Origin of the sequence: Pseudomonas sp. AM4(2022) (genome assembly GCF_036346515.1) — a bacterium.
In the GTDB taxonomy this organism is placed as follows: Bacteria; Pseudomonadota; Gammaproteobacteria; order Pseudomonadales; family Pseudomonadaceae; genus Aquipseudomonas; species Aquipseudomonas paracarnis.
This window is the reverse complement of record NZ_JAOTNW010000012.1, coordinates 57,672-115,342: the sequence shown is the minus strand read 5'-3', so window position 1 is coordinate 115,342 and position 57,671 is coordinate 57,672. Positions and strand designations below refer to the sequence as shown.

The 57,671-nt window shown below is 59.2% G+C and carries 40 protein-coding genes and 3 pseudogenes (2 of these 43 cut by a window edge); 28 read left to right on the top strand and 15 right to left on the bottom strand.

Features of this window, described 5'->3' with window-relative positions; translation table 11 throughout:
- Positions 1–420, top strand: the 3' end of a protein-coding gene (locus ODQ19_RS17830) for a CoA transferase (protein ID WP_330210780.1). Its footprint begins 936 nt before the window's first position; only the last 420 of its 1,356 coding nucleotides appear in the window; its start codon lies beyond the left edge, outside the window; it ends in the stop codon at positions 418–420.
- Between the two features lie 114 nt (positions 421–534).
- Here ODQ19_RS17830 and ODQ19_RS17825 read toward each other — a convergent pair whose 3' ends face one another.
- Together ODQ19_RS17825 and arcD (ODQ19_RS17820) are read right to left on the bottom strand one after the other, a co-directional pair.
- Positions 535–1,398 (bottom strand): DNA-3-methyladenine glycosylase family protein, encoded by an 864-nt coding sequence (locus ODQ19_RS17825; protein WP_330210779.1) that lies wholly within the window; start codon positions 1,396–1,398, stop codon positions 535–537.
- On the bottom strand, positions 1,395–2,822 hold the full coding sequence (gene arcD / locus ODQ19_RS17820) for an arginine-ornithine antiporter (protein WP_330210778.1): 1,428 nt from the start codon (positions 2,820–2,822) through the stop codon (positions 1,395–1,397). The genes ODQ19_RS17825 and arcD (ODQ19_RS17820) overlap by 4 nt, the downstream gene beginning before the upstream one ends.
- Before the next feature lie 404 nt (positions 2,823–3,226).
- On the opposite strand from arcD (ODQ19_RS17820), the gene arcD (ODQ19_RS17815) reads away from it, so the two are divergent.
- The 12 genes from arcD (ODQ19_RS17815) to ODQ19_RS17760 all read left to right on the top strand — a co-directional run bounded on the left by arcD (ODQ19_RS17815) (position 3,227) and on the right by ODQ19_RS17760 (position 17,669).
- A complete protein-coding gene (arcD, locus tag ODQ19_RS17815) occupies positions 3,227–4,654 on the top strand; it encodes an arginine-ornithine antiporter (RefSeq protein WP_330210777.1) in 1,428 nt (475 codons plus the stop codon).
- Positions 4,655–4,679: 25 nt separating this feature from the next.
- Positions 4,680–5,936, top strand: coding sequence for an arginine deiminase (gene arcA, locus ODQ19_RS17810; RefSeq protein ID WP_330210776.1), 1,257 nt, complete (start codon positions 4,680–4,682; stop codon positions 5,934–5,936).
- Positions 5,937–5,948: 12 nt separating this feature from the next.
- On the top strand, positions 5,949–6,959 hold the full coding sequence (locus tag ODQ19_RS17805; RefSeq protein WP_014719695.1) for an ornithine carbamoyltransferase: 1,011 nt from the start codon (positions 5,949–5,951) through the stop codon (positions 6,957–6,959).
- 175 nt (positions 6,960–7,134) lie between these two features.
- Positions 7,135–8,064: a carbamate kinase gene (gene arcC, locus ODQ19_RS17800; protein ID WP_116667720.1), complete on the top strand. Its 930-nt coding sequence runs from the start codon at positions 7,135–7,137 to the stop codon at positions 8,062–8,064.
- Positions 8,065–8,082: 18 nt separating this feature from the next.
- Positions 8,083–8,445, top strand: coding sequence for a DUF5064 family protein (locus tag ODQ19_RS17795; RefSeq protein ID WP_116667721.1), 363 nt, complete (start codon positions 8,083–8,085; stop codon positions 8,443–8,445).
- A 173-nt stretch (positions 8,446–8,618) separates the two neighbouring features.
- Positions 8,619–10,127 (top strand): sigma-54-dependent transcriptional regulator, encoded by a 1,509-nt coding sequence (locus ODQ19_RS17790; RefSeq protein WP_073522965.1) that lies wholly within the window; start codon positions 8,619–8,621, stop codon positions 10,125–10,127.
- 414 nt (positions 10,128–10,541) lie between these two features.
- Positions 10,542–10,925: a glycine cleavage system protein GcvH gene (gene gcvH / locus ODQ19_RS17785; RefSeq protein WP_015885597.1), complete on the top strand. Its 384-nt coding sequence runs from the start codon at positions 10,542–10,544 to the stop codon at positions 10,923–10,925.
- Between the two features lie 10 nt (positions 10,926–10,935).
- Positions 10,936–13,773, top strand: a complete 2,838-nt coding sequence (gene gcvP, locus ODQ19_RS17780; protein ID WP_330210775.1) for an aminomethyl-transferring glycine dehydrogenase — start codon at positions 10,936–10,938, stop codon at positions 13,771–13,773.
- Between the two features lie 160 nt (positions 13,774–13,933).
- Positions 13,934–15,310, top strand: coding sequence for an L-serine ammonia-lyase (locus ODQ19_RS17775; protein ID WP_034128553.1), 1,377 nt, complete (start codon positions 13,934–13,936; stop codon positions 15,308–15,310).
- Positions 15,311–15,349: 39 nt separating this feature from the next.
- Positions 15,350–16,474 carry a glycine cleavage system aminomethyltransferase GcvT gene (gene gcvT / locus ODQ19_RS17770; protein ID WP_330210774.1) on the top strand — a complete coding sequence of 375 codons (1,125 nt, stop codon included), beginning with the start codon at positions 15,350–15,352 and terminating at the stop codon, positions 16,472–16,474.
- Between the two features lie 393 nt (positions 16,475–16,867).
- Positions 16,868–17,086 (top strand): cold-shock protein, encoded by a 219-nt coding sequence (locus ODQ19_RS17765; protein WP_003193835.1) that lies wholly within the window; start codon positions 16,868–16,870, stop codon positions 17,084–17,086.
- Positions 17,087–17,180: 94 nt separating this feature from the next.
- Entirely contained in the window at positions 17,181–17,669 is a 489-nt protein-coding gene (locus ODQ19_RS17760) for an RDD family protein (protein ID WP_034128556.1), read from the top strand.
- A 120-nt stretch (positions 17,670–17,789) separates the two neighbouring features.
- Here ODQ19_RS17760 and nadA (ODQ19_RS17755) read toward each other — a convergent pair.
- A pseudogene (gene nadA, locus ODQ19_RS17755) lies at positions 17,790–17,960 on the bottom strand (quinolinate synthase NadA); the annotation flags it as partial.
- Between the two features lie 214 nt (positions 17,961–18,174).
- Between nadA (ODQ19_RS17755) and ODQ19_RS17750 the strand changes: the two are divergent.
- From ODQ19_RS17750 to ODQ19_RS17690, 13 genes and pseudogenes are all read left to right on the top strand, one after another.
- Entirely contained in the window at positions 18,175–18,744 is a 570-nt protein-coding gene (locus tag ODQ19_RS17750) for an acyl carrier protein (protein WP_330210773.1), read from the top strand.
- A gap of 10 nt (positions 18,745–18,754) precedes the next feature.
- Positions 18,755–20,029 (top strand): beta-ketoacyl-[acyl-carrier-protein] synthase family protein, encoded by a 1,275-nt coding sequence (locus tag ODQ19_RS17745; RefSeq protein ID WP_330210772.1) that lies wholly within the window; start codon positions 18,755–18,757, stop codon positions 20,027–20,029.
- A gap of 1 nt (position 20,030) precedes the next feature.
- On the top strand, positions 20,031–21,098 hold the full coding sequence (locus ODQ19_RS17740) for a beta-ketoacyl synthase (RefSeq protein ID WP_330210771.1): 1,068 nt from the start codon (positions 20,031–20,033) through the stop codon (positions 21,096–21,098).
- Positions 21,095–22,393: a beta-ketoacyl-[acyl-carrier-protein] synthase family protein gene (locus ODQ19_RS17735; protein ID WP_330210770.1), complete on the top strand. Its 1,299-nt coding sequence runs from the start codon at positions 21,095–21,097 to the stop codon at positions 22,391–22,393. Before ODQ19_RS17740 ends, ODQ19_RS17735 begins: the two co-directional genes overlap by 4 nt.
- Positions 22,390–23,607 (top strand): beta-ketoacyl synthase N-terminal-like domain-containing protein, encoded by a 1,218-nt coding sequence (locus ODQ19_RS17730; protein WP_330210769.1) that lies wholly within the window; start codon positions 22,390–22,392, stop codon positions 23,605–23,607. Before ODQ19_RS17735 ends, ODQ19_RS17730 begins: the two co-directional genes overlap by 4 nt.
- A gap of 36 nt (positions 23,608–23,643) precedes the next feature.
- Positions 23,644–26,511, top strand: a complete 2,868-nt coding sequence (locus ODQ19_RS17725; RefSeq protein WP_330210768.1) for an aminotransferase class III-fold pyridoxal phosphate-dependent enzyme — start codon at positions 23,644–23,646, stop codon at positions 26,509–26,511.
- A gap of 9 nt (positions 26,512–26,520) precedes the next feature.
- Entirely contained in the window at positions 26,521–27,258 is a 738-nt protein-coding gene (locus ODQ19_RS17720; protein ID WP_330210767.1) for an SDR family NAD(P)-dependent oxidoreductase, read from the top strand.
- Positions 27,255–28,019, top strand: coding sequence for an SDR family NAD(P)-dependent oxidoreductase (locus tag ODQ19_RS17715; RefSeq protein ID WP_330210766.1), 765 nt, complete (start codon positions 27,255–27,257; stop codon positions 28,017–28,019). Before ODQ19_RS17720 ends, ODQ19_RS17715 begins: the two co-directional genes overlap by 4 nt.
- 2 nt (positions 28,020–28,021) lie before the next feature.
- Entirely contained in the window at positions 28,022–29,305 is a 1,284-nt protein-coding gene (locus ODQ19_RS17710) for a DUF1302 family protein (RefSeq protein ID WP_330210765.1), read from the top strand.
- A 48-nt stretch (positions 29,306–29,353) separates the two neighbouring features.
- Positions 29,354–30,184: an outer membrane lipoprotein-sorting protein gene (locus ODQ19_RS17705; protein ID WP_330210764.1), complete on the top strand. Its 831-nt coding sequence runs from the start codon at positions 29,354–29,356 to the stop codon at positions 30,182–30,184.
- Between the two features lie 35 nt (positions 30,185–30,219).
- The gene (locus tag ODQ19_RS17700; protein WP_330210763.1) at positions 30,220–32,814 is read left to right on the top strand and encodes an efflux RND transporter permease subunit; all 2,595 of its coding nucleotides are present in this window, start codon (positions 30,220–30,222) and stop codon (positions 32,812–32,814) included.
- A gap of 124 nt (positions 32,815–32,938) precedes the next feature.
- Positions 32,939–33,322 carry a MerR family transcriptional regulator gene (locus tag ODQ19_RS17695; RefSeq protein WP_330210762.1) on the top strand — a complete coding sequence of 128 codons (384 nt, stop codon included), beginning with the start codon at positions 32,939–32,941 and terminating at the stop codon, positions 33,320–33,322.
- Between the two features lie 217 nt (positions 33,323–33,539).
- Positions 33,540–33,749: pseudogene (locus tag ODQ19_RS17690) on the top strand (RDD family protein); the annotation flags it as partial.
- 135 nt (positions 33,750–33,884) lie between these two features.
- Here the strand turns inward: ODQ19_RS17690 and nadA (ODQ19_RS17685) are convergent.
- Positions 33,885–34,943, bottom strand: coding sequence for a quinolinate synthase NadA (gene nadA / locus ODQ19_RS17685; RefSeq protein WP_003193840.1), 1,059 nt, complete (start codon positions 34,941–34,943; stop codon positions 33,885–33,887).
- Positions 34,944–35,414: 471 nt separating this feature from the next.
- On the opposite strand from nadA (ODQ19_RS17685), the gene ODQ19_RS17680 reads away from it, so the two are divergent.
- Both ODQ19_RS17680 and ODQ19_RS17675 read left to right on the top strand, forming a co-directional pair.
- On the top strand, positions 35,415–37,130 hold the full coding sequence (locus tag ODQ19_RS17680; RefSeq protein WP_442962762.1) for a ShlB/FhaC/HecB family hemolysin secretion/activation protein: 1,716 nt from the start codon (positions 35,415–35,417) through the stop codon (positions 37,128–37,130).
- Between the two features lie 106 nt (positions 37,131–37,236).
- A complete protein-coding gene (locus tag ODQ19_RS17675) occupies positions 37,237–42,192 on the top strand; it encodes a hemagglutinin repeat-containing protein (RefSeq protein ID WP_330210761.1) in 4,956 nt (1,651 codons plus the stop codon).
- A gap of 120 nt (positions 42,193–42,312) precedes the next feature.
- Here the strand turns inward: ODQ19_RS17675 and ODQ19_RS17665 are convergent, their stop codons facing one another.
- The 11 genes and pseudogenes from ODQ19_RS17665 to ODQ19_RS17615 form a co-directional block, all read right to left on the bottom strand.
- On the bottom strand, positions 42,313–42,774 hold the full coding sequence (locus ODQ19_RS17665) for an SRPBCC family protein (RefSeq protein WP_330210760.1): 462 nt from the start codon (positions 42,772–42,774) through the stop codon (positions 42,313–42,315).
- An 86-nt stretch (positions 42,775–42,860) separates the two neighbouring features.
- The gene (locus ODQ19_RS17660; RefSeq protein WP_330210759.1) at positions 42,861–44,408 is read right to left on the bottom strand and encodes a DHA2 family efflux MFS transporter permease subunit; all 1,548 of its coding nucleotides are present in this window, start codon (positions 44,406–44,408) and stop codon (positions 42,861–42,863) included.
- Entirely contained in the window at positions 44,401–45,552 is a 1,152-nt protein-coding gene (locus ODQ19_RS17655) for an HlyD family secretion protein (RefSeq protein ID WP_330210758.1), read from the bottom strand. The genes ODQ19_RS17660 and ODQ19_RS17655 overlap by 8 nt, the downstream gene beginning before the upstream one ends.
- Complete coding sequence (locus tag ODQ19_RS17650) at positions 45,549–47,030, bottom strand: TolC family protein (RefSeq protein ID WP_330210757.1); 1,482 nt, start codon at positions 47,028–47,030, stop codon at positions 45,549–45,551. The genes ODQ19_RS17655 and ODQ19_RS17650 overlap by 4 nt, the downstream gene beginning before the upstream one ends.
- Before the next feature lie 283 nt (positions 47,031–47,313).
- A complete protein-coding gene (locus ODQ19_RS17645) occupies positions 47,314–48,054 on the bottom strand; it encodes an AraC family transcriptional regulator (protein ID WP_330210756.1) in 741 nt (246 codons plus the stop codon).
- 288 nt (positions 48,055–48,342) lie between these two features.
- Positions 48,343–50,946 carry an autotransporter family protein gene (locus ODQ19_RS17640; protein WP_330210755.1) on the bottom strand — a complete coding sequence of 868 codons (2,604 nt, stop codon included), beginning with the start codon at positions 50,944–50,946 and terminating at the stop codon, positions 48,343–48,345.
- Positions 50,947–51,015: 69 nt separating this feature from the next.
- A pseudogene (locus ODQ19_RS17635) lies at positions 51,016–51,465 on the bottom strand (hypothetical protein); the annotation flags it as partial.
- A 43-nt stretch (positions 51,466–51,508) separates the two neighbouring features.
- Positions 51,509–51,847: a hypothetical protein gene (locus ODQ19_RS17630; protein WP_330210754.1), complete on the bottom strand. Its 339-nt coding sequence runs from the start codon at positions 51,845–51,847 to the stop codon at positions 51,509–51,511.
- Positions 51,844–52,239: a hypothetical protein gene (locus tag ODQ19_RS17625; RefSeq protein WP_330210753.1), complete on the bottom strand. Its 396-nt coding sequence runs from the start codon at positions 52,237–52,239 to the stop codon at positions 51,844–51,846. The genes ODQ19_RS17630 and ODQ19_RS17625 overlap by 4 nt, the downstream gene beginning before the upstream one ends.
- 67 nt (positions 52,240–52,306) lie before the next feature.
- Positions 52,307–52,579: a DUF6966 domain-containing protein gene (locus ODQ19_RS17620; protein WP_330210752.1), complete on the bottom strand. Its 273-nt coding sequence runs from the start codon at positions 52,577–52,579 to the stop codon at positions 52,307–52,309.
- Between the two features lie 2 nt (positions 52,580–52,581).
- A protein-coding gene (locus ODQ19_RS17615) for a two-partner secretion domain-containing protein (protein WP_330210751.1) crosses the window boundary here: on the bottom strand, positions 52,582–57,671 show its end. Its footprint extends 7,474 nt past the window's final position; 5,090 of the gene's 12,564 nt are visible here — the last part of the coding sequence; the start codon falls outside the window, past its right edge; the stop codon is at positions 52,582–52,584.

The window sequence follows — 57,671 nt, the reverse complement described above, 5'->3', positions numbered from 1 at the left end:
TGGCGTAATCGTCGTGGCTTTGACAGCCTGGTGCAGATGAGCAGCGGGATTGCCGAGGCCGGCATGGCCTGGAAACAGACGGATAAACCGCTGCCGCTGCCGGTGCAGGCGCTGGACCACGCCACCGGCTATTTGATGGCCGCCAGTGCGATCCGGGCTTTGGCCGAGCGCCTGGACTCCGGACGCGGCGGTTCGGCGCGCTTGTCGTTGGCGCGTACGGCGAAGTTGCTGGTGGAGGCCGGGCAAGTGCCACAGCAAGCGGCATTGCGCGAAGAAGACATCAATGACCAAGGCCTGGTCGTGGAGCAGACAGCCTGGGGCCAGGCCCATCGGTTATTGGCGCCGCTGAGCATCAGTGGCACGCCGTTGCAGTGGGATTTGCCGGCAGTGGAACTGGGCTCGCACCGGCCTCAGTGGTGACTTCACGTCCGCTTTCGCGAGCAAGCCCGCTCCCACACTTGACCGAGTAAATGCTTTGAAATGCGATCAAAATGTGGGAGCGGGCTTGCTCGCGAAGAGGCCCTACAGGCGCCGCTAATCATTGCGGTTCAACGACGTCCACAAATGCTGCGCCGCATACGCCCTCAACGGCCGCCACGCCTCGGCCCGCGCCAATAACTGTCGCGCCGACAGCGGCCCACCCTCCAAGGCCGCCAAAGCATTGATCAGCCCGATATCCCCCGACGCAAACGCATCCGCCTCGCGCAACTGGCGCATGGCGATGTACTGCGCGGTCCACTCTCCAATCCCCGGCAACGCCACCAACTGTGCAACGCCGTCCTTGAGGCTGGCCTTGGGTTCGAAAAGCTGAGGATCATCCAACAGCGCCTGGGCCACACCGGACAAGGTACGGCCTCGCGCCCTGGGCATGCCCAGGGTGGCCAGGTCTGCGGCCGCCAGCACTTCAGGTGTCGGGAACAAGTGGGTAATACCGGCGTGCGGGGTTTGCAGGGTCTGGCCATACTGCGCCACCAGCTTGCCCGCCAGGCGAATCGCCGCCACCACGGTGATCTGCTGGCCCAGCACCGCACGAATCGCCAATTCCAACCCATCCCAGGTGCCAGGCAACCGCAGGCCAGGGCGGGCCGCAACCAGTTGCGCCATTAGGGGATCTTGCGACAATTGCGCGTTGATCACCTCAGGCACCGCATCCAGATCAAACATCCTGCGCAAGCGCCGCTCGATCTCAGGCATAACGGCAGGCTCAGGAAAGTCGACCGTCACCTCCAGCCAATCCCCCGCTCCCGGTTCGACGCTGACCCAGCCATGTCGCCCAGCCACACTGATACTGCGTCGATATACCCCGGCGACCACGGTTTCCAACCCGCTAATCGCCCGCGCCGATAGGAACCCCAGCATCGCCGCCCAGTCGTAGGGCGGTTGATACGCCAATCTCACAGTGACAATACCCCGCTGTACAACCCATACGCGGCTAACCCGGCGCCCGCGACCACGCCGCTGAAAATGCCTTTTTCCACGGTGGTAAACAAGGGTTGGCCCTGCTCGCGCTTGGCCAGGGCAAACAGGATCACACCCGGTGCGTACAGCAACGCCGACAGCAGCAAGTACTTCAAGCCCCCCGCATACAGCAGCCAGATCGCGTAGCCGAGGGCAACCAGCCCCACCAGCAGATCTTTCATACGCCGGTGCTGCCAGCCTGCATAGGTTTCGCCGCGCGCGCTCAACAGCACCGCATAGGCCGCCGACCACAGGTAAGGCACCAGGATCATCGAGGACGCCAGGTAGATCAGGGTGGTGTAGGTGCTGGCTGAAAACAGCGTGATCACCAGGAATGCCTGGATCATCACGTTGGTCAGCCATAAGGCATTGACCGGCACCTGATTGGCGTTTTCCTTCTTCAGGAACGCCGGCATGGTCTTGTCCTGAGCGGTGGCATAGAGGATTTCCGCGCACAGCAGCGCCCAGGAGAGCAACGCGCCGAGCAGCGAAACCGCCAGGCCGATACTGATCAATACCGCGCCCCAAGGCCCGACGATATGCTCCAACACACCGGCCAGGGACGGGTTCTGCAATTGCGCCAGCTCCGGCTGGCTCATGATGCCCAGGGACAGCACATTCACCAACACCAACAAGGCCAGCACGCCCACGAAACCAATCACCGTGGCGCGCCCCACGTCCGAGCGCTTCTGCGCCCGCGCCGAATACACACTGGCGCCTTCGATCCCGATAAATACGAACACCGTGACCAACATCATATGGCGCACCTGCTCGACCACGCTGCCCATCTGCGGGTTGCCCAGGCCCCAGATATCGCGAGTGAAGATATCCGCCTTGAACGCAACGGCGGCGATCACGATAAACATCAGCAGCGGCACGATCTTCGCCACCGTCGTCACTTGGTTGATGAACGCTGCCTCTTTGATCCCGCGCATCACCAGAAAATGCACGGCCCACAGCAGCAGCGACGCGCAGCCGATGGCGAGCGGTGTATTGCCCTGGCCGAACGCCGGAAAAAAGTAGCCGAGGGTGCTGAACAGCAAGACGAAATAACCGACGTTGCCCATCCACGCACTGATCCAGTAGCCCCAGGCCGAGGAGAACCCCATGTAATCGCCGAAGCCGGCCTTGGCGTAGGCGTACACCCCGGAGTCCAGTTCCGGTTTGCGGTTGGCCAGGGTCTGGAACACAAACGCCAGGGTCAACATGCCAACCGCGGTAATGGCCCAACCGATCAGCACCGCGCCTACTTCGGCGCGGGCTGCCATGTTTTGCGGGAGCGAGAAGATCCCTCCGCCGATCATCGAACCTACTACCAGGGCGATCAGGGCACTGAGCCGAAGTTTCTGGGCTGGTTGAGACATGCAGGTTCCTCGCAATAAATGTTTGAGCCGACCACCGCGCACTCAACTAATTCAATTTAATGACGCTAGCGCTTCATAACATAAGGGCATGTAAACGCGGGAAGTTTAGGCTTATTTAGAATTTAAATACGGCAATTATGAAGCGCTCGTCAGACAACGTACAAAAAGTTTGCACATCCGCAAATACGAACTAGCGTCAACATCCATGCCCCTGACCAAATGATTAACCACATTGTAGGAGACCGCTCTAGCGAGCGCCTTTGCACAGGCCGTGTCGCCCCGCAACTGCCACCCTAAGTCGTTAATTCACAATGGAATGTGCCAATGAAGTGATCTGAGTCAGCTGTTTTATTAGCGCACGGAATTATTCTGTGATCTCTCTTCTCCTGCATTGGAGTCACGCAATGTCTGATTCTCCCGGAAAACTTAGGCTTGGTGCGCTGGTTGCACTTGTCGTTGGCTCAATGATTGGCGGCGGGATCTTTTCACTCCCGCAAAACATGGCCGCCAGTGCCGACGTAGGCGCCGTGTTGATTGGCTGGGTGATCACCGCCATCGGCATGTTGACCCTCGCATTCGTGTTCCAGACCCTCGCCAACCGCAAGCCCGATCTCGATGGCGGGGTGTACGCCTACGCTAAGGCCGGTTTCGGCGATTACATGGGGTTTTCATCAGCCTGGGGCTACTGGATCAGTGCCTGGCTGGGCAACGTCGGGTACTTCGTCCTCTTGTTCAGCACCCTGGGTTACTTCTTCCCGATCTTTGGCGAAGGCAACACGCCGGCGGCGGTGATAGGTGCCTCGGTACTGCTGTGGGCGGTGCACTTTCTGGTGCTGCGCGGCATCAAGGAAGCAGCGTTCATCAACCTGGTGACCACGGTCGCCAAGGTCGTGCCGCTGCTGCTGTTCGTGCTCATCGCCCTGTTCGCGTTCAAGCTGGACATCTTCACCGCAGACATCTGGGGCGTAAAAAACCCTGACCTGGGCAGCGTGATGAACCAGGTGCGCAACATGATGCTGGTCACCGTGTGGGTCTTCATCGGCATCGAAGGCGCAAGCATCTTTTCCTCGCGTGCCGAGAAACGCAGCGACGTGGGCAAGGCCACCGTGATCGGTTTTATCACCGTGCTGCTGTTCCTGATGCTAGTGAACGTGCTGTCTTTGGGGATCATGACCCAGCCGGAACTGGCCAAGCTGCAGAACCCGTCGATGGCCGCGGTGCTGGAGCATGTGGTGGGCCACTGGGGCGCAGTGCTGATCAGCGTGGGCTTGATCATCTCGCTGCTCGGCGCGCTGCTGTCCTGGGTGCTGCTGTGTGCGGAGATCATGTTCGCCGCCGCCAAGGACCACACCATGCCGGCGTTCCTGCGCAAGGAAAACGCCAACCATGTGCCGGTCAACGCGCTGTGGCTGACCAACGCAATGGTGCAGATATTCCTGGTGATCACGCTGTTTTCCGCCAGCACTTACCTGTCGCTGATCTACCTCGCTACCTCGATGATCCTGGTGCCTTACCTGTGGTCGGCGGCCTACGCCCTGCTGCTGGCGGTGCGCGGCGAGACCTACGAGAACGCCCTCAAAGAGCGCAAGAAAGACCTGTTCATCGGCGCCATCGCCCTGATCTATGCGATCTGGCTGCTGTATGCCGGCGGCACCAAATACCTGCTGCTCTCCGCCCTGCTCTATGCCCCCGGCGCGATCCTGTTCGCCAAGGCCAAGCGTGAACTGGGCAAACCGATTTTCACCCCCGTCGAGAAGCTGATTTTCGCCGCAGTGGTCATTGGCGCCCTGGTGGCGGCCTATGGGCTCTACGACGGCTTCCTGACTCTGTAATTGTATGTTCACTGGAGGATCTGTAATGACCACGGAAAAAGTTAAGTACGGCGTACATTCCGAAGCCGGCAAACTGCGCAAAGTCATGGTGTGCTCCCCAGGTTTGGCCCACCAGCGGCTGACCCCCAACAACTGCGACGAGCTGCTGTTCGATGACGTGCTGTGGGTGGCCCAGGCCAAGCGCGACCACTTCGACTTCGTGACCAAGATGCGCGAGCGGGACATTGATGTGCTGGAAATGCACAACCTGCTCACCGACATCGTCGCCAACCCCGAAGCGTTGGACTGGATTCTGGAACGCAAGATCACCGCCAACACCGTCGGCCTGGGCCTGGTCGATGAAGTCGGCTCGTGGCTGCGCAGCCTGGAGCCGCGCAAGATCAGCGAGTTCCTGATTGGCGGCGTGTCGGCCGACGACCTGCCGAGCAGCTTCGGTGGCAAGACCATCGAGATGTTCCGCGATTTTCTCGGCCACGCCAGTTTCATCCTGCCGCCGCTGCCCAATACCCAGTTCACCCGCGACACCACCTGCTGGATCTACGGCGGCGTGACGCTCAACCCGATGTACTGGCCGGCGCGACGCCAGGAAACCCTGCTGACCAGCGCCATCTATAAATTCCACCCTGAGTTCACCAACGCGGACTTCCAGATCTGGTACGGCGACCCCGACCAGGAACATGGCGCCGCGACGCTGGAAGGCGGCGACGTGATGCCGATTGGCAACGGTGTGGTGTTGATCGGCATGGGTGAACGCTCGTCCCACCAGGCCATTGGCCAACTGGCGCGCAACCTGTTCCAGAACAAAGCCGTGGAGCGCGTCATCGTGGCCGGCCTGCCTAAATCCCGCGCCGCGATGCACCTGGACACCGTGTTCAGCTTCTGCGACCGCGACCTGGTCACCGTCTTCCCTGAAGTGGTCAACCAGATCGTGCCTTTCACCCTGCGCCCTGACGAGAGCAAGCCCCACGGTATCGACATTCAACGTGAGAAAACCAACTTCCTCGAAACCGTGGCCGCAGCGCTCAACCTCAAGGCCCTGCGCGTGGTCGAGACCGGCGGCAACAGCTTCGCCGCCGAACGCGAGCAATGGGATGACGGCAACAACGTGGTGGCCGTGGAACCGGGCGTGGTGATTGGCTACGACCGCAACACCTACACCAACACCCTGCTGCGCAAGGCCGGTGTGGAAGTGATCACCATCAGCGCCGGTGAACTCGGCCGTGGCCGTGGCGGCGGCCACTGCATGACTTGCCCGATCATCCGCGACCCTATCGACTATTAAGGAGATTCCATCATGGCTTTCAATATGCGCAACCGCAGCCTGCTGTCGCTGATGCACCACACCACTCGCGAGCTGCATTACCTGCTGGACCTGTCCCGCGACCTCAAACGCGCCAAATACACCGGCACCGAGCGTCCGCACCTGCAAGGCAAGAACATCGCGCTGATCTTCGAAAAAACCTCGACCCGCACTCGCTGTGCCTTCGAAGTCGCGGCCCATGACCAAGGCGCCCACGTCACCTATATCGACCCGGTGTCGTCGCAGATCGGCCACAAAGAAAGCATGAAAGACACCGCCCGCGTCCTGGGCCGGATGTTCGATGCCATCGAGTACCGTGGCTTTGAGCAGGAAATCGTTGAAGAGCTGGCCAAGTTCGCGGGCGTGCCGGTGTTCAACGGCCTCACTGCCGAATTCCACCCGACCCAAATGATCGCCGACACCCTGACCATGCGCGAACACAGCGACAAGCCGCTGCATGACATCAGCTACGCCTACCTCGGGGACGCCCGCTACAACATGGGCAACTCGCTGCTGATGATCGGCGCCAAGCTCGGCATGGACGTGCGCATCGGCGCGCCGAAAGCGCTGTGGCCCCATGAAGATTTCATCAAGCAGTGTCAGGCCTTTGCCGAGGAAAGCGGTGCACGCATCACCATCACCGAAGACCCGAAAGAAGCCGTGAAGGGTGTGGATTTCATCCACACCGATATCTGGGTGTCCATGGGCGAACCGGTGGAAGCGTGGGACGAGCGCATCGAGCAACTGCTGCCGTACCAGGTCAACGCCAAGATGATGAAAGCCTCAGGCAACCCTCGGGTGAAATTCATGCATTGCCTGCCGGCGTTCCATAACAGCGAAACCAAGGTCGGCAAGGACATCGCTGCGCGCTATCCGCACCTGGCCAATGGCGTGGAAGTGACCGAGGAAGTCTTCGAGTCGCCGGCCAACATCGCGTTTGAGCAGGCGGAAAACCGCATGCATACCATCAAGGCGATTCTAGTGTCGGCGTTGGCGGATATCTAAACCCTCAACACCGCTCTCACTGTCGAAAAATGATCAAAACTGTGGGAGCGGGCTTGCTCGCGAAAGCGGTGTGCCAGTCAACACGTGTAGTCACTGATCTACCGCTTTCGCGAGCAAGCCCGCTCCCACATTTGGTTCTGTGTTCGCTACATAGAGCTTCTAGAAGGACATTTATATGCGCATCGTAGTAGCCCTGGGCGGCAACGCCCTCCTGCGTCGTGGTGAACCCATGACCGCAGACAACCAACGCGCCAACATCCGTATCGCCACCGAACAGATCGCCAAGATCCACCCCGGCAACGAGCTGGTGATCGCCCACGGCAACGGCCCGCAAGTGGGCCTGCTGTCGTTGCAGGCGGCGGCCTACACCAGCGTCTCGCCTTACCCGCTGGACGTGCTGGGCGCCGAGACCGAGGGCATGATCGGCTACATCATCGAACAGGAACTGGGCAACCTGCTGGACTTCGAAGTGCCATTCGCCACCCTGCTTACCCAAGTGGAAGTGGACGCCAAGGACCCGGCCTTCCAGAACCCCACCAAGCCCATCGGCCCGGTGTATGCCAAGGCCGAAGCGGAAAAACTCGCCGCTGAGAAAGGTTGGGCCATCGCGCCCGACGGCGACAAATACCGCCGCGTGGTCGCCAGCCCGCGCCCCAAACGCATCTTTGAAATTCGCCCGATCAAATGGCTGCTGGAAAAAAGCGCCATCGTGATCTGCGCCGGTGGCGGCGGCATCCCTACCCTGTATGGCGAAGATGGCAAGCTGCGCGGCATTGAAGCCGTGATCGACAAAGACCTGTGTTCCTCCTTGCTGGCCACGCAACTGGAGGCCGATTTGCTGGTGATCGCCACCGACGTCAACGCCGCCTTTATCGACTTCGGCAAGCCCACCCAGAAGGCCATCGGCCAGGCCCACCCCGACGATATGGAAAAACTCGGTTTCGCTGCCGGCTCCATGGGCCCTAAGGTACAAGCCGCCTGCGAGTTCGCCCGCCAGACTGGCAAAACCGCGGTGATCGGTTCACTCTCGGACATCGAAGCCATCGTCCAGGGCAGCGCCGGCACCCGCATCAGCACGGCCAAACCTGGCATCACCTACCTGTGAAGTTGAGGAGAAACGCCTATGGCTATCTTTGAACCCGGTCACCTGCATATCGAGCGACACGCGCTGAACAAGGACGATGTCAGCTACGACCTGTGCCTGGACTATGAAGTCGTCACGGATGACCGCGAAGGCAAAGGCATGCAGTTCACCCTGCATGGCAGCATCCAGGGCAAGGATATGAAAGAAACCTTTTTCCTGCCCAAGGACCAGGCCTACAACTTCGCCAGCAATGTGACCAAGATTGTCGAAAAATACGGCATTCCCAAGACCCATAGCAGCGTCGGTTCACAACACAAGCATTACGATCTGATGTTTGAGAATGTGCGCCAGCAGTTGGATATGAAATCCGGCGACCCGGTCAAACCCGAACACCTGGAATAACCTGCCCCCCCAGTCGAATGTGGGAGCTGGCTTGCCTGCGATAGCGACCTGTCAGACGATATTTTCGCTACTGACCCACCGCCATCGCAGGCAAGCCAGCTCCCACATTTTGATCTCCACCGGCTCCAAGGCATACTGGCCACCCTCAGCACTCCAGAATCAAGATCCGCCCCATGCGTATCCACGTCAGCTTCATCGACCGCGTCGGCATTACCCAGGAAGTCCTGGCCTTGCTCGGTGGGCGCAATCTCAATCTGGATGCCGTGGAGATGGTGCCGCCCAACGTCTATATCGACGCGCCGACCCTCAGCGCAGAGGTGCTCGAAGAACTGCGCGACGCGTTGTTCAGCGTGCACGGCGTGCAGGCGGTGAAGGTGGTCGACATCCTTCCGGGCCAGCGCCGCCACTTGCAACTCGACGCCCTGCTGGCGGCCATGACCGACCCGGTACTGGCTTTGGACAGCGCTGGCAAGATCCTGCTAGCCAACCCGGCGTTGATCGCCTTGTACGGGCGCGAACCGGCCGGGGAAAGCATCGCCGAGCTGTTCGATGATCCGGCCTTGCTGGAGACCCTGCTGGAGCAGGGCTTTCGCTTGCCGCTACGCGAGATCAGCGTGAACGGCCAAACCCTGCTGCTGGGCGCCACGCCGATCACCGACGCCGGCGCCCTGCTCACCCTCTACCAGCCCAACCGTATCGGCGAACAACTGTCGGCGCTGCACCATGACCATGCCGAAGGGTTTGATGCGCTGTTGGGCGAATCCCCGGCGATCCGCACGCTCAAGGCACGGGCGCAACGGGTGGCGGCGCTGGATGCACCGCTGCTGATCCAGGGCGAAACCGGCACCGGCAAAGAGCTGGTGGCCCGCGCCTGCCACGCCATCAGTGCGCGTCACAGTGCGCCGTTTCTGGCATTGAACTGCGCGGCACTGCCGGAAAATCTCGCCGAAAGTGAATTGTTCGGCTATGCGCCTGGCGCCTTTACCGGCGCGCAACGCGGTGGCAAACCGGGGCTGATGGAGCTGGCCAACCAGGGCACGGTATTTCTCGATGAGATCGGTGAGATGTCGCCGTACTTGCAAGCCAAACTGCTGCGCTTTCTCAACGACGGCAGCTTTCGCCGCGTCGGTGGCGACCGCGAGGTGAAGGTCAATGTGCGCATCCTCAGCGCCACCCACCGCGACCTGGAAAAGATGGTCAGCGAAGGCACCTTTCGCGAAGACCTGTTTTACCGGCTCAACGTGCTCAACGTCGCCGTGCCGCCTTTGCGTGAACGCGGCCAGGACATCCTGCTGCTGGCGCGCTACTTCATGCAGCAAGCCTGCGCGCAGATCCAGCGCCCGGTCTGCCGTCTGGCGCCGGGTACCTATCCAGCCCTGCTGGGCAACCACTGGCCGGGCAACGTGCGGCAGTTGCAAAACGTAATCTTCCGCGCTGCCGCCATCTGCGAAAGCAGCCTGGTGGACATCGGCGACCTGGACATCGCCGGCACCTCTGTAGCGCGCCAGAGCGATGGCGAAGTCGACAGCCTGGAACAGGCCGTGGAAGACTTCGAGCGCAGCCTGCTCGAAAGCCTCTACAGCCGCTACCCCTCGACCCGCCAACTGGCCAGCCGGTTGCAAACCTCCCACACGGCTATCGCCCATCGCCTGCGCAAATACGGCATTCCCAACAAGCCTTGAGCCATGTTCCATCCACTGTAGGAGCGAGCTGGCTCGCGAAAAACGCGAGGGCGCTACGTTCATCCAGGCTTCCCGGGTCATCGTTGACGATCTTCGCGAGCAAGCTCGCTCCTACAATGGGGCGCATTCCAGATTTGGTCTGAGAACGACATTCCCTGTACTGAAAGCGCTACAGCGTAACGATATCGCTACAACCCTGTTTTTTGCGCGCCATGCAAGGCTTTGATCCACATAGGCTTTTTTTCCCGCACCTGACTGTAGCGAAATCGCTACAGTGCATTCGATGAAGCTTATAGCTAAATTTATTAAGTCATTGATCTATAAAGACTTAATAACGTTGGCCGCGATATTGCTAAGCAACTCCCCATTATTCCAATCCCGTCCACCAGACGATTCTGGCCCTGAGGAGTTTCCATGAGCGAGTTGCGTTTCACTGAAGATCACGAATGGCTGCGCGCCGAAGCCGATGGCAGCGTCACCGTGGGTATCACCGCGTTTGCGCAGAACGCGCTGGGTGATGTGGTTTTCGTGCAGCTGCCAGAGTTGCAGGCTTACGACAAGGGCGCCGAAGCCTCTACAGTGGAATCGGTCAAGGCCGCCAGCGGTGTGTACATGCCGTTGGACGGTGAAGTCCTCGAAGTCAACGACAAGCTCGATGGCAGCCCGGAACTGGTCAACGAAGACCCGATGGGCGAAGGCTGGTTCTTCCGCTTTAAACCGGCCGATGCCAGTGCAGTGGCTAAGCTGTTGGATCAGGATGCATACGACCGCCTGATCAAAGCCAACGCAGAAGCTTGAGGAGCGCGCCATGACCGTTAATCTGACCACCGCCAACGAATTCATCGCCCGCCACATCGGCCCGCGCCAGGAAGATGAGCAGCAAATGCTCGCCAGCCTGGGGTTTGATTCCCTCGAAGCCCTGAGCGCCAGCGTGATCCCGGAAAGCATCAAGGGCACCAGCGTGCTCGGCCTGGAAGACGGCCTGAGCGAAGCCGAAGCCCTGGCCAAGATCAAGGCCATCGCTAGCCAGAACCAACTGTTCAAGACCTACATCGGCCAGGGCTACTACAACTGCCACACGCCGTCGCCGATCCTGCGCAACCTGCTGGAAAATCCGGCCTGGTACACCGCCTACACGCCGTATCAACCCGAGATTTCCCAAGGCCGCCTGGAAGCCCTGCTGAACTTCCAGACCTTGATCAGCGACCTCACCGGCCTGCCGATCGCCAACGCCTCCCTGCTTGACGAAGCCACCGCCGCCGCTGAAGCCATGACCTTCTGCAAGCGCCTGAGCAAGAACAAAGGCAGCCACGCCTTCTTCGCGTCGGTGCACAGCCACCCGCAAACCCTCGACGTATTACGCACCCGTGCCGAACCACTGGGCATTGATGTGGTAGTGGGCGATGAGCGCGAACTGACCGACGTCACCCCGTTCTTCGGTGCGCTGCTGCAATACCCGGCCAGCAACGGCGATGTGTTCGACTACCGCGAACTGACCGAACGCTTCCACGCCGCCAACGCACTGGTCGCCGTGGCCGCCGACCTGCTGGCCCTGACCCTGCTGACGCCGCCGGGTGAATTCGGCGCCGACGTCGCCATTGGCAGCGCACAACGCTTTGGCGTGCCACTGGGCTTCGGTGGCCCGCACGCGGCGTACTTCTCCACCAAGGATGCGTTCAAGCGCGACATGCCAGGCCGTCTGGTCGGCGTTTCCGTCGACCGCTTCGGCAAGCCGGCCCTGCGCCTGGCCATGCAGACCCGCGAGCAACATATCCGCCGCGAGAAAGCCACCAGCAACATCTGCACCGCTCAAGTGCTGCTGGCCAACATCGCCAGCATGTACGCCGTGTACCACGGCCCCAAAGGCCTGACCCAGATCGCCCAGCGCATTCACCAGTTGACCGCGATCCTGGCCAAGGGCTTGACGGCCCTGGGCCAGAACGTCGAACAGGCACACTTCTTCGACACCCTGACCCTCAACACCGGCGCCCACACCGCAGCCCTGCACGACAAGGCCCGCGCCCAGCGCATCAACCTGCGCGTGGTGGATGGCGAGCGCGTTGGCCTGTCGGTCGACGAAACCACCACCCAGGCCGATATCGAGGCCTTGTGGGCCATCTTCGCGGACGGCAAAACCCTGCCAGCCTTTACCACCACCGACAGCACCCTGCCGAGTGCGTTGCTGCGCCAGTCGCCGATCCTCAGCCACCCGGTGTTCAACCGTTACCACTCGGAAACCGAGCTGATGCGCTACCTGCGCAAGCTGGCCGATAAAGACCTGGCCCTGGACCGCACCATGATCCCGCTGGGCTCGTGCACCATGAAGCTCAACGCCGCCAGCGAAATGATCCCGGTGACCTGGGCCGAATTCGGTGCCCTGCACCCGTTCGCCCCCGCCGCGCAAAGCGCCGGCTACCAGCAACTGACCAGCGAACTGGAAGCCATGCTGTGTGCAGCGACCGGTTACGACGCGATCTCCCTGCAGCCCAACGCCGGGTCCCAAGGTGAGTACGCCGGCCTCTTGGCCATCCGCGCCTATCACCAGAGCCGTGGCGAAGAACGTCGCGACATCTGCCTGATCCCGTCATCAGCCCACGGCACCAACCCTGCGACCGCCAACATGGCCGGCATGCGCGTCGTGGTGACCGCTTGCGATGCACGCGGCAACGTCGACATCGAAGACCTGCGCGCCAAGGCCATCGAACACCGCGAGCACCTCGCCGCACTGATGATCACCTACCCGTCCACCCACGGCGTGTTCGAGGAAGGTATCCGCGAAATCTGCGGGATCATTCATGACAACGGCGGCCAGGTGTACATCGACGGCGCCAACATGAACGCCATGGTCGGCCTTTGCGCACCGGGCAAGTTCGGCGGCGATGTGTCCCACTTGAACCTGCACAAAACCTTCTGCATCCCCCATGGCGGTGGCGGCCCGGGCGTTGGCCCGATTGGCGTCAAGTCGCACCTCACGCCGTTCCTGCCCGGCCACGCGGCCATGGAACGCAAGGAAGGCGCGGTATGCGCCGCACCGTTCGGCAGCGCGAGCATTTTGCCGATCACCTGGATGTACATCAGCATGATGGGCGGTGCCGGCCTCAAGCGTGCGTCGCAGTTGGCGATCCTGAATGCCAACTACATTTCCCGCCGCCTGGAAGAGCATTACCCGGTGCTGTACACCGGCAGCAATGGCCTGGTGGCCCACGAATGCATCCTGGACCTGCGCCCGTTGAAAGACAGCAGCGGCATCAGCGTGGACGACGTGGCCAAGCGCCTGATCGACTTTGGTTTCCATGCACCGACCATGTCGTTCCCGGTGGCCGGCACCTTGATGATCGAGCCGACCGAAAGTGAATCCAAGGAAGAACTGGACCGCTTCTGCGACGCCATGATCGCCATCCGCGAAGAAATTCGCGCAGTGGAAAACGGCACCCTCGACAAAGACGACAACCCCCTCAAGAACGCGCCGCACACGGCTGCGGAACTGGTGGGCGAATGGAGCCACCCTTACAGCCGTGAACAAGCGGTGTACCCGGTGGCGTCGTTGATCGAAGGCAAGTACTGGCCACCGGTTGGCCGGGTCGACAACGTGTTTGGTGATCGCAACCTCGTCTGCGCGTGCCCTTCTATCGAGAGCTACGCCTGATCTGACTGGAGATACGCGGCCAGTGTGGGAGCTGGCTTGCCTGCGATAGCGGTGTATCAGCCGACAGTGATGTTGCCTGACCCACCGCTATCGCGGGCAAGCCCGGCTCCCACATTGACCGAGTCCACCTCAGAAAATAATAAGAAACCGGAGAACAACCATGTCCCTTAGCGTGTTCGACCTGTTCAAGATTGGCATCGGCCCCTCCAGTTCCCACACCGTCGGCCCGATGCGTGCCGCCGCTCGATTCGTCGAGGGGCTCAAGCGTGACAACCTGCTGGAGGCCACCACCGGCATCAAGGTGGAACTCTATGGATCGCTGGGCGCCACCGGCAAAGGCCACGGCAGCGACAAGGCTGTGTTGCTGGGCCTGGAAGGCGAACACCCGGACACCGTGAATACCGAAACCGTGGCTGCACGCCTGGCGCAGATGCGCAGTGACGGGCGCCTCAACCTGCTCGGCGAACACAGCATTGCGTTCAACGAGAAAGAACACCTGGCGATGATCCGCAAGCCCCTTGCCTATCATCCCAACGGCATGATCTTTCGTGCCTTTGACGCCGCCGGCATCCAGACCCGCAGCCGCGAGTACTACTCCGTCGGTGGCGGTTTCGTGGTGGATGAAGACGCGGCGGGCGCCGACCGTATCGTCGAAGACGCCACACCCCTGACCTTCCCGTTCAAACACGCCAAGGACTTGCTCGGCCATTGCACCACCTATGGCCTGTCTATCAGCCAGGTGATGCTGACCAATGAAAGTGCCTGGCGCCCGGAAGCGGAAACCCGCAGTGGTTTGTTGAAAATCTGGCAGGTCATGCAGGACTGCGTCGATGCCGGCTGTCGCAACGAAGGCATCTTGCCCGGTGGCTTGAAGGTCAAGCGCCGGGCAGCGGCCTTGCACCGGCAGTTGTGCAAGAACCCGGAGTCGGCGCTGCGCGACCCGCTGTCGGTGCTCGATTGGGTCAACCTGTATGCGCTGGCAGTCAACGAAGAAAACGCCAATGGCGGGCGCGTGGTCACTGCGCCCACCAACGGCGCGGCTGGGATCATTCCCGCCGTGCTGCATTACTACATGCGTTTTATCCCCGGCGCGAACGAAGACGGCGTGGTGCGCTTTTTGCTCACTGCGGCCGCCATCGGCATTTTGTACAAGGAAAACGCTTCGATCTCAGGCGCCGAAGTCGGTTGCCAGGGCGAAGTCGGCGTGGCCTGTTCCATGGCCGCAGGCGCACTCTGCGAAGTGCTGGGCGGCAGCGTCTCCCAAGTGGAGAACGCCGCCGAGATTGGCATGGAACATAACCTCGGCCTGACCTGCGACCCGATTGGCGGGCTGGTGCAGGTGCCGTGCATCGAGCGCAATGCCATGGGCTCGGTGAAGGCGATCAATGCGGTGCGCATGGCCCTGCGTGGCGACGGGCAGCACTTTGTGTCCCTCGACAAGGTCATCCGCACCATGCGCCAGACCGGCGCCGACATGAAAAGCAAATACAAGGAAACCGCCCGTGGCGGTTTGGCGGTCAACATTATCGAGTGCTGACGCCCACAAGCGCGTCGGCACGTTTTTCAGGAGCTGAATATGTCCACCGAAACCCTGTTGAAAACTCCTCTGCACGCCTTGCACCTCGAACTCGGCGCGCGCATGGTGCCCTTCGCCGGCTACGACATGCCAGTGCAGTACCCATTGGGCGTGATGAAAGAACACCTGCATACCCGTGAACAGGCCGGGTTGTTTGACGTGTCCCACATGGGCCAGATCCGCCTCTCCGGCTCCAATGCCGCCAAGGCCCTGGAAACCCTGGTGCCCGTCGATATCATCGACCTGCCGGTGGGTATGCAACGCTATGCGATGTTCACCAACGAGCAAGGCGGCATCCTCGACGACCTGATGGTCGCCAACCTGGGCAACGATGAACTGTTCCTGGTGGTCAACGCCGCCTGCAAGGACCAGGACCTGACGCACCTGCGCACACATATCGGCGACCAATGCACCATCGAACCGCTGTTCGAAGAACGCGCCCTGCTGGCCCTGCAAGGCCCGGCGGCAGTGAAAGTATTGGCGCGCCTGGCCCCTGAAGTCACCCAGATGACCTTCATGCAATTCGCCACCCTGCGTTTGCTGGGCGTGGAGTGCTACGTCAGCCGCTCCGGCTACACCGGTGAAGACGGTTTTGAAATCTCCGTGCCGGCGGCCAATGCCGAGAGCCTGGCCCGCAGCCTGCTGGCCGAAACAGAAGTACAGGCCATCGGCCTGGGCGCCCGCGATTCCCTGCGCCTGGAAGCCGGCCTGTGCCTGTACGGCCACGACATGAACACCGACACCACGCCAATCGAAGCCAGCCTGTTGTGGGCGATTTCCAAGGCTCGGCGTGCCGATGGCGCACGGGCCGGCGGCTTCCCTGGCGCCGACCGCATCTTCACCCAACAGCAAACCGGTGTGGCGCGCAAACGCGTGGGCCTGCTGCCGCAGGAGCGTACCCCGGTGCGTGAAGGCGCTGAAATTGTCGATGCACAAGGTACGGTTATCGGCAGCGTCTGCAGCGGAGGCTTTGGCCCAACCTTGGGTGGCCCGCTGGCGATGGGTTACCTGGACAGCGCATTTGTCGCACTGGATACCGAACTTAGCGCAATGGTACGTGGGAAAAAGGTGCCACTGCGTGTAAGTAAAATGCCATTCGTTCCGCAACGTTACTACCGTGGCTGATTGACTGTTTCTATAAGTAACGCGGTTGCGTTAATGTGCACTAAACTGTAACGCAACCGCCATAAAACAGTGCACTCACGATAGGCTTTTTTATAGCTGACGTCCTATAACAAGTGAATAACTCTATCGAATAAGCCGGCATCAGAACATTCAACAAAGTGTCATGAGAGCCAGTAAAATCAAGGCCTGCCCAAGGGCTTGTTTTTTTCATATTAGTTGGCGTAGAGTTTGCCCACTGTGTTTGCATGGGTCGCTTGGAACCTGGACCTGGGCAGTAGCTCAAGTAGTTTGCTACAACCCGTTCGACGTCTCTTACTTTCCTGCAACCCAGCCCAGTACTCTTTCGTGTGAAAGGGGCTGTCATTAATTTTTAGCGTCAAAGGAAAGAAGAAAATGTCGGATAGCAAACGTCAGAGCGGTACCGTCAAGTGGTTCAACGACGAGAAAGGGTTTGGTTTTATCACGCCTGAAAGCGGGCCGGATCTGTTCGTGCATTTCCGCGCTATCCAGGGCAACGGCTTCAAGAGCCTGAAGGAAGGCCAGAAGGTCACCTTCGTTTCAGTCCAAGGCCAAAAAGGCCTGCAAGCTGACGAAGTACAAGCAGAAGGCTGATCCTTGCTGCGACAAAAAGCCCCTGATATGACATCAGGGGCTTTTTTATGGGCGCCATTGCGTAAACTGCGTGCTTTCTCCAGAGAGCCCTGCCATGTCCAAACCCCTGTTGAGCCCCCAGGGCGAATTCCCCGCCGTTGGCCTGGGCCGTCGCCTGGCAGCGATGTTCTACGATTTCCTGCTGTGCACCGCCCTGCTGATCGTCACGGCGTTTATCTACAAGCTGGTATGGATCGCCTTCGTGGGCGAAGCGAAGATGCGCACGCTCACCGAGTCCGGCGCGCTGGACGGTGACCCGTTGCTGTCGACGATCCTGTTGTTTGTGCTGTTCGGGTTCTTCGCCAAGTTCTGGACCCATTCGGGGCAAACCCTGGGCATGCAGGTGTGGGGCGTGCGCGTGCAAAACGCTGACGGCTCGCGGATCAGCCTGTGGCAGGCATTGTTGCGTTTTGTGGTGTCGATTGCGTCATGGTTGTGTGTGGGGCTGGGGTTTATCTGGTCGTTGTTCGATAAACACAAACGCAGCTGGCATGACATCTATTCGGATACCCAACTGGTGCGGATTCCGAAGCAAAAGAAATAACTCAGATGTGGGAGCTGGCTTGCCTGCGATAGCGGTTTTGCAGTCAAAACACCTGTGACTGTTACACCGCTATCGCAGGCAAGCCAGCTCCCACATTTTGATTTGTGCTCAGCCTGAGGGTCAGGCGTTGCCGGCCAGCTTCAACCGTGCAGCCTGGGTAAAGTCGAGCATGCGCTTGAGCGGCCGTACCGCCTGCAGAATTACCGCCGGTTCCACGAAGATCTCATTACTGCCCTCCCGCAAACACCGCAACGTGCGCTCCAGCGTATTCATCGCCATCCACGGGCAGTGAAGCGGCGCAAGGCTACAGAATATCCAACGGATTCAAAATCCTAATCTAGCTTTAAGACCTGCGTCTGTGAGGCAAAAAAAAAGGAACGGCACACTCCCTTCGACCCTCGGACGAAATTTTACGCCCTCCAAACTCAGAAATTACCTACATAAAAATATTTCCTCAAGGCCGATTCTCCCCACCACTATTTACGCGTTAGTGGGGAGATTGCCTTTGAACAATCCGTTAGATTTGAACAGCGTCATTACCACCACCCAGGAAATCCTCGCGCAGCTATTGGTGATGGACATCGCCGATGTGAATGAGCACAGCAGCATCCTGGAAGATCTCGGTGCCGACTCTCTGGATATTGTCGACCTGAGTTTTCAGCTAGGCCGCCACTATGGCTGCACGCTGCCCAAAACCAGCGTGCTCGATCATGCAGTAGCGGTGCTTGGCGATGTCGGCGACCTGGTCGAAAAAGGCCGCATCACGCCGGCCGGTGTCGAACTTCTGGAGCACAGCTTGAGCGCGTTTGCTCCCAAACAACTGCGCAGCGGCATGCAGCCGGCCGAGATATTCGCGGCCACGACCGTGCGTAACTGGGCCACGCAGTGCTACCGGATGTTTGATTACTTGCCCACGACCTGCCCTGAGTGTGAAGCAGACCTGGCTTGTCTCAACGACCGTCGTCAGGTGGTGTGCTGCGGTTGCAGTGCGCGTTTGACGCCGATGGAAGGTGATGAAATCTCTCGCCACCTGGTCGAACAGTTCGCCGCGTCTCGTTTGCCGAAAGTGGTCTAGGAGTTTGCGCATGGACCCCCGAGAGGTTTTAGTTACGGGCTACGGACTGGTAGCCCCTACGGTAATGAATGCTGAGACCCTGTTTTCAAAGATCAGTGAAAAACGTTCGTGTATTCGTCAACACCCCGTGTTTGCCGACCTGGGCTTCGCGGTGAGCGCCGCCGGTTATATCGAGCACGCACAATGGCAAGCAATGGCCGCGCAGGTTGCATTTGATGCAACAACACTGCCGCGCCAGAGCCTCCTCGCTGAATTCGTCGCACGGCAGGCACTCCAGCAGGCGGGCCTGGTTCCCACCGATTTTTCCCGCGTGGCAAGCGGCGTGTTCCTAGGCGCCAACAAGCACTGTGTGAGCCTTGACCTGCAAGAGGCAAGTCGCCATATGGACGCCACTGGCAGCGTCGACCTTGATCGCTACTTGGACAACCACATACTGGTCGGCGGCCCGTTCACTCGGCGACTAGACCAACAGACGGTGCATATCGCTCGCCTGCTTGGCATTCGCGACCATATCAGCACCCATTCCGATGCCTGCGCGGCTGGCACTATGGCAATCGGTAGCGCGTTTCGCGCCATTGAGCGCGGTGACATTGACCTGGCCGTGTGCGGCGCCGTCGAGTTGATGGCCCACGAATTGTCCTACTACAGCTTCGACGGCCTGGGTGCGATATGCCAGCGTGCCGACCTCGCGCCCGAACACCAGAGCCGCCCGTTCATGAACGACCGCTGTGGCTTCGTCCTCGGCGAAGGCGCGGCGATGATCGTGCTGGAGTCCAGAGAGCATGCCGAACGACGCAAGGTCCGCCCCATCGGCCGGGTCTTGGGCTACGCCAATTACTGCGAAGCACAAAAGATCACCTCCAGCAGCCGCGACGGCAGCCACTACGCCCACTGCATGAACGCAGCCATCACCAGTGCCGGCCTCGACAGCGACGCCGTGGACCACGTCAATACCCATGGCACCTCGACCCAAGCTAACGATCGCAGTGAAGCCCTGGCTATTAAGCGGGTGTTCGGCATGGGTTTGAGCACGATGACGTTTACCGCCAACAAATCGGCAATAGGTCACTCCCTCGCGGCCAGTGGCGCCATCGAAGCGGTGCTATCACTGATGACGTTGCAGCAAGGCGTGGCGTTACCCACCCTTAATTATGACCCCGCAAATGCCGAGTTCCCTGAATTGAACTTCCTGACCGAAGCACAGCAACAGCCCATCAAGGTGGTGCTGTCCAATTCGTTCGGTTTTGGCGGAGTCAACAGTTCGTTGGTGCTGGGAAAAATATGAGATGAACAACTCTCAAACAAAGCCCGTTTACCTGATCGCCGCTTCTGTACTCAACAACGCCGGCAACGAGTGCACCGATTTACACGGCCCGGTGCCGGTGGCACAAGCGTTGGATTTTTGTCCAAGCTTATTGGCCTACCCGGTGACCGTACCCCGCTTACCGACCACGGTGTTCAACCGCAAAATTCAACGCAGTGTCGAACCTCAGGGCGCCAGGCTGCTGTACTGCGCAGGGCGCCTGGCCGGCCCGCTGCACGATTTGCACCTCGCCGGCGAGCGGATTGCGCTGATGGCCGCCATTCCTGAAGTGGATGGCCCCAGCTCCTGCTGGGAGGCCGTGCAGGCCATCGCCGAACAACCGGATGCGCTGCTTGCAAAACTGTTTGCGCATACACCGCCCCTGCATGCGCTGATGATGCTCAATAGCAGCGTCATGGCCTATGTTGCCGAAGCACTGCACTGCCATGGCCCGATGGGTGGTTTCTGCTCACAAAGCAATGCTGGGGTCGATGCGCTGATAGAGGCGTTTGAGCACATCGCCGGTGATCGCGCCGATGCTGGCGTCGTGGTCAGCAGTAGCCCGAACCTCTCGCCTGCGCTGTATCTACGCAGCAGCACTGAAAACTATCCTCAGGCAGCCCCGGACCTTCATGGAGAAGGCGCGGCGGCGCTGTTGCTGACCTCATGCCCGCCAGCGAGCGGCATAAGCGCGCTGCGCATTGCAGGATTCGCCCGTGGCTACAACGCGTCGCACGAACGTTCGAGCGCCGTGGCACAGCGGGTCATCCAGCAAGCATTAAGCAGGGAGAAACTAGGTTTGCGCGACCTAAGGCGCGTTGTCGCCGCACCGAGTACGCCATTTCTGCGCCTTCTGTTCGCAGACACCCAGCCGGTTTTCCACAGCTCCCGGCACATGACCGGTGACTTGGGTGCCAGCGCCTTACTGACCGAAATTGCCCTGGCACTTCACGATCAAGCCGACGGATATACCTTGCTGCTCAATCACAGTCGCGCAGGCCATTGGGGCGCCGTATTACTTGCCAACGAAACCACGGAGAAACAGGCATGAGCCTACCAAGGATTGTGATAACCGGCCTGGGTGCCGTGACCGGGTTCGGTTTCGAATGGCAAACAATGTGGGAGCAGATGCTGCGCGGCGAGCATTGCATCCGCCCATGGCAACCCGAAGGTGTGGCCGACGGCACCTTCCCGGTGCGGTTCGCGGCGCCCGTGGACAACCGCCAACTGCCGGACTACCTGCAAGACCATCCCGCCTGGCAGACGCCCTTGGAAAAACGCAGCCGCTGGGGTTGGGTGGCTGCTAGCCAGGCCATTACCGACAGCGGTCTGAGCCCCGCGCAACTGCGGGATGCCGCCGTACTGTGTGCCTCCGGCGTACCAGCACACAACATCCAAGACATGCTGTTGAGCGTCTGCGACCAACAGAATACCCCCCCGGCATGGCGCTATTTGATGGACAAGGCCAGTCAGGTCGATGCCGTCCACTCGCTGCGCCAGAGCAACGACCGCCTGGCCCGAGTGATCGCCGACGACATCGGTTGCGAAGGCCCGGTGATCAACATCAGCAGCGCCTGTGCGGGAGCGTCCCAGGCCATCGGCAATGCATTCCAGATGATCCGTCGGGGAGACGTCGAGGTCGCTATCGCAGGCGGTGCCGATTCGGTGTTGAGCCTAGACACCATGACCGCACTTTACCTGTTGGGCGCAGCGAGCACCGAGCAACGCTGGGGCACCGAGCTTTGCCGTCCATTTGATCACCATCGCAGCGGCCTGGTTGCTGGTGAAGGCGGTGGTTTTGTAGTGCTCGAAACCCTGGAGCGGGCACTCGCCCGTGGTGCTGTGCCCTATGCCGAAGTGCTGGGTTTTGGCAGCAGCCTGGACGGCTACAAGGTCACTGCACCCGACCCGCAAGGGAGAGGAGCCGCCCTTGCGATGCAGACGGCCTTGCACGATGCCGGCATTCGCCCGCAGCAGGTGGACCATATCAACGCACACGGTACCTCCACCCCGCTCAACGATGCCGCCGAAACCCTGGCCATCAAGTCGGTATTCGCCCAGGGCGAGCACTATCGAAGGCTGTCGATCAACGCCAACAAATCCCAATTCGGGCACTTGATCGCCGCCGCCGGTGCTCCCGAGTTGATCATCACGGCACTGGCTTGCAAACATGACCGGATTACCCCGACCCTCAACCTTCACGATGCCGCCACCGACTGTGACCTGGACTACTGCGCCCACCAAACGGTGAACCGTCGCGTCGATGTGGCGCTGAGCAACTCATTTGGCTTCGGCGGGCTCAATACCTGCCTGGTAGTGGGTAAATACCAGGAGCATGCAGAATGATCACCGTACCCACACCAATTGCGATTGCCGGCAGCGGCTGTGTACTGGCCAGCGGTTGGGGCGTGGATTCGTTCTGGTCGGCGGCCTGTGAATCGCGCAGCGGGATAAAGCCGTTGCGCTCGTTGCAGTTTCACAGCGAGCGGGTCACGGCCTTCGGCCAGATCCACTATGACGACCACCAACGCTGCCGACAGGACCTTGCCAAAAACTTGCATCGTTACTGCACGCCTGCCGTCATCTGGGGCGTCAGCGCAGTACGCCAGGCACTGGTCGAAGCCAATTTGGACCCAGGCGCCGATGACTTGACCTACGGTCTTTATTGCTGCCAGGGCGGCTATACCCACCCGTCGCTGGCCTCGTACGGCGAGTTGCTCCACGAATGTCGCCAAGACAAAGGCGCGGATATGCACCACCTAGCCCGACGCATTTTGCAGGAGCGAGCGCAGGACCCGTTCCTGGTGCTTAAAAGCCTGAGCAATATTCTGTTGGGCGTGGTCAGCCTGGCACTCAAGCTTGAATGCGAATGCAACGCCTACATGCAGGGCGTCTCCGGCAACCTGGCGGCATTGCGTGAGGCCTGCGCCGCCTTGCATAGCGGACGTATTGACGTGGCCATCATCGTAGGCGCGGGCAGCGAACTCGATGCATTGGCACTCAGCGCCCTGGTACAGGCCGGTACGATAAGCGCCAACGGCTCGCACACACTGCGGCCTTTCGATGTGCAAGGCACTGGAGGCATCGCCGGCGAAGGCGCGGCGGCCTTGGTGTTGCGCCGACGCGAAGCACTCGGCGATGAAGCCCAGGTGCTCTTGCAAACAATGGCCGCCCACGTGGCGATCAATACATTGAGCCTGCCTGACCAGCAACCCGATTTGTTGGTATGCGGCGGTTCCGGCAACCCCGACAAAGACCGACAGTTGAGCCACACGTTGGCCCAAACCGGCTCCGCCCAAATTACCAGTGGCGTGCCGGTGACCGGCCTGCTCAGCGCGGCCCCAAGCCTGGCAGATCTGATCCTGGCCCGCTGCGCGCTGCTCGCCCAATGTGTTCCGCCGATTGCCGGGTTAGACCAACCGGTGGCCACGAACCTTTCCTTTGTGATGGGGGCGGCCCATTCGACGAAGCTCAACGATTGCCTGGTTCTCAACCACGACGACAACGGTTTCAGCGCTTTCTACCAATTGAAGTACAGCGATCGGGCCAGCAACGCCTGACGTTTTGTACGCCCCCTACCTTCAAAAGGATACGTAATGGATTATCGTGATTTTGTGCGCCCAAAATTTGTTGACCTGCTCCAGGCCCTGGGTCTGGAGTGCGAGTTTCAACGTGCTCTAGGCAGCAAATTGTTCTACCGCAACCGCCAGGGTGAGGAGGTCACTGTGACTGATTTTCTCGGCGGCTATGGCGCCGCCTTGTTCGGTCACAACGACCCACGGCTTGTCGACCAACTCTGCACCCTGCTGCGCTCCAACGTCCCCTTTAATGCCCAGATGTCGATTCGTGGTACGGCCGGATCCTTGGGGCGTGCATTGAGCGACGCCTTCAATCGTGAATTGAAGAACAGCGAAACGTACATTTCGACCTTTTCCAACAGTGGTGCCGAGGCGGTAGAAATCGCCGTCAAGCATGCCGAGTTTCGCCGTCAGAAAAACTTGCAACGCCAGTTCGACGAGCTCGACTTTACCTTGGCTCAATTGAGCTCCAGCGACCACGCCTACCGCGAGCTAGATGTCGCTGACCTCAATTTGCCGGAGGGCCTGTTACCTGCGCACCTGACCACAGCCACGGTGCGCCAAGTGGTTGAGGCGGTACGCCAACACAACCTCGCCGAATTGCACGTCGAGCCGGTCTTCGTCGCGTTGCGCGGCAGTTTTCACGGGAAGCTGGTCAACACCGTGCAACTGACATATGGCCGACAGTATCGCCAACCGTTCGCACGCTTCGGTCTGAACGTGGAGTTCATCGACCCTCAGTCTCCCCACCAACTCCAAGAGGTGCCGGCGCGCCACACCCGGTATTGGCTGACCGTTCAATGGAGCCGAGATCAACTGGTAGTCAAGCCTGATGCGTTCAGCGCGATCACTGCAGTGTTGATAGAGCCGATCCAGGGGGAAGGCGGCATCCTCGAATTCCCGACGGACTTTTACCGCGCATTGCGCCGCCTGTGTAATGAGCAGCAGTGCCCATTGATCATCGACGAAGTGCAGTCCGGATTCGGACGTACTGGCACCTTCCTGGCCAGCAGTCATTTCAACCTGCAAGGCGATTACTACTGCTTGTCCAAGGCTCTGGGCGGTGGATTGATGAAGATCGCGGCCACCGTGATTCGCAGCAGCCACTATGAGCAAGACTTCAGCTATATCCACAGCTCGACCTTCGCGGAAGACGACGCCTCCTGCCATATCGCCCTGGAGGCGCTCAATCGTCTGTTCGCCGATGACCATGCGATGCTCAAAGACATACACAATAAAGGTGAATACCTAAAGGCGTCACTGCTCGAGCTGAAAGCGGCGTATCCCGAGGTCATCGCCGATGTCCGTGGTCGCGGTCTATTGCTGGGCGTTGAACTGCATGACCAAAGCACCAACAGCTCACTGGTGCAGGCATCGGCCCAGTACAACGATGCGTTGGGTTACCTGATTGCCGGTTACCTGTTGCAGTTCGAAGCCTTGCGCGTGGCGCCTTCGGGCAGCAACTCTAATGTAATCCGCCTGGAACCCCCCGCGTGCATCACTTTGGTGGAGATCGACGGACTGATCAAAGCCCTGCATAAAGTCTGCGACATGCTGCAGCGCGGAGACGCCTTCCCGTTGGCCGCCACCGTCTGCAATGACTTGATCCCGGTGATCGCTTCCCGCGACTCTGGCTTCCAGGTCGCCGACGACGCCCATGCCACGCAGGACGCGCCTATCGTCGCGCGCGTGGCCTTCATCAACCACTTGATCGACGCCGACATTCTCGGTGATGTCGACCCGTCATTGAGCCAACTGAGCACCGAGCAAAAGCGTGTGTTCTTGCAGCGCACAGCGCCGGAGCGCCGGGCTGCGCCCATCGGCCCGGTGGTGATTCGTTCACAACTGGGAATGGCCGTCGAGTTCACTTTGTACCCGTTGAGCATGGACTCCAACGCCATGGCGGATTACATCATCAGCGGCGACCTTGAGGGGATTCGCACAGAAGTCGGCAATCGCATCCTCGACGCCCGCGCCGACGGCTACCGCGTTGCCGGTTTGGGAATGTACACCTCCATCGTGACTAATAACTGCCAAGCCCTGAAAATCCCGGACATGGCGCTGACCTCCGGCAACGCCCTAACCATCGGTATGGGCCTTGAGGCGATCGAGCAAGGCTGCAGGCAAAAGGGGCTTGAACTATGCACGCAAACGGCGGCCGTGGTCGGCGCAGCTGGAAACGTGGCCTCTACGTATGCGTCTCTGCTGTCAGTTACGGTCGACCACTTGATCTTGATTGGCAGCGGCCGCGATGGCTCGGTCCGCCGCCTGGAAAAAACCGCTCAACTGATCTACGCCGACGCTTCCCGCTCGATTCTTAAGGGCACGGCCGCCGAGGATGTGCTGGCGCAGCGACTGCTCAAAATCGACGGCATCCATGCATTGCTGCAGGACTATGGCAGCAGCCCGCAGTTGGGTTTGCGGGTCTCGCGCCTGGTGCAAGAGCGCCTGGGTGCCAACGCATTCATTACCGTTACCGATGATCTGCAAGCCCTCAAGCGCGCCAGCATCGTGTTGTGCGCGGCAAACGCGGCACAGCCGTTCCTCGACGCCGAACACTTTGCCGAACACAGCGTGATTTGCGACATCGCCGTGCCCTTGAACGTTGACCAAACGATCAGCGTCCAGCGCAGCGACGTGCTCTACATGCATGGCGGCATCGTCCAGACGCCGCTCAACGATGGGCTGGCGCCGAATGTGCGGGCCTATCTGAAACAGGGCCAGTTGTATGCCTGCATGGCCGAGTCGGTACTGATGGGACTGGCGGGGATCACTCAGCATTATTCCTACGGTGACATCCGCCGCGAGCAAGTGCAGCAGATCCGTGCCCTGGCGGCAATCCATGGCTTTGGCCTGGCGCAGTTCAAGACCCATAATTCACTCTAAGGAACGACCATGCCCACTAAAACAGCGGTAGTCACTGGAGGCAGTCGCGGCATCGGCAAAGCGATCGTCCTGGCACTGGCCGAGGCCGGCTATCAGGTCGCATTCAGCTACGTGCGTGACAAAGCAGCGGCCCTGGCGGTGTGTGATGATGTTGAAAGGATAGGCGGTGAATGCCTCACGTCTCAATGTGATATCAGCGACACCGACAGCATCAAGGTTTTTTTCGAACGGGTTGAAGAGCGTTTCGAGCGCATCGACCTGTTGGTGAATAACGCCGGTATCACCCACGATGGCTTGTTAGCGACGCTATCGACTGAGGCGATCTGCGCGGTGATCCAGACCAACCTGATCGGCAGCCTGCTCTGCTGCCAACAGGTGGTGCCCGGCATGATGCGCCAGCGTCAAGGCTGCATCATCAACCTGAGTTCGGTGGCTGCACAAAAGCCTGGAAAGGGTCAAAGCAGCTACGCCGCCGCCAAAGGCGGTGTGGAGGCGCTGACACGTGCCCTGGCGGTTGAGCTGGCACCGCGCAATATCCGCGTCAACGCAGTCGCGCCAGGTATCGTCAGCACCGACATGACTGCGGCTTTGCTCGAAACCCACGAGCAGGAAGTGCAGTCGCGACTATTGATCAAGCGTTTTGCCATGCCGAGGGACATCGCCGAGGCCGTGCTGTACCTCGCCGAGCGCGCGACGTATGTGACCGGCGAAGTGCTGTCGGTCAATGGCGGGTTGAAAATGCCATGAACGCACCTCGGACGTTTTTGATTTCCGGCGCCGCCAACGGCATCGGCCGGGCAGTGGCGGAACTCTTCGCCAACGACAAAGCCCATCACCTGATCCTGATCGATCGTGACCTGGCACATCTCCAGAGCTGGGTAGGCGCCGGAACATTTTCCGCCAATATTGAAACTCATGGCGTCGATATAGCCGACCTTTCGAACGTGCAGACGCTATTCAACGACCTGTCGAAGCGCCTCGGTTACATCGATGTATTGGTCAACAGCGCCGGAGTCTGCAACGAGAACGAACCGGAGGACCTTGACAACTGGCACAAGGTGATTTCCGTCAATCTGACCGGCACCTTTTATGTCACCTCGCTATGTGTGCCACTGCTGGCGGATCGGGGACGAATCATTAATTTGTCGTCGATTCTTGGCCGCATTGGCAAAGTCCGCAACACCGCCTACTGCGCCTCCAAGCACGGCATTATCGGCATGACAAAGGCACTCGCGCTGGACCTTGCGCCGCGCCTGATTACCGTGAACGCGATTTTGCCGGCCTGGATCGACACGCCGATGTTGCAAGGCGAACTGGCAACCCAAGCCAGTATTGCCGGGATAAGCCAGGAGCAGATCCTGCGCAATGCCAAGAAAAAACTGCCCCTGCGCCGTTTTATCCAGGCCGACGAAGTCGCCGCCATGGTGCGTTACCTAGTCAGCACGGAGGCCTCCGGGGTCACGGCCCAGAGCCTGATGATCGATGGCGGCTCCGGATTGGGGATGTAACCATGAATACAGCATTGCTCACGCGCAGCCTGCTGTTTTTCCTAGTATCGCTGGCGCCGCAACTGGCCGGCGCAGACCTGCTGCCGGCGCATGCCAGTGCGCAACTGGGACTGGTGAGTGCAACGCGCCTGCACGGTGAAGATCCTGTCACCCAGAAGGCGGTGTATTTCAAGGCCAACTTGGAAGATAACTGGGACAGCGGCTACTACAAGGCCGAGGGCCGGCTACGCTACGACGCACGCTATAACGGGCATAACCCCTACAGCCAGTCGGCACGTGATGACTATCACTTCAGTGCCGACTGGCGGCAACTGTATTGGGGCCATTACCTAGGTGACGGTGAAGTGACTGTTGGCTGGCAGCAAGTCGTCTGGGGCCGCGCCGATGAGCTGCGGGTACTAGACCAGATCAACCCCGTCGACTACCGCGAAGGGGTGACGGCGCTGCTCGAAGACAGCCGTATCGCCGTACCGATGGTGCGTTTGACCCAACCGATGGGCGAATGGGAAGTGGAAGCCTTGTGGATCACCGACTTCCTGAAAAACCAGGCGCCCGCCCCGGGCAGCGAATTCGACGCCCCGTTGTTCGCTGTACCGGATCCAGATCTGTTTGTGGTTGGTTCCAAGCCTGATTACAGGGGGCAGAAGGGCTTTTCCTATGGGGTGGGCGCCAACGGCCGGATCGGCTCGGTGGACGCCAGTTTTGTCGCCCTTAATGCACGCCAGCAAGACCCTGTGTATGTGGTCGAGGGCATCGCCGACGATCAGCGCGTCATCCTCGAACGCCAATTCCCTCGTTACAGCATGGGCGGCGCCGGCCTGGCGATCGACGCTGGCCATAGCGTAGTGGTACGCAGTGAGTTGAGCTATGTCGATCGCTGGTACGTCACCAACCCCCAGCGCACGCAAGGCAGCAGCCAGAGTCCGATGGTCCGGTCCTTGTTGGGGGTCGACTACCTGCTACGCAACTGGCTGATTTCCGTGCAATGGCAAGAACAGCAGTTGCTGGACTGGCAAGCAGGCATGGTGCAGGACAAACGCCTGCCGTTGTTCACGCTATCCGCTGAGGGTACCCACCTGCGTGACCGACTCAGATCCAGATTGGTGCTAGCAATGTCACCGCCCGCGAAGGACGACGCCTTGCTGCAAGGCATCTTCTCCTACACCCCCGTGGACTGGCTAAAGCTGGGACTGGAAGTGGATGTATTTTTTGGCAGGCAGGACCGCACCTTTGGCCAGTACAGCCAACGCGATCAGCTTCGTATGTCAGCCAGTTACGTGTTCTAAGCCCAGTTCAAACCTCAATAAAAACCGCCTGAAGAAAAGGTTATGTTTATGTTACAGCCATTCAAAGCTCTGACCACCAGCCTGCTGATATTCACCAGCATAGTTGCGCAGGCCTCCCCGAACGCCGACGAAATCATCCGCCAGGCCCGTGACCGCAATGACGGCAAGAGCTTCATGTCGCAGGTCTCGTTGATCCTGCTGGACAAATCTGGCAACAGTCGCGTACGCGAGTTCAGCTACTTGCAAAAGGATTACGCGGACAGTGACAAATTCACCTTGTTCTTCTCGGCCCCCAATGATGTACGCAACGTGGCCTTCCTCATCGAAAACCCACACGAAGCCCTGAATGCCGAGGACAGCCAGTGGATGTACTTACCAGTCAGCCGGCAGACCCGTCGGATCTCGACCACCGACAAGCGTGGCGCGTTTATGGGCAGCGACTACTCCTACGCGGATATGGACAAGATCCGCGCCGATGACTACCGCCAGACGCTATTGGGCGAAGAAACCATGGGTGGGCGCGAATGCTATGTCATCGAACGCACACCGGTGTCTGCGCAAATCCTGGCCAAGACCGGCTACAACAAGCTCAAGGTCTGGATCGACAAGCAGAACAAGCTGGTAATGCGCGAAGATTTCTTCGACGTCAAGGGCGTGATGTTCAAGCAGATGCGTACGCTCAAAGTCGAGACCATTGATCACATCGACAGCATCACCCTCAGCGAGACCGAAGACTTCGTTACCGGCACACGCTCCCAACTGCGCTTCAACCAGCTTCAATACAACGTCGAACTGGACGACTGGCTGTTCAACCAGACCGCGATCAAGCGCGGCCTAAAAACCGGCGACCTGCCGGAATTTGCCGTATCCGCCCGCTGACTACTGCGCCTGCCTTTCGTGGAACTGATTGAACTATGGAACGATACCTGAACTTCGTTGACCGCTATGCGCGCACGATTGTAGTTGTGCTGGTGATGATCACAGCCTACTTCACCTATGCCCTCGGCTCGCTCATGTCGGACACCAACCCCTACTTACTCAAGGAAAGCCACCCAGCGCGCCAAACCATCATCGAGCTACAACGTGAGTTCACGGGTACCTATGACTCAGTCTTGGTCGCCCAGAGCAATGCGCACAGCGTGTTTAACACGCAGTCGCTCAACGCTCAATTCGAAATATCCCAAGCTCTTCGGCGGATGATGCTGGCCAATGCCGACGATGAAGTCGAGTTGCGCCGCATTGTCGGCCAGCACAAGGGCGACAGTCGCGCTCAACGGTTGGCTACCGACATCCTGAGCGACGGGTTTAGCCAAAACGATTATCCCCAGGCAAAAGCCCTGCGCGACCATGCTCGAAGCCTGGGCTGGGATGAACGCGACCAGCAGTTTCTTACGTTTCTGGCGGAACGGATCAATCCGATCCAGGAAATGGCTTCGATGGCAGACCTTGAAAACATAAGCGTGGGCGTGGACGGCGAACTGTGGATCCACAAGACCCTGCACGGCTTGGACATGGACCCGCACGCCGTCGAAGCACAGATCATGGGCAACGAGCAAATGGTTGGCGGGGTGGTATCCCCGGACAAAAAAGTCGCGGTGGTGGTGGCAGAGTTGGGCACCAAGCAAGACGACGCCCAAGCGCAATTGCGGGCTTACCAACAAGTTCGCCAGATTGTCGCCGACTACCAGAGCAAAAACCCTCAATTCACCGATGAAGTGTTTATCGCTGGGACGCCGATTTTCATCGCCGCACAACAAGAGATCATCGATCACGACCTGGCGTTGCTGTTCCCTATCGTGTTCCTGCTCGTAACCGCCATGCTGGTGTTTTTTTTCCGCAAACCCATGGGCGTGCTCCTGCCGCTGTTCAACATTCTGTTCTGCACCATCTGGACGTTGGGGCTGATGGCGTTGCTGAAGGTGCCCATCGACTTGCTCACTAGTGTGCTGCCAGTCTTTTTGTTCACCATCTGCTGTTCCGACGCAATCCATGTGATGGCTGAGTACTATGCACAACTCGATACCGGCAAGGCGCATCGCGAGGCCAACCGCGAGACTATGCGCCGCATGGTGGCCCCGGTCGTACTGACCACTGTGACGACCATCGCCACCTTTATAATCTCAACTACCAACAACATCGTCAGCATCCGCAATTTCGGCATCTTTATGTCCATAGGGCTTACCGCCGCGCTGATCATCTCGCTGCTGTTGATCCCTGCGTGGATATCCATTTGGGGCAAAGACCAGCCGCGGCGTGAAACTGTGCATAAAGAGTCGATTATCTCGCGTTACCTGGTAGGTTTTTGCGCGCGCATGATCCATTGGCGCAAGCCGGTGCTACTCATTAGCTCGCCCTTGCTGGTGTTAATGACAGTGCTCACCTTCATGGTCGATATCGAAGACTCGGGCATCGCCTACTTCAAGAAAGACAGCCCGGTGCGCGTTTCCGACGAGCTAATCAACCGATCCAAGATCGCGGGTACCTCCCCGGGCTGGATCGCGTTCGACTCCAAGACCCCTCGCGGCGCGTTGACCACTGAAACGGTACAGTTCCTCGACAAGCTTGATCACTTTCTCAAGTCCCAGCCAAACGTCAGCTACACCTATTCGGTGGCTGCTTACGTCAAGCGCATGAACCTTGTGCTCAATGACATGAACTCCGATTACCTGCGTGTGCCGCAGGCTGTAGAACAGGTGACATCAACCAACGATGAAGGGCAGACAGAAATCTTTGAGGTCGACGGTAACTCGCTGATTGAGCAACACATCATGATGTTCGAGAACAGTGGCGGTTCCGACCTGCAGAACGTGCTCAACGCTGATTATTCCAAAGCCTTGACGCTTTACACCATGACGTCCTCGGTGGCCAGCGACTACAAAGACCTGCTGGATCGCCTGGACGCCTGGCTGTCGGTAAACAAGCCGGCCAACCTGGAGGTCACTCATGCCGGAACGCCCAAAATCTGGACCGGCATTTTGGCGGAGATCACCCAGGGCCTGGTCCTGAGCTTCTCGCTTGCGGTACTGGTGGTCACGTTGATGATGATGTGCTGGTTGCAGTCAGTCAGGCTGGGCATCTTGGGCATGCTGACGCTACTGACCACCTCGGTGACGGTGTATGGCTGTATGTACCTGTTGGATATCAAGTTGAATATCGGCACCACGCTAGTGACGTTCTTGGTGGTGGGCGTCGTGGATTACGCCGTACACCTGCTGTCACGCATCAAACTGCTGGTCCAGCAAGGTAACCATGTGGACGAGGCGATTCTGATGGCTATGCACAGTGTCGGGCGCTCGACGGTGGTCAACGTGGTGATTTTCTCGGTGGGATTCCTCGCCCTGCTGTTTTCCGCGTACAAGCCCATCATTGATTTGGGAATATTAGTGGCGCTGGCTCTGTTCTCCAGTGGTGTCATGACCATCTTGTTAGTAACGCTGATATCGCCTTGGTTCTTTGCGGCGATCGTGCCCAAGCAGCAAACAGATGAGCGTGAGGGCGCCATAGGCTAGGCGCTTAAAACGGGCGGCACCGAGGATAACCACTGAGTAACCGGGTTCCCACCCCGTAGATATGTGTGAAGATGCGGCGCGCCAAAGTGCGCTCCGCTTCCTTCGCAATAAAAAAGGAAGTTTCATGTATATCGGCAAAACAGCCCTGCTATCAGGCACTACCGTCAAGACGATCCGCTACTATGAAGACATTGGCTTGCTGCCGCAGCCTGCGCGCGAAGGCAAGTATCGGGTCTATAACCAGCAAAGCGTCGAGCTACTGACGTTCATCAAGTGTGCTCAGCGACTGGGCTTCAAGCTCAAGGAAATGCAAGCGATCCTTCAGGACCACAGGGGCAAGGAGCTGCCGCGGGATCTGGCCGAGCAGGCCATTGCGGATAAAAAACTGGAACTGAAAGCCAAAATCCAAAGGTTGCAAAACATCTATGACGGCCTTGAGCAATTTGAAAACAGCCTTATGGACGCCCAACACCAATGCCAGTTTGAGCACCATTCCAAAACGGCCTGAACGAACGTGTCGCGTGAGTTCATAAAGCGGTGTGCAGAGGTGTCAAAGGGCTGTGTTGCCGCGAGCACCTGCCCCCCCCCCAATCGCAGGCAAAAAATCCGAAACTCCTCACTTACGTGGGCCTTCCGGATTTCTAAGTGCCGCTTGGCAGGAATTATTTGTCTGCCCAGCGGTGCCGTTTTAGACGCTTCGCTAGAACGTTTCGAGGTAAGACGCGGGCATGCAGGTGTGGGGCGTGCGCGTGCAAAACGCTGACGGCTCGCGGATCAGCCTGTGGCAGGCACTGTTGCGTTTTGTGGTGTCGATTGCGTCATGGTTGTGTGTGGGGTTGGGGTTTATCTGGTCGTTGTTCGATAAACACAAACGCAGCTGGCATGACATCTATTCGGATACGCAGCTGGTGCGGATCCCGAAGCAAAAGAAGTAATCGCTAAATAGCGCAGATCCAAATGTGGGAGCGGGCTTGCTCGCGAAAGCGTAGTGTCAATCAGCACTTTTGATACTGATCCACCGCTTTCGCGAGCAAGCCCGCTTCCACATTTTTTTCCGCGTACACCTCTGATCAGGCGTTGCCAGCGAGTTTGAGGCGTGCAGCCTGGGTAAAGTCGAGCATGCGCTTGAGCGGCCGTACCGCCTGCGGAATCACCGCCGGCTCCACGAAGATCTCATTACTGCCCTCACGCAAACACTGCAACGTACGCTCCAGCGTATTCATCGCCATCCACGGGCAGTGCGCGCAACTGCGGCAGGCTGCACCGTTACCGGCGGTAGGCGCCTCGACGAAGACTTTGTCCGGGCACAACTGCTGCATCTTGTAGAAGATGCCGCGATCAGTCGCCACGATAAAGGTCTTGTTCGGCAAGCGTTGCGCCGCAGCGATCAGTTGGCTGGTGGAGCCCACCGCGTCCGCCAGTTCGATCACCGAAGTCGGTGACTCCGGGTGCACCAGGATCGCCGCATCCGGGTACAGCGCCTTCATGTCTTCAAGCTGCTTGGACTTGAACTCTTCGTGGACGATGCAGGCACCGTCCCACAGCAGCATGTCGGCACCGGTCTGACGCTGGATGTAGGTACCCAGGTGTTTGTCCGGGCCCCAGATAATGGTCTCGCCGTTGTCCATCAGGCTCTCGACGATTTCCAGCGCGCAACTGGAAGTCACCACCCAATCAGCCCGGGCTTTGACCGCTGCCGAGGTGTTGGCGTACACCACCACGGTGCGCTCGGGGTGTTGATCGCAGAACGCGGAAAACTCATCCACCGGGCAACCCAGGTCCAGGGAGCAGGTGGCTTCCAGGGTCGGCATCAGGATGCGTTTTTCGGGGGTGAGGATCTTGGCGGTCTCGCCCATGAAGCGCACGCCGGCTACCAGTACGGTCTTGGCCGGGTGGGCGGCGCCGAAACGGGCCATCTCCAGGGAGTCGGAAACACAGCCACCGGTTTCTTCGGCCAGGGCCTGAATCACCGGGTCGCAATAAAAGTGGGCAACCAGCACCGCGTCCTGAGCCTTGAGCTCGGCGGCAATGGCGGTTCGCAGGCTCGCCTCTTCGGCAGCGCTGAGCACCTTGGGTTGCTTGGCGTCGAGGTGGGCTTGAACCAATAGGCGTTCGGAAATGTGCGTCATGTTCGCAAGACCTGCAGGCGCAGTAGCGCGAAAGTCGAGTGTACCACCGGCTCCGGAGCCCTTCGGGCGCCGCCGGACGAAGTGTTTTTGTTCATCAAGCACGGGTAACGCTTAAAGCTGCGCAAGGCTACAGAATATCCAATGGATTCAAAAGCCTAATCTGGTGACCCGGCAAGTACCCAATCCCTGGCCGGGACACGCCAATTAGGCGACGCCCGCACAACAATCAAAACCGCCCTTTCCCCTCTCACCCTCCTTAAAAACCAGAAATATCAGGCCCCCACACCCTGTCGCGCACTAATTTTGTGCACATGAGCACTGAATTACGCGATTTTTCTTACGTCTTGTGTAATAAATCCTACAGCGATGTAACAAACCGTCGACCACTCACTCAAGTAGGGCAACTACCGCTGAGTTCAACGCTGGCTCAGACGGTATGGATCGTGTGTATTTCTACGTTAAGGATGTCGAGTGCCAAATCAGCTCTCAACCGGACACTTGTGTTGTACCCGTAACCTGGGCATTGCCCTGCTCTGCCTGTGGGCCCTGCCCGTGGCTGGCGCCGAGGCGCCGCAGCCAGGCCAGGAAGCCCTGCGCTTGCAGCAGCAACAGCAACGCGACCTGCAGCAGTTACACCTGGAGCAGCGCCAACGCCAGATGCAACGCGGCAGTTTCGGTACGCCAGCGGCCACACCGGCCTTGCCAACAGACATCGCCAAGGACAAACGCTGCTGGCCCTTGAGCGGTACGCGCCTGGCCGGGGTCACGCTGTTCAGCCGTGCCGAGTTGGACAAACACATCGAACCCTACGTGGCGCCTTGCATGGGCGTCACCCAGATCAACCGCCTGCTGGCCGAAATCACCCGGCTGTATGTCGAGGCCGGTTACATCGCCAGCCGCCCCTACCTGATCAGTGCGCCCGCCGCCGGGCAGCCGTTGGATATTCACGTCGAAGAAGGCTACCTGGAGGCCATCGAACTGGCCGACCAGAGCCTGCCGGTGTCATTGGGCGGGGCATTCCCCGGAATGCTCGGCAAACCACTGAACCTGCGAGACCTGGAACAGGGCCTGGACCAGCTCAACCGCCTGCGCTCGGTCGACCTCACCGCCGACATCGCCCCAGGCAGCACAGCGGGCGCCTCGCGCATCATCCTGCGCACGCGCAGCAGCGCCTCGCGCTGGGCCCTGGGCCTGGGGGCGGATAACCTTGGCAGCGCCGGCACCGGGCGTGATCGCAATGCGATCAACTTGAGCCTGGACAGCCCGCTGCAAATCAACGACTCGCTCAACCTGAGCTTCAGCGACACGCTCAACCATGGGCCGCGCTACAGCCGCAGCCACAGCCTGTTCTACTCGATCCCCTACGGTTACTGGACCTACAGCCTGTTCGCCAGCCATGCCGAATACCGCTCGCCGTTCAAGCTCAGCCGCACCACGTTTTACAACAGTGGCCGCACCGATCAGGTCAGCCTGCGTAGCGACCGTGTGTTGTGGCGCGACCAGGGCCACCAACTGAGCGCCAACCTGCAACTGGCCTACAAAGACGTCGACAGCTACCTACAGAAGGTACACCTGGACATCCAGAGCCCCACGCTGACCGTAGCCGAAGCGGGCCTGAACCTGTTCTGGCTCAACAGCGCGGTGTGGAACCTGGACGTCAACTACGCCCAGGGCCTGACTTGGTTCGGCGCCGATCGCGATGCCGACCAGGTACAGAAAAACCGGCCCACGGCGCAGTTTCAAAAGTATCGCGCCAACCTCACTCAATGGCGCAACGGCCAATGGTCCGCACAACCGTGGCAATGGCAAAGCCAGTTGTCGGTGCAGTACAGCCCGGATGCATTGCCCGCCATCGAACAGCTGCTGATCACCGACGACTCCGCCGTGCGCGGCTACCGCGAAAACAGTAGTTCCGGTGCCATTGGCGCGGTATGGCGCAACACCTTGCGCCTGCCACTCAACACGGACTTGCCGGTGAAGCTCACCCCGCGCCTGGGCCTGGACAACGGCTGGGTCAAGCATGAACACGGTGCCCAGAGCCAACGCCTGAGCGGCGCCAGCGCGGGGCTCAACCTGAGCTGGAAGAACGTGCAGCTCGACGTCGACTACCAACGCAACCTCAACACCCCAACAGGTTTTCGCCAGGAGCCGGAGGTCTGGCTGACGCGCCTTAGCGTGCAGATATGAGCCCACACCCGTTTTTAGCCTGAGTCACCGCCGTACCTGGCCACTCCAGCAGCGTTGCAACGAACAACGCGCGTCGTGGTTCAGCCAACACAGAGCGAGATTATTTATGCCGACTACTCCACACAGCTTCCACCTTTCACCCCAGGGCAAACTGCGCTGGGCCATCGCCAGCCTGTTCCTGCTGCCGCAGCTCGCGCTCGCCGCAGGCTTGACCGTCGTCGAAGGCCCTGGCGGCACGCCACAACTGCAAAACCAGGGCGGTGTCCCCATCGTCAACATCGTCGCGCCGAACGCCGGTGGCCTGTCCCATAACCAGTTTTTGGACTACAACGTCGACCGCCAGGGCCTGGTGTTGAACAACGCCTTGCAGGCCGGCCAGTCCCAACTCGCCGGGCAGCTGGCGGCCAACCCGCAGTTCCAGGGCCAGGCGGCGAGCGTGATCCTCAACGAAGTGATCAGCCGCAATGCCTCGACCCTCAACGGTGCCCAAGAGATTTTCGGCCAGGCGGCCGATTACGTGCTGGCCAACCCTAACGGCATTTCGGTGAATGGCGGCAGCTTCATCAACACGCCCAATGCCAACCTGGTGGTCGGCCGCCCTGAACTCAACGACGGTAAATTGCAAGCCTTGAGCACCCGCGATGCCAACGGCCAACTGACAGTGCAAGGCCAGGGCCTGCACAACCGCGAAGGCTCCATCAACCTGATCGCGCCGCGCATCGACAGCGAAGGTCGCCTCAGCGCCCGCGATCAACTGAACCTCACGGTGGGCCGCAATCAGGTCGACTTCGCCAGCGGGCAAGTACGCCAGGTGGACCCGGCCAGCAAGACCCAGGACCAACGCATCGACGCGCGCCTGTTCGGCGCCATGCAGGCCGGGCGCATCAACATCATCAGCACCGCCGACGGCGCCGGTGTGCGCGTGGGCGGCGTGCAGGTGCAAGGCACTGACGGGGTGAAGATCAGTTCGGCCGGTGACCTCGATATCAGCGGCCAGGTGCGTGCCGACAGCCTCGACGCCACCCGCGCTGGCGTGCACAGCCGCCAGGGCGATATCGACTTGCACAGTGCCAAGGATTTGAACCTGGCCGCCACCGACGTCAGCGGGCGCAACGTCAAACTCGACGCCAGCCGCAACCTGACCCTCAGCAGCCTGGAAAGCCGCAAGCTCCAGGAAAAGCGTGAGCAGTGGAACAACAGCAACTTCCTGTTCACCTACGAAACCTACGACCGCACCACCACCGACAAAGACTCGCGCCAGCACGGCAACAAGGTCGTGGCGCAACAGGATGCGGCACTGTCTTCCGGCGCCAACACCGAGATCAAAGCCAGCCATGTGGAAGCAGGCAACACCCTGCGCGTCAACAGCGGCGCAGACCTTCAGGTGAACGCCGCCACCGAAACCCATGAAACCCGCGACCAGGGCAACCATCGCAAGCACCTGTGGAAAGCCAATTGGGATAAATCCAGCAGCGAACAACGCAGCATCACCAGCAGCCTCAAGGCCGGCCAGACACTGGAGCTGACCAGCCAACAGAAGCTGCAATTGCAAGGCGCCGAGCTGAAAACCCCAGGCAATATTCAACTGGCCGCCCGGCACGTGGAAATCACCAGCGCCAGCCGCACCCAGAGCAGCCGCGACAATGCCTACTCCGGCGACCTCACCGGTGGCAGCTTCTTCGGCAAGCAAGGCGACGGTAACCAGGGCAAGACCTTGAACACCGGTAGCAAGGTCAACGCCGACGGCAAGCTGATCGTCAAGGCCGACGACGTGCGCATCAGCGGCAGCCAGGCCCGTGGCGGCAAGCAGGCCAGTGTCATCAGCGACAAAGGCTCGCTGGTGATCGACGGCGTCCAGGACACCTCCCACGACAACCGCTACAGCAATGACAGCAAGTTCTTCGGTATCTCCAAGGACGAAAGCCGCAAGAACCTCAAGGACAGCACCGTGGTTGCCAGCGACCTGCGCTCGGACAGCAACCTCAAGTTGCAAAGCGCCCAGGACATCCGCGTCAGCGGCTCACAGGTGTCGGCTGGCGGCGAACTGCAGGCCGATGCCAAAGGCGATATCCAAGTCGTGTCCGCCGAGAACACCACTCACGACACCACCGGCACCCATACCCGTGGCTTCGATGGCTACGCCAAAGAAACCGAGGGCGTCAGCCGCCAGTACCGTGCGGGGTTGAGCTATGAAGACCAGCAGCAAACCCGCAAGACCGACACCACCCAGCAGCAGGGTTCCAGCCTCAAGGGCGGCAGTGTCGTGGTAAAGGCCGGTGGCGATGTGAGCATCCAGGGTTCGGACCTCAAGGCAACCGCAGGCGATGCCTCCCTGAGCGGCAAAAACGTCGAGCTGTTGGCCGCCCACGACAAGCGCACCGAAGCCGTCGACAAAACCACCACCGGCGGCAGTTTCTACTACACCGGCGGCATTGATCGGGCTGGCAATGGCGCTCAGTTCAGCCACCAAAGCAGCCAAGACACCGCTGAAAAAACCACCGCGCAAACCAGCACCGTGGCCGCGGCCGGCAAGCTCACCATCAACGCTGGCAACACCTTCACCAGCGAGGGTGCACAGGCCAAGGCCGGCAGCGAGCTGCTGGTCAACGCTGGCCAGATCGACAATCAGGCCGCCCATTCCACCGAGACCAGCACTCACAAGGAAAACGGCTGGACCGCCGATGTTGGCGCCAATGTGGAATACAAAGGCATTACCCGCCCGATCGAAAAAGCCGTCGAGGGCGTGGCCCAGGCCAAGTTCCATCAGCCCGGTTTGCTGGACGCGTTCGAGCAACCCAATGTCGGCCTGGATGTGGAAATCGGCCACACGAACAAAACCGGCACAACGCAGGACAGCACCGCCGTGGTCAGCCAGTTCAGTGGCGCCACGGTGCAGGTCAACGCAGCCGGAACCTTGCAGGACGAGGGCACCCAGTACCGTGCCACCGACGGCGGGTTGAACATCAAGGCGGGCGAGCACCTTGCCACCGCAGCGGCCAACACCCACAGCAGCAGCGAGCAAGGCGTGGACGCCAAGGCTGGCGTGCGGGTCTATACCACCACCGGCGAAGACGTGAATGTGCGCGGCAGCGGCCTGGGCGGCAGCAGCGATGTGCGCGAATCCACCAGCACAGCAGTGGTCGGCAGCTATGCGGCCAGCCAAGGCGTGAGCATCGAGGCCAAGGGCGATGCCCGTTATGAAGGCAGCCAGTTCGACGGCGGCCAGGCCGGGGTCAACCTCAAGTCCGGCGGTGAGCTGGCGCTCAACCAGGCCACCAACACCCAGAGCAAAAACAGCAGCACGCTGCGCGGCAACGGCTCACTGACGGTGGGCACCGCGCCCGGCGCCAATGGCAGCAACATCAACCTCGGTGCCGGCGTGCAGCTGGATAACAAGCGCCTGGACACCCAGGACAGCCAAGCCCAGGTCGCGACTATTCAAGGCAGCGGCCCCATCCAGCTCAGCAGCGGCGCTGACATGACCCTGCAAGGCACGCAGATCGGCAGCACGGGCGCGAAGGCTGGCGATATCAGCCTCAATGCCGGCGGCAAGCTGGACCTGCAAGCCGCCACCGACAGCCACGTCAGCAACGGCAGCAACCTGGGCGGTGGCCTGACACTCGGCGCCGGTAAGACCAGCAGCACCGAAAGCAGCAGCAAGACCGGCAGCCTCAGCGCCAATTTCAACATCGGTAAGGTGGCGGAGAACGACCAGAGCGCCGTCGTCGGGCAGTTGCACAGCAGCGGCAAGGTCAGCCTCGCCAGCGGCGCTGATGCAACCGATGCCATCCACCTGCAAGGCACTCAGGTCAGCGCAGCCAGCGTTAGCCTGGATGCGCAAAACGGCGGCATCCTGCAAGAGTCTGCGCAATCGACCCAGGCCCATGGCAACTGGGGCGTGACCCTGGGTGCAGGGGGCAGCGTCGGCAAAACCACCTTGGCCGACGCCGGTGAACATGAGACACCCAAGACCCAGCGCGGCATCAATGCGCGGGCCAAGGTCGATGTGGATCACTTGCAAGGCACCACGCAGCACAACAGCGTGATCACGGCAGGTGACGTCACCCTCAACAGTGCCGGCGATACCCATCTGGCCGGAGCGCGTATCGACGCCGACAAGGTGCACGGCACGGTGGGCGGCGACCTCGTCGTCGAAAGCCGCAAGGACCACGTCAACAGCACCCAGGTAAATGTCGACGCCAGGCTGGATGTCGAAAAAAACCAGCCGGGGGTGGTGGATAAGCTGGCCAAAACCAGCGGCCCACTGAAGGACAAGGTACAAGCCAAGGCTGAAGGCGTGTTCGACAAGCATCGCGACAAACTGGAGAACGTCGTCGACAAAGGCACCGGGCACCTGGCCTCGGCCAAGGACAGCGTGGTCAACAGCGTGGTCAATGCCAAGGAACGCCTGGGCGAAAAACTCACCCGCAGTGGCAGCTACGACGTGAACCCGCAACCCCGTGGAGCCTTCGGTACTCGCGTGGACAAGGCCAAGGCTTACCTGGCAGACAAGACCGACGCCCTGGGCACGCGCCTGTCTGGCTTCAAGGATAAGGTCTGGCCAAAAACCAGCGACAGCTACACCGTCAGTGGCAAAGACACCACCGGCAGCAAGGTGGCCAATACCGCCGAAAGCGTGTTGTTCGGCGACAAGAGCGGCAACACCAGCTACACCCCGACTCTGTATCTGGATGTCAGCCATGTGGTCAAGGACAGCGTCACCCAGGCGTCAGGCATTCGCGCAAGCCACGGCGTCAACCTGCAGGTGAAAGGTGATACGCAGCTCACGGGCGCGCGGATCAGTGCGCCCAATGGCAAGGTTGAGCTGGGTGGCTCCAAGGTCACCGCAACCACATTGGCCGGCAGCGACTACCGCGCCGATGTCGGGCTGAACGTTTCGAAGTCACCGGTCAACCTGGCCCTGGGTGCCAAGGACGAACTGACCCAGAAACACGACGACGCCACGCGCAAGGACCAAGCCTTCAACCTGGGCCCGCTGCGCGCGGATGGGCACAGTGAGAGCCAGGCCTTGCAGGCGGGGATTGATCAGGCCATCAACTAAAGGGTAATGCCCACCCTCTGTAGGAGCGAGCTTGCTCGCGAAGAACGTTAACGATGACGCTGGCATGCTTGGAGTACGCGGCGCCCTCAGGTTTTTCGCGAGCAAGCTCGCTCCTACATGTCAGTTGAAGAGTGCCTGTACGTTCTTCATCGCGTCATCGGCAAAGCCTTGCAGGAAGGCTTCGAACGCCGGTACGTCTTCCTTGCCGCCCGTGTAGGGCTGGCCAATGATGGTCCAGGTCGCCAGGCTCTGGTTCGGGCCTTGTGGCGCCACCTCCATCAGCGCCCACAGGTTGCCGATGTTCAGCGAGGTGTAAATCAGTGACCAGGTCATGGTCATGGCGTGGTCGTCATGGCTGTTGAGTTGCTCAATCACCACATTGCCGTCCTTGAACAGTTTCTTGCGTACCGAACGCACGCCCTCGCCGGTCATCTCGATATGGGACAAGGCGGGAATAAACTTCGCGAAACCGGCAAAATCGCCGACCACATTCCACACACTGCGTGCATCGGCCTTCACGCTGACGCGGGCGACGACAGGGTTGCCGATTGGGTGACGGACCAGGGTATCGGGTTGTTGCATAAGAGAGCTCCTTTTTTCCGGGGGGCGGATAGTGGGCGCCTACCAAATGCAGTGGGCTGTACAAGTTCAACACCTGCCTGGCGTGGTTATCCGCTCTTGGCTGACTGCCGTAATGCCAAGGCCGCTACCCCGCACACGGTCAACGCGATACAGGACACGTAGAACGCATCGCTGTAGGCCATCAGGTACGCCTCGCGCCGCACGGTATGAATCAAGCCCTCGATCACCTGCTGTTGAGCGGGTAATAGCTGGTTGAAAATGAAAGCCTCGCTGTCAGCCATGCTGGCCCGCACGCGTTCCTGGAAGGACGGTGAAAACAGCGTGATCGACTCCCCCACCCGCTCAGAGTGAAAGCGCTCGCGCATGGCCACGATCTGCGTCAGGCCCGCCGTGCCCACGGCACCACCCAGGTTGCGCAGCATGGAAAACAAGGCCGAGGCCGAGCCGGCTTCATCCTTGGCCAAACCAGACACTGCCAGTACGGAAAGCGCCACCATGATCAGCGGCTGCCCGATACCCCGTACCACGGTGGATGGAATAATCACGTTGGCGGCGCTATCCACATCCAGGTGCGCACCGAGGTAACACCCCAGGGCCATGATGAAAAAGCCACTGGCGACCATCAGTTTCGGGTTGAGCCACTTCATCAGGCGCGGCATGAACGGCGCCAGTACCAGCTGCACCATGCCGTAGGCGATCAGGCTGATGCCAATTTCCCGGGCGTTGTAGCCCTGCAACTGGGACAGGTAATTGGGTACCAGGAACACCAGGCCGAACGTGGCCCCGCCGAAGATGAACATCGCTGCGCTGGCCACGCCGAAGTTGTAGCTCTTGAGCAGGCGCAGGTTGATGAAGGAGCGACTGCCATACAACTGCGACAGCACGAAGTACACCAAGGCAACGCCGGCCACCAGTGACATCCACACAATGAAATCGGAGCCAAACCAGTCCTTGCGGCCACCTTCTTCCAGCACGATCTGCAAGCCACCCAGGCCGACGATCATGGCGATGATCCCGCCCCAATCGCCGCGCTTGAGCAGGCTCAACTGCATGGGTTTGGCATCGATGGACCACGCCACCGCCAGCAGCAAAAGAATGCCGGGAGCCAATTGCAAGTAGAAGATCCAGCGCCAGGAATAGGCATCGGTCAGCCAGCCGCCAATGGACGGCCCGGCGGCCTGGGCGACGCTGTTCGAGAGCGCGAACAAGGCCATGCCCATCGCGATCTTGCTGGGCGGCAGTTCAGTGATGATCAGTTGGAATGACAAGGGAATCAGCACTGCGCCGGCAGCGCCCTGGATCACCCGAATGATGATCATCACTTCCAGGTTAGGCGCCCATGAGCAGGCTATGGACGCCACCAGAAACACAAACGAGCCCACGAGCATCACACGCCGCAGAGAGAACACCTGCACCAACCAGGCGGTCAGCGGGATCATCACAATCTCCGCAACCAGGTAGGCGGTGGAAATCCACGAGCCTTCCTCAAACGTCGCCCCCAGGGAGCCTTCGATCTCCGGCAGCGCGGCGCTGGTCACGTGCACGTTCATGCCGGCCATGAAACAGCCGAACAGCCCCCCGATCACCGCCACCCAGGCGCGAAAGGAGACGCTCTTTTCAGCCGCTTCAGTCATGTGCAGCGCCCTGCTCAGCCGGGCGGGTGTCCACCGTGGTGATCACCGACATGCCCGGTAGAATAGGTCCGCCTTCATCATGCTCATCAATGACGATCTTCACTGGAAAGCGTTGCACGATCTTGGTGAAGTTGCCGGTGGCGTTATCCGAGGGCAACAGTGCGAACACCGCCCCGGAGCCTGGAGAAAAGCTCACCACATGGCCTTTGAGCTTGCGTCCTGAATAGCTGTCGATGCTGATATCCACGGGTTGGCCGGCACGCATATCGCGCAATTGGGTTTCTTTGTAGTTGGCCACGACGTAAGCCTGCTGCAAAGGCACCACCGCCAGCAGCGGCAACCCTGGCGCGACGTATTGGCGGGTACGCACTTTGCGCTGCCCCACCACGCCGTCGATGGGTGAGCGGATCAAGGTGTCTTCCAGGGCATGCGTCGCCAGGTTCAACTGCGCCTCAGCCTGGCTGCGCCGGGCTATCTGTTGCTGGAGCGAGGCCTGGGCCAGTTGGCGGCGGGTGACGGCCACGGTCAAGCGGGTTTCCTGCTGGCGTTGCATCGCTTTGGCAATTTCCACCGCAGCATTGGCCTGGGTGTAACTGGCGGCGGCCGTTTCCAGGCGCTGTGCGCTGGCGGCGTGTTCGCGCACCAAGCCTTCGTAGCGGCGCTGGTCCAGGCTTGCGCGGCGTAATTCGGCGGCCACACTGCGGGCGTGCGCCTCAGCCTGGGCAACCCCAGCCTTTTGCTGGGCGATCAGGCTGTCAGTGACTTTCAAGTTGGCCTCTTGCGCCGCCACCGAGGCCTGGGTCTCGGCCAGTTCTGCGCGGGCTTGTGCCAAACGGGCCTGGTAGTCACGGTCCTCGATGCGCACCAGCACATCCCCCGCCTTGACCGGCTGATCGTCCTCTACCATCACCTCGGCCACATAGCCTGAGACCTTCGGGCTGATGGGAATCCAGTCGGCCCGCACATAGGCATCATCGGTCTGTTCCAGGTAGCGGCCGACCGTCATCCAGTACAGGCCGAACACCACCGCCGCGATCAACAACGCGGCGCCGCCCAGCAAGAGCAAATGCCTTTTGCGGCGTGGGTTGCGCGTAGGCGCCTGTTCATCCTGGGCAGCAGTTGTTTCATCAACGGCGATATTCATGGCTGGGTACCGGAAAAAGTGGTGTAAGCATGGGTGGGCGCTGATGGCTGCCAACCACCGCCAAGGGCACGGAACAGGCTGATCTGGCGTTGCAGCAATTGACCATCGGCGTCGGCCCGCGTGGCCTGCAAACGGATCAGCTCACGCTCACTGTCCAGCACGTCGAGAAAGTCGATAGCCCCCGCGTCATAGTTGAATTGGGCCAAGGTGTAGGCCTGGCGACTGCTTTCCAGCGCCTGGCTCAGGGCCGCGTGGCGCTGGCGTTCGCCGTCGTATAACGCCAGGGCCTGGCGCACCTCCTTGAGGGCCTTGAGCACGCTGGCCTCGAACTGCGCCACCTCCACCCGCTCAAGCGCTTGCGCCTGATTGACCCGTGCGCGGTTGGCGCGCCAATTGGGAAACTGCCAGGTGATCAGCGGGCCAATGCCGAACATCACCGCGCTGCTGTCGCCCAGCTCATGGAATTTGTTGGCTGAGGAAGACACTGAAGCGCCGAAGGTGACCTTGGGGTACAGGTCGGCCTGGACGATATCCACTTGCAGCGTGGCCGCCTGCAACGCTCGCTCGGCCTGACGGATGTCGGGGCGGCGCGCCAATAATTGCCAGCCATCGCCCACCGGCAACTCGGCATTGAGTTGTGGCACCACTTCACACGTTGCGGCGCCAGAGCCTTGTTCAAGATCAGCGACGCCGCTCAGCATGGCCAATTCGTAGAGCGCGGCTTGTCGACGCGCCTCCAGCATCGGCAGCAGCGCCTGGGTTTCGCCTTGCAGGGCTTGCATGCGGCTGTATTCAAGGTCCGTCACTACACCGGCCTGGCGCTGACGATCAATCAACGCCAGGCTATGTGCGACCACGTCCAACGAATGGCGCTGGACCTTGGCACGCGCACCCAAGGCGCAGGCGTTCACATAAGCGCGAGTGGTTTGCGCCACGACCGTGATGCGCAGCAGGTCTTCGGCATCCTGCGCCGCCGCGGCTTGCACCTGGGCTCGTTCGATCGTGCGCTGGACCTGGCCCCACACATCCACTTGATACGCCAATTCCATGCCGGGGTTGAACGCCCATTCTGACGGTGCATGGCTATCGGTGGCCTTGGCCAGGGTCTGATCATCGGCGGTCTTGCCGTAAGCGGCGCCCAGTGACGCCTGGGTGGACGGCCAGCGCTCGGCATCGGCCTGCTGGATCCCGGCCAGCATCGCCTGCACATGGGCTTGGGCCGCCGCCAGGTCGCGGTTGTGCAGCAAGGCCTTTTGCACCAGCGCATCGAGTTGCGGATCGTTGTACAACTGCCACCAGCGCTCAGGTAACGCTTGGGCCGAGACACCTTGGGGCAGGAGGCTCAGGGCATTGATGCGTTCCGGATGGGGCTGCGCCGGTGTATGGGCGACCCAGGACGAACACCCCGCCAACAACACCACTGCCACGCCGAGCAACGAGAGACGGCCATGCCGTGGGAAAAAAGAAGGCGAACCCATCGAAGAAATCCAGAAGGCCAAGTAGAGACGCAGGGTAAAAGCGCAACGGGGTGCGCATCTCCCGAGTTCTGGACAACCATCGTTTCGATTGGGACAAGGTGGGACGGCGCTTCTGAATTGCGCGTCGAACTCGTTCAGAAATGTGGGAGCGGGCTTGCCCGCGAAGGCGGTGTGTCAGTCGGTGCATCTGTTACTGCACTAAAGCTTTCGCAGGCAAGCCAGCTCCCACATTGGATCTTCATCGTCCCTCGCCAACGTGCCAGTCACGGTTACCGCTGTGAATTCAGACCAAACGGCAGTGACTCGGGGTGTAACCCAGGGTGCGCTTGAACATCGCGGTAAATGCACTCGGGCTTTGGTAACCGTGCTCCAAAGCCACCTCCAAAATGGAGGCGCCACTGGCCAGCCGCTGCATGCTGAGCAGCAGCCGCGTGCGCTTGCGCCACTCGCCGTAACTCATGCCCAACTCTTTCTGGAACAGCCGAGCGAGGGTGCGTGAACTCATATTCAGTTGCGCCGCCCAATGCTCCAGTTTCGACTCCTGGGAAGGGTTGTCGATAAAATCCGCGCACAGCGCCTTGAGCCTCGGCTCATGCGGGATCGGCACATGCGCCAGCACCCGCTGCGCGCGGTCGAGCTCCGAGAAAATCAGCTCGACAATCTGCACATGACGCAACGACGCCGCCTGGCTGTCAGGCTCATCGCCCGCAGCCACAATCAGCTCGCGTAGCAAGGGCGAAACCCTGATCACCTCACACGCCTGCGCCAACCGACCGTGCGCCCCCGGCGAGATCAGTAAGGTGCGCATACGCACCTCGCCGGTCATGCGGATCTGATGCTCGATTGCCGGTGGCACCCACAGGGCGTGCCCGGAAGGGAGCACCCAGGTTGCCTGCTGCACCGACACCAGCATCACACCGTTGATGGCGTAGACCAGTTGGCCCTCGTCATGTCGGTGGGCAGGCACGATGTCGCCGTGCACGTAGTTACCGGCGAGGGCTGCCAAAGAGGTATGCGCGTTCATTTCAGCAAGCCGCGAGCAGGTCAGGCCGGCCGCTGTTGGAAGGATCCTTGGGCATCATGTCGCTTCTCCTTTTTTTGAACAGAGTGACCCATTGGGCCTCAGTGGCCACTGGGTCCAATACTAAACAAAGAAAGGGTGCGGGGAATTGCGTATTAGGGTGGGTACTGTGAAAAAACGTCGAGTAAAAATTAAAAAAACCAAAATATCGGCGAGCAAATTTCAAGAAAAAAAGATTATTGCTTTTGGGGGTGACAGGGGCTCGCAAAGAGCCCCTGTTCGGGTTTAACCCTAAAACGCGTAACGCGCCTTGACCATCACCCCATCAGCATCAAACCCGCTACGCGCCTGGCGGGTATAGCTGGCGCCCACCGTCAGCGCCGACACCTGATAATTCAGGCCCAGGCTGGCTTCGTAACTGTCACGTGCGACCGAAGCACCCGTGACGGTAAACGCCGAACCACCCAGCACAAAGCTGGAGGTTTGCGCCACGCGGTCGCCCATCAGGTCGTGGTAGGCCATCAATGTGGCTTCCGGTTGCAGGCTGCCGGTGGCCAACGGGAAGTTGCCAGCCAAGCGCACACCCGCGCCCAACTCGCCCACTTCATAGCGTTGCGAGCCGGTGCTCAGTGCCGCTGAAGAGCCCTTCTCGGTAAAGCTGTCCATGCGCACGTTGGAATAACGCGCCGCCACTCGCGGTTCTATCACGGCAGCATCCGACAGCTTGAAGCTGTAGCCGCCCAGTACGCTGGCCGACAACACATTGCTGTCGTAGCTGCCCTTGGCGGTAGTGCCCGCCACACGACGCTTGCTGTCATTGTCGTTATGGCCATAGCTCAGGCTGCCGTCGACGAACCAGTTCTGCAGCGACCAGTTGCCGTACAACGACAGCGCATGGCCCTGCACGTCGGTCTTGGTGCCCAGGTCCGAATGGATGTTGGAATTGAGGTAGCTGTAAGCCACACCCACCGTGGTGCTGTCGTTCAACCGACCATCCACACCCACCGCCATCCCGCTGCTGTTGGCCGAATAACCGTTGTCTCCGCTGCGGCCATCCTGATCCATGTTGCTGCTCAAGCCTTGCAACCACACACCCACGGCTTCGCGGTTATCACGCTGGCCCGAGAGGCGATTGAGGATCGCGCCATTGACCACCGTCTGGCCCGACAAGGCCACGTCCAGCGCACCACGGTTGACGTCCGGCTTGAGTTGCTCGCCCACCTGCGCCAACTGCTGCGCCGTGCCCGCGTTGGCCAGGGCCTGGAACACCGGATCATCCGTTGCCAACTGTCCGAGCACGTCATTTTTTGCTTCGTTGACCACAGTGACAACCGGCTCAGTGGCGCCCGCGCCGGTCAGCTCCTCTTGCACTTGCTGATTGCTCTTCAACCCCACCACGGCCTTGACCGTCTGCGCATCGGCCGAATAGCTGAGCACGTCCAGCAACGACGAAGTGCTGGCAACCGAAAGGCCGTTGTTCTGCACACTGCTGGCTTGCAGCAAGGTGTATTCGGTGCCGCTTGGCACGGCGGTGAAATCGCCTGGGTTGGCGCTCAAGGTCACTTTCGATGCCTGGGCGAAATTCGCTGCACCATTGACCGTCAGGTATGGCGTGGTCGGCACTACGCTGTTGGCCAGGCGCATATCAATGCCTGCACCGCTGGCGATGTTGAGGTCACCGGTGAGCACCGTGCCAGGGGCCGACAGGTTCAGAGAGCCCGAGTTGATCGACATCGGCGCGATGATGCGGTTGCCGGAAAAGTCGGCCTGGCCGGCGATGTTCACCGCGTTGACGTTGAGTACGTCGCCGACGATTTTTCCGCCGGTCCAGTTGAGGGTGGCGCGGTTGGCTGCGTCGATAGCGATGCCGGAGTTGCTGCGGATTTCACCGGATTGCTGGTTGATTTCGAAGGCGGAGGTTTGCTCGGCTGCGTCAACAGAGATGGCCGTGCCATCGGCGATGATCGTGCCGCGGTTGATGATGCCGCGGGAGCCGGTGGGGCTGTTTTGGGTGAAGGTGGCGCCCAGGAGGTCGATCGCTTTGCCGTTGGTGCCTTTGGCTTCGAGGGTGCCGGTGTTGAGGATAAAGTCGACGGTGCCTGCATAAAAAACAATACCGGAAGCATCTGCGCCGTTCACAGACAGCAGGCCACTGTTTTCGATGCGCAGCGGGCTCGTGGTGGTTTCAACTTCTATGCCCCAGGCGCGCTGGCCCGTTGCAGTGATAGTCCCGGAGTTGATGATTTTGCCGCCGATATTGATCGGGAAATCACTCGGGCCATCCACTGCCAGCGCCACTACTTCATCGCCGACCACCTCGATCACGCCCGTGTTAGCAACGTCGCCTGCCACTTGCGTGTTATGCAGGAACATACCCTCGCCGCCAACCGTGCCACCAAAAGCAGAAGTGCCCGATACAACGGGAGTTGTTTTAATGGTGCCGGAATTGATTACGCTGCCACCAATCACGGCATCACCAATCTCAAAACCTTCGTAACCGCCATTGTTCATGGTGATGTTACCGGCCTGAATCAGATCGCCCGTAATCGTACTAGGGATTGATCCGTCGTTTGCAAAACCGAATGGGTCCACGGCAAACGCCCGAATGGAACGTCCGTCAGAGGTCATCACAATATCAGCACGATTGATCAGCGAACCTTGAATACTGGTATTGGAAACACTGACCCCCATCAACGCAGTAGTGCCAGACTCAGGGGTGGGCGTTTGATTGGTTGCTTCAGTCAGCCTCCCGGTGAAGGTCAGAGACTCGTTAAACGCCTCACCCTTCCACGAGGTTTTGCCTTGACTCAGATCTACTTCAACGGCCAATGCCTGGCTGCTGATTGCACCGACCACCACGGCCAACAGTTTTTGCTTGAACGGATTTTGCTTCATTTGAAAACTCCATGTACGACAGAAAGCAACGCCACAAACCCATGGCGATTACAGATATAAAACGAACGACTACAACAAACGCCGCTGCACCGCCTCATCCAACGTGCTGCAGGTCAGAGCTTGCACCACCTCGTGGGTGTCCTGGCGGAAAGGTACGGCAACGATCAACAACAATTGCATCCAGGTACGCAGTGATTCACTCTTGCGCACGCGGCCCAGTTCCTTGCCGTCCTTGTCCTTGAATACAGTCTCCAGGGTGAAGGTGTTCTTCGCGGTAGAAGGGATAATGAAAAACGTCACCCCGGTGATGATGGCCGACGCCATGCTGAACTGTTCGTTGTTGTACAAAGTGGCCTCAACATAGAGATCCGCCTCGGACTTATCCGTACTCACCCACGCAAAACGCCCCGACTCACGAAACCCCTCGGCAACCGTCACTTCTCCAACCGCTGCCGCAGCCCCCGCAGCCGTATTGGCCGGCCCACCGTTGACCTGATTCATGACCGTGGTGCGCACGAACACTTCTTTGGTCGCCCACTTTATTTTCTTTAAATATATACAGCTAACAATTTTCTATGATTTTTTGCTTCCCAGGCCCGCACCATATTATTTTCCTATAAACTCCAGCAAGCATTTTTTGTTCTCTTAAAAACTCAAACACGTCGGCGGGACACCAATCCGGCCCGCCGGAAAAACAAACTCCCTCATCTCGTAATTTTTCGAATAGTCTTATCTTAAACTCCTGATCGGGAGCCATCAGTGAAAGCGTTTTTTGCTCATTGCCTGACACAGCGACGAAGCCTAGCTCTTCAAGTAGTTTAATCACACTATCATCTATGACTTTTACTACTATTTTCAGTAATGCTCCCTCCGAGACAAAGGCTTTCGTAACAGAACTCATTTCACTATCACCGTAGTAATGGTTTTAACTTTCTCTGAATCAACCGTCGAAATTGATTCAATAACCATCTCCGGGCCGCCTCCTGGAAGATGCTGACCTGCACCTTGAAAATACTCATTTCCTTGCAGAGGGCTATTAGGAGACATTTCGGTAATTCTGTCCACTTGGCGCACCTTGAATCCATTTACCATAGAACCCGGTTGCAACCCCATTGACTGCTCAAGCTGAGATGCCTGTGATTTAGTTATCACGGTTTCTCCTCCTATATTCAAGGGCCCAGTGATGCTAGAAATTGCCTCTCTATCAGTAATATAGGTTCCGTTACGGCCAATGGTTGGATAGCTATCCCAACCAATAGGACTCGTGTTGAAACCTTGATTTTCTTCAAGCATCGCAGCCCGACGTTGCCGTGCTATTTGGACAGGGTCTAAAGCGCCAACTATTTCTCCCTTTGGACCATCATGCTAGCGTTTTGCAGATCTCATAAAGCTGAACTCTTAACGCGTCAAATTCATTACTTTCCGCGACTAGTGGCTGGCCATTTTTATAGAGAACAACATCATTTAGAGACCCCATACCTCCATACATCGACAGTAATTGTGACGATTTATATTTTGGGTCCCTGTCAAAATCCATCTTGATTTTCTCAAGTGCTATCGCCCAATCATCAAACGCTCCCAAACGAAGCAGTTCAATCATTCGCGTCAGCACTGCATCAGAATCATTTAGCACTCTCATTTCAATGGACTCGAATTAATTACTTGAACCCCGTCAATCAGCCAGGGCTTTTGGACCACAATTTGCTGCGTTCCACCAATGTAGAATCCACCTTGAGACCCAACTTCACCAACGTATACCTTGGTGCCTGCAGGTATTTTTATCTCAAAAGTCGTGTCTATAGGAGACTTTGCTCCTCCTGGCCACTCGGGTAGAACAGCCTTGTCTATCCTTGTCTGTGAAACGCCAACTGGCGGCTCACTGCTAAAAAACTGGCCAAGTGGCTTATCGGCAGTGCCTGCGCGGTAAAGAACAGTATCTCTCTCAAGGGTGACAACCGAGTACCGTCCGCCAGAAAAAGTTTCAGCAATGCTATCGGTCAATGGCCCTGGCTTAATCGCCGAGTAGGTGCCTTCAACTCGCCCAATTCCTAGAGTCGATGCTTCCCCAAAACCTTTTACACCCGCACTAGGAAGCAACAGAGGTTGAGAAAACGCCTTGCTATAAGAGCCTACTTCACTTGCCCCATCCGGGTAAACAACCTTCATAGCATCATCAGAAACGGTAACGACACTCCCCTTCGGCAAAATATTGCCACTGGCTAATGTCACCGTCTCACTCAATTGCACCGTGGTATTGGCCCGCACAACCTTGCTCTCGACATAAGTCGCGCTACCACGCAATACCGCACCACCCGCTTGTTCGGCGAGCTCAGCCTCAACAGTAGCCACGACCTTGCGACCCACCACAGCAGCCCGCCCAATTGGCATGACGTCGAGTAAAGTTACGTCCTTCAGCCCTCCGACAGTCGCATCCTTAACACGCTCGCGAGTGCTATCCGATGCATCACTTGATCCATCAAACACACTGATTTCCGGATGACGATTGACTGCGGCATTAACACCAAAACGATTGGCATCCGCCTGAAGCGTTCCGCCTGTCGGCCCATAAGATCCGGCACCGTTAGCGGCAAATAATCCGCTGTCGGCCTTTTGCTGGGCGGTAGCCTGGAAAGCTATTACCGGTTTGCCGTACGCAGTCACAACCGAGCCGTCTTTCCATCGCAGCGGCGTGCCTTGGGCGCTCATCTGGTTTACAACGGATTGGGCAACAGCCATATCGTCGGAGAACTTTCCAACCAGCGGATTTCCTTGCTGATTACCTTGGCTCAGTTGGGCACGCAAAGCTTCGTATTTATGTGCCGTCGCGTTATCCAGTTGGCTGTCGCTGGCCAGTGTCAGAAGCTCTTCCCAACTGAATCCCGACAGCGTTGGCTGCTGTCGCTCGCGGGTAAGTTGAGCGGCTTTTTCTTTTAACAGACGCTTTTCTTCAGGATGCAGTTGACGGTTATACGCCGTGGCGTCTTTGGCAATATCGATCCCGGTTTGCAGATCACCGTCAACTATCGCTGCGGCCGTAAGCCCCACCAACTGCGACGCAGCCAGCTCCAGCTGTTTGTCACCCTTCACCAGCGTGCTTAGGCGTTCGCTCAACGCCTCGTTTGCCCCCGCGGCCATCGCCCCCGTAACAAACCCTTCGCCTGCCGCCTCACTGAGCAAGCCACCGACCAGCGCGTGCAGCGTCGTTTTCTCAACGCTCGCGTTATCCCATTCTTTATGATCCGCAAAGTCGCCGACCGCATTGAAGGCAACCCCGCGCAGAACACCTTGCGCCTGGGAGACCAGCGATTGTTTGAGGTTGTCACCAAGGCTGCCACCTTGTAGCGCGGTACCAAAGCCCGCCTGTGCTGCGCCCTGAGCCCCTGAATAAGCCGCAAACTTGCCGACATCCGATGCGGAGCTGAGATTAAAGCCTTTGGTGACTCTGTTGACGTTATCGCCCGTAACCCCGAATGCCGGATCCAAAACCCCAGCAGTGAACCCTGCCGTCAATGCTCCAGAAGCATATTTTTTCAGACTGCTACTTGAAGTTATGTCCTTAAACGTCGATCCAATGTTTCCTCCATTATTGATAAAGCTGACGGCGCTGTTGCTCGCCACCGACGACAATGCGGTGGTGGCCATGACATTGCCCCACCCTGCAGCCGCTGTCCCGGCTGCTGTACCTGCTGATACCATCGCCGAACTACCGGCCGCCGCCATCGCGGTGCCAGAGCCCGCAGACCCGGCTCCCGCAAACGCGGTACCGAGCGGACCGCTAGCCGCTCCAGCCGTCAACACCGATACAATGATAATGATCGCCAGCATCGCCCCTTGCCCGAGGCTGGAGTTGCTGTATTTAAAGCTGTCGTGAACCTCCTTTACCTGGCGCCAATCCACGTCCCCGCGCTTTTCAGCATCCTTCAACCAAGCCAACTGCGGATCGGCCTTAACCATCACATCAATCGTCTGGCTAACGGTTTGCTGGTCGATCTGCTTGATATCGATCTTGAGCCCATCTACCGCCTTGATTGCGAGTTTCCCCTGCGCCACCATTTCCGTCTGGCGTAACGTCTCATCGGTGTTACCCCGGCCTTTGGCACTGGTCCAGGCGAAGCTGCTTTTGCTCTTCTCATGGCTTTCCTGATGAAGGTCTTTTACCCCTTCAAACTCCACCGCTCCGCCGCTGACGAGAGTAAGGTCATCACCGCTGTTGAGTTTGGCAACCTGATACTTCTGGTCCCCCACACTCTGTAGCGTGAGATCACCACCGGTCTTGATCTCACTGCCAATATTGGTGACATTGGTCACTTCATCACGCTGGGATTTCCCCGATCCCAAGCCTCCCTTTTTCTTCATGTCGTACAACGAGTAATCACTGTCTTCAGCAGCGAGAAGACCAAGATTATTACCGGCCACCAAGTACGCCTCGTCACCAGCTGTTATACGACTCGCGATCAGCGCCAAATCCTTGCCAGCGCTGAGCGCAACATCGCCACCGGCTGTCAATGTGGTAGAGACCTGGCTGACATGATCTTCCTGGCGCTTGGTGCTTGATGTCTTTTTATAGGAGTGCTCTTCGTCAGCGCCGGAGGCCAGGAACATATTGCCTCCAGTGTTCATGGCGATGTCGCGTTTGGCCTCTATCTGGCTGGCGATAACAGTCAAGTCACGCCCGGCGATGACGTTCAGATCGCGCCCGGCTTCAACGCTGGAACCGTTTTGAGTAATGTCCTCTGTGCGATAACGCCTGCCGCTATTTATGGTGTTGTGTTCTTCTGCGGCAATCAGATTGACGTCTCGCCCCGCACGGATCGTCATATCGCGGCCGCTTTGTAATGCACCACCGGGGTTGGTGATATCTCGACCTGCCTTGAGGATAATATCGTTGGCGGCCTCAATACGAGCAGCACTGTCGACGTAATCCTTGTGTTTTGAAAACCCGATGTTATAGCCTGCCCCTGTAACGCTACGCTCGTTGACCACGTCCCCCCTTATGGTCTCCAGTGAAACATCACGTCCGGCGATAATGCCGCCGGACTTGTTGACGATATTGCTACCCGCCAGCAGATTTACTCGATTGCCAGCCTCAATCAGGCCACTGTTGATAATATCGTTTCCGATCTCCGCAGACAGATTGTGACTGGCACGCAAGGTGCCATAGTTTTCTAAGTTTTGGCCGGCGATGAAGTTTATGTTTTTACCCGCGATCAAAGCGCCATTAGGTGCCAATCGGTTATTCGCATGAGCCAGATAAAGCACTGGTACCAGAACCTGTTCACCACTCACCTCATTCGTCTCTAGCCAGACGATGTCGTGGGTCAATGCTGCGACCTGTTCTGAGGTCAAGCTCACGCCGACAGCAAGGTTCAGTTCCTGCTTACTCTTGATGGCGTTGTCCATCAAATACCTGAACAGTTTTTCATCGGTGTCTTGTCCGGCAAGAAAGCGTTGACCGGTGCGGGCTATCACCGCTTGCTGGATCAGGCGTTGCTCATAGAGGCCATCACCCAGACGCTTCCAGCTATCATCCGGGTTGTAGCCCAGCTTCGAGAGCAAATAATCCGAGCTCATAAATTGCTTGAGGTCGGTGAGGGCTGGGTTGGTCTCGATCAGGTATTTATTTGGCTGAGAGACAAAGGTGCTGAAAGGCAGGCCTTGCACGCGGTTGATCGTCTGGGTATCTACTTGAGTCGCCAAGGCCCCCAACGGAGCAAGTTGCGTAACTCCACTCGCAACCGCGCGCTCGGGAAGTACTCCGTCCGAGGCTACACTCTCAACCGCTGCGACATTAATGTTCTCAATCGGAGCGACAATACCTCCCGCCTGCTCAGCGACGTGGATCTGATCCATGGTACTGACCGACACCTGGGGCACGGCACTCAACTGAACTTGTCTGCCCTGCGCAATTGGTACAACTTGTTCACGCTGGGTGACACTGACCTCTGCGCCCCCCATGCTCCAGCTTTGGGGGCCGACCGTGACCGGTGTACTGCTGCTTTGCTCACTAAGACGGAATAAGCCATTTTGGCCGGTAGGCAAGTGAAATCCTGGTAGAGCCAAAGGATTGACCTGCTGTTGAGCGAGATCGGCTGGCAGTTGCCGATTAAGGTTGATAATGCTCGGACTGCCAATACCGACTACCTGGGTATTGGCGCTGCGCGCTGGACCTGTTGCTACGGAGCCGAATGAACGTTCGACACCGTTGGTAATTTTATTGAGTGCGTTAACACTAACGCTCCCGGCAGCCTGAATAATAGAGGGAACGAAAGTTGCATCCGGAGACGCAACTATTTTTTCGGCAAATGGTACAGCATTTTTGATCGACGCTGGCGCGTCGACTTTAATCAAACCCGGCTCTGGGATGCCAATGGCATCACCTCGTCCGATATTGTACATATAGCTACCAAAAAACTGAAAACGCGTGCCATAAACCTTTGGAATAATTACTATCGACTCCTGCTCGTCAGAACTCCAAAAGCGAATACTTTTATTATAGTAAGGATCATTGCCTGAGTTATAGTGCAATATATCGGCCCACTTAATCACTCCAGAATCCGTAGCGATATATTTCAATCGCTGATACTCCCCCACCGAACTACCAACATTATTAAAGTCAGTTACAAAAATATCGATATCCCCACCAGCAGTAACGGATGAATTTAAATTATTAAACTCACTTCCTTCAACATCTAGATTTCCACCTGCTGAAAGGCCTGCGGCAACCT

Excerpts from the sequence above, each read along its gene's own strand:
- arcD (WP_330210778.1), bottom strand. The coding sequence starts at position 2,822 with ATGTCTCAACCAGCCCAGAAACTTCGGCTCAGTGCCCTGATCGCCCTG.
- arcD (WP_330210777.1), top strand. The coding sequence starts at position 3,227 with ATGTCTGATTCTCCCGGAAAACTTAGGCTTGGTGCGCTGGTTGCACTT.
- arcA (WP_330210776.1), top strand. The coding sequence starts at position 4,680 with ATGACCACGGAAAAAGTTAAGTACGGCGTACATTCCGAAGCCGGCAAA.
- ODQ19_RS17805 (WP_014719695.1), top strand. The coding sequence starts at position 5,949 with ATGGCTTTCAATATGCGCAACCGCAGCCTGCTGTCGCTGATGCACCAC.
- arcC (WP_116667720.1), top strand. The coding sequence starts at position 7,135 with ATGCGCATCGTAGTAGCCCTGGGCGGCAACGCCCTCCTGCGTCGTGGT.
- ODQ19_RS17795 (WP_116667721.1), top strand. The coding sequence starts at position 8,083 with ATGGCTATCTTTGAACCCGGTCACCTGCATATCGAGCGACACGCGCTG.
- ODQ19_RS17790 (WP_073522965.1), top strand. The coding sequence starts at position 8,619 with ATGCGTATCCACGTCAGCTTCATCGACCGCGTCGGCATTACCCAGGAA.
- gcvH (WP_015885597.1), top strand. The coding sequence starts at position 10,542 with ATGAGCGAGTTGCGTTTCACTGAAGATCACGAATGGCTGCGCGCCGAA.
- gcvP (WP_330210775.1), top strand. The coding sequence starts at position 10,936 with ATGACCGTTAATCTGACCACCGCCAACGAATTCATCGCCCGCCACATC.
- ODQ19_RS17775 (WP_034128553.1), top strand. The coding sequence starts at position 13,934 with ATGTCCCTTAGCGTGTTCGACCTGTTCAAGATTGGCATCGGCCCCTCC.
- gcvT (WP_330210774.1), top strand. The coding sequence starts at position 15,350 with ATGTCCACCGAAACCCTGTTGAAAACTCCTCTGCACGCCTTGCACCTC.
- ODQ19_RS17765 (WP_003193835.1), top strand. The coding sequence starts at position 16,868 with ATGTCGGATAGCAAACGTCAGAGCGGTACCGTCAAGTGGTTCAACGAC.
- ODQ19_RS17760 (WP_034128556.1), top strand. The coding sequence starts at position 17,181 with ATGTCCAAACCCCTGTTGAGCCCCCAGGGCGAATTCCCCGCCGTTGGC.
- ODQ19_RS17745 (WP_330210772.1), top strand. The coding sequence starts at position 18,755 with ATGGACCCCCGAGAGGTTTTAGTTACGGGCTACGGACTGGTAGCCCCT.
- ODQ19_RS17740 (WP_330210771.1), top strand. The coding sequence starts at position 20,031 with ATGAACAACTCTCAAACAAAGCCCGTTTACCTGATCGCCGCTTCTGTA.
- ODQ19_RS17735 (WP_330210770.1), top strand. The coding sequence starts at position 21,095 with ATGAGCCTACCAAGGATTGTGATAACCGGCCTGGGTGCCGTGACCGGG.
- ODQ19_RS17730 (WP_330210769.1), top strand. The coding sequence starts at position 22,390 with ATGATCACCGTACCCACACCAATTGCGATTGCCGGCAGCGGCTGTGTA.
- ODQ19_RS17725 (WP_330210768.1), top strand. The coding sequence starts at position 23,644 with ATGGATTATCGTGATTTTGTGCGCCCAAAATTTGTTGACCTGCTCCAG.
- ODQ19_RS17720 (WP_330210767.1), top strand. The coding sequence starts at position 26,521 with ATGCCCACTAAAACAGCGGTAGTCACTGGAGGCAGTCGCGGCATCGGC.
- ODQ19_RS17715 (WP_330210766.1), top strand. The coding sequence starts at position 27,255 with ATGAACGCACCTCGGACGTTTTTGATTTCCGGCGCCGCCAACGGCATC.
- ODQ19_RS17710 (WP_330210765.1), top strand. The coding sequence starts at position 28,022 with ATGAATACAGCATTGCTCACGCGCAGCCTGCTGTTTTTCCTAGTATCG.
- ODQ19_RS17705 (WP_330210764.1), top strand. The coding sequence starts at position 29,354 with ATGTTACAGCCATTCAAAGCTCTGACCACCAGCCTGCTGATATTCACC.
- ODQ19_RS17700 (WP_330210763.1), top strand. The coding sequence starts at position 30,220 with ATGGAACGATACCTGAACTTCGTTGACCGCTATGCGCGCACGATTGTA.
- ODQ19_RS17695 (WP_330210762.1), top strand. The coding sequence starts at position 32,939 with ATGTATATCGGCAAAACAGCCCTGCTATCAGGCACTACCGTCAAGACG.
- nadA (WP_003193840.1), bottom strand. The coding sequence starts at position 34,943 with ATGACGCACATTTCCGAACGCCTATTGGTTCAAGCCCACCTCGACGCC.
- ODQ19_RS17675 (WP_330210761.1), top strand. The coding sequence starts at position 37,237 with ATGCCGACTACTCCACACAGCTTCCACCTTTCACCCCAGGGCAAACTG.
- ODQ19_RS17665 (WP_330210760.1), bottom strand. The coding sequence starts at position 42,774 with ATGCAACAACCCGATACCCTGGTCCGTCACCCAATCGGCAACCCTGTC.
- ODQ19_RS17660 (WP_330210759.1), bottom strand. The coding sequence starts at position 44,408 with ATGACTGAAGCGGCTGAAAAGAGCGTCTCCTTTCGCGCCTGGGTGGCG.
- ODQ19_RS17655 (WP_330210758.1), bottom strand. The coding sequence starts at position 45,552 with ATGAATATCGCCGTTGATGAAACAACTGCTGCCCAGGATGAACAGGCG.
- ODQ19_RS17650 (WP_330210757.1), bottom strand. The coding sequence starts at position 47,030 with ATGGGTTCGCCTTCTTTTTTCCCACGGCATGGCCGTCTCTCGTTGCTC.
- ODQ19_RS17645 (WP_330210756.1), bottom strand. The coding sequence starts at position 48,054 with ATGAACGCGCATACCTCTTTGGCAGCCCTCGCCGGTAACTACGTGCAC.
- ODQ19_RS17640 (WP_330210755.1), bottom strand. The coding sequence starts at position 50,946 with ATGAAGCAAAATCCGTTCAAGCAAAAACTGTTGGCCGTGGTGGTCGGT.
- ODQ19_RS17630 (WP_330210754.1), bottom strand. The coding sequence starts at position 51,847 with ATGAGTTCTGTTACGAAAGCCTTTGTCTCGGAGGGAGCATTACTGAAA.
- ODQ19_RS17625 (WP_330210753.1), bottom strand. The coding sequence starts at position 52,239 with ATGCTTGAAGAAAATCAAGGTTTCAACACGAGTCCTATTGGTTGGGAT.